The organism is Bifidobacterium sp. CP2 (genome assembly GCF_018555635.1).
Classification (GTDB): Bacteria; Actinomycetota; Actinomycetes; order Actinomycetales; family Bifidobacteriaceae; genus Bifidobacterium; species Bifidobacterium saguinibicoloris.
The window spans coordinates 1-45,257 of the sequence record NZ_JAFEJX010000016.1 but is presented as its reverse complement, the minus strand read 5'-3'; the positions used below and the strand labels follow the sequence as shown (position 1 = coordinate 45,257).

30 protein-coding genes are annotated in these 45,257 nt (G+C 61.0%); 14 read left to right on the top strand and 16 right to left on the bottom strand.

The features are described from left to right. Nucleotides 1–66 precede the first annotated feature (66 nt). The 3 genes from JS531_RS10165 to JS531_RS10155 all read left to right on the top strand — a co-directional run bounded on the left by JS531_RS10165 (nt 67) and on the right by JS531_RS10155 (nt 5,277). Nucleotides 67–1,329, top strand: a complete 1,263-nt coding sequence (locus tag JS531_RS10165; protein WP_214315671.1) for a glycosyltransferase family 8 protein — start codon at nt 67–69, stop codon at nt 1,327–1,329. A 400-nt stretch (nt 1,330–1,729) separates the two neighbouring features. Then, nucleotides 1,730–2,557 (top strand): glycosyltransferase family 2 protein, encoded by an 828-nt coding sequence (locus JS531_RS10160; RefSeq protein WP_214315670.1) that lies wholly within the window; start codon nt 1,730–1,732, stop codon nt 2,555–2,557. 140 nt (nt 2,558–2,697) lie between these two features. Continuing rightward, nucleotides 2,698–5,277, top strand: a complete 2,580-nt coding sequence (locus JS531_RS10155; protein WP_346427782.1) for a sulfatase-like hydrolase/transferase — start codon at nt 2,698–2,700, stop codon at nt 5,275–5,277. A 37-nt stretch (nt 5,278–5,314) separates the two neighbouring features. Here the strand turns inward: JS531_RS10155 and JS531_RS10150 are convergent, their stop codons facing one another. Continuing rightward, a complete protein-coding gene (locus tag JS531_RS10150; protein ID WP_214315669.1) occupies nt 5,315–6,154 on the bottom strand; it encodes an NUDIX domain-containing protein in 840 nt (279 codons plus the stop codon). 47 nt (nt 6,155–6,201) lie between these two features. Next, nucleotides 6,202–8,136, bottom strand: coding sequence for a hypothetical protein (locus tag JS531_RS10145; protein WP_214315667.1), 1,935 nt, complete (start codon nt 8,134–8,136; stop codon nt 6,202–6,204). Nucleotides 8,137–8,172: 36 nt separating this feature from the next. On the opposite strand from JS531_RS10145, the gene rfbB reads away from it, so the two are divergent. Continuing rightward, nucleotides 8,173–9,267, top strand: coding sequence for a dTDP-glucose 4,6-dehydratase (gene rfbB, locus JS531_RS10140; RefSeq protein ID WP_214315666.1), 1,095 nt, complete (start codon nt 8,173–8,175; stop codon nt 9,265–9,267). A gap of 221 nt (nt 9,268–9,488) precedes the next feature. Here the strand turns inward: rfbB and glf are convergent, their stop codons facing one another. Both glf and JS531_RS10130 read right to left on the bottom strand, forming a co-directional pair. Continuing rightward, the gene (gene glf / locus JS531_RS10135) at nt 9,489–10,676 is read right to left on the bottom strand and encodes a UDP-galactopyranose mutase (RefSeq protein WP_214315663.1); all 1,188 of its coding nucleotides are present in this window, start codon (nt 10,674–10,676) and stop codon (nt 9,489–9,491) included. A gap of 231 nt (nt 10,677–10,907) precedes the next feature. After that, a complete protein-coding gene (locus JS531_RS10130) occupies nt 10,908–12,260 on the bottom strand; it encodes an ATP-binding protein (RefSeq protein WP_214315661.1) in 1,353 nt (450 codons plus the stop codon). Nucleotides 12,261–13,165: 905 nt separating this feature from the next. On the opposite strand from JS531_RS10130, the gene JS531_RS10125 reads away from it, so the two are divergent. The 5 genes from JS531_RS10125 (at nt 13,166) to JS531_RS10105 (ending at nt 19,136) form a co-directional block, all read left to right on the top strand. Next, nucleotides 13,166–14,218, top strand: a complete 1,053-nt coding sequence (locus JS531_RS10125; RefSeq protein ID WP_214315659.1) for an ABC transporter substrate-binding protein — start codon at nt 13,166–13,168, stop codon at nt 14,216–14,218. A 37-nt stretch (nt 14,219–14,255) separates the two neighbouring features. Next, the gene (locus JS531_RS10120) at nt 14,256–15,131 is read left to right on the top strand and encodes an ABC transporter permease subunit (protein ID WP_214315657.1); all 876 of its coding nucleotides are present in this window, start codon (nt 14,256–14,258) and stop codon (nt 15,129–15,131) included. Beyond that, nucleotides 15,128–15,928 carry an ABC transporter ATP-binding protein gene (locus tag JS531_RS10115; RefSeq protein ID WP_214315655.1) on the top strand — a complete coding sequence of 267 codons (801 nt, stop codon included), beginning with the start codon at nt 15,128–15,130 and terminating at the stop codon, nt 15,926–15,928. The genes JS531_RS10120 and JS531_RS10115 overlap by 4 nt, the downstream gene beginning before the upstream one ends. A 70-nt stretch (nt 15,929–15,998) precedes the next feature. Then, nucleotides 15,999–17,222, top strand: coding sequence for a Xaa-Pro peptidase family protein (locus tag JS531_RS10110; RefSeq protein WP_214315653.1), 1,224 nt, complete (start codon nt 15,999–16,001; stop codon nt 17,220–17,222). A 567-nt stretch (nt 17,223–17,789) separates the two neighbouring features. Then, entirely contained in the window at nt 17,790–19,136 is a 1,347-nt protein-coding gene (locus tag JS531_RS10105; RefSeq protein WP_214315652.1) for an ATP-binding protein, read from the top strand. A 26-nt stretch (nt 19,137–19,162) separates the two neighbouring features. On the opposite strand, the gene JS531_RS10100 is transcribed toward JS531_RS10105, so the two are convergent. The 6 genes from JS531_RS10100 to JS531_RS10075 all read right to left on the bottom strand — a co-directional run bounded on the left by JS531_RS10100 (nt 19,163) and on the right by JS531_RS10075 (nt 26,140). Beyond that, the gene (locus tag JS531_RS10100) at nt 19,163–20,047 is read right to left on the bottom strand and encodes a ribulose-phosphate 3-epimerase (protein ID WP_214315651.1); all 885 of its coding nucleotides are present in this window, start codon (nt 20,045–20,047) and stop codon (nt 19,163–19,165) included. Between the two features lie 2 nt (nt 20,048–20,049). Next, nucleotides 20,050–21,630, bottom strand: a complete 1,581-nt coding sequence (locus tag JS531_RS10095) for an FGGY family carbohydrate kinase (protein ID WP_214315650.1) — start codon at nt 21,628–21,630, stop codon at nt 20,050–20,052. A 160-nt stretch (nt 21,631–21,790) separates the two neighbouring features. Then, nucleotides 21,791–22,408, bottom strand: a complete 618-nt coding sequence (locus JS531_RS10090; RefSeq protein WP_214315649.1) for an SIS domain-containing protein — start codon at nt 22,406–22,408, stop codon at nt 21,791–21,793. Between the two features lie 28 nt (nt 22,409–22,436). Beyond that, nucleotides 22,437–24,053: a sugar ABC transporter ATP-binding protein gene (locus tag JS531_RS10085; RefSeq protein WP_214315648.1), complete on the bottom strand. Its 1,617-nt coding sequence runs from the start codon at nt 24,051–24,053 to the stop codon at nt 22,437–22,439. Nucleotide 24,054: 1 nt separating this feature from the next. Further along, entirely contained in the window at nt 24,055–25,053 is a 999-nt protein-coding gene (locus tag JS531_RS10080) for a substrate-binding domain-containing protein (protein ID WP_214315647.1), read from the bottom strand. A gap of 109 nt (nt 25,054–25,162) precedes the next feature. Then, nucleotides 25,163–26,140, bottom strand: a complete 978-nt coding sequence (locus JS531_RS10075) for an ABC transporter permease (protein WP_214315645.1) — start codon at nt 26,138–26,140, stop codon at nt 25,163–25,165. Between the two features lie 235 nt (nt 26,141–26,375). Between JS531_RS10075 and JS531_RS10070 the strand changes: the two genes are divergently transcribed. Beyond that, nucleotides 26,376–27,344 (top strand): sugar-binding domain-containing protein, encoded by a 969-nt coding sequence (locus JS531_RS10070; protein WP_214315643.1) that lies wholly within the window; start codon nt 26,376–26,378, stop codon nt 27,342–27,344. 91 nt (nt 27,345–27,435) lie between these two features. Next, nucleotides 27,436–28,695, top strand: a complete 1,260-nt coding sequence (locus tag JS531_RS10065) for a UDP binding domain-containing protein (protein WP_214315641.1) — start codon at nt 27,436–27,438, stop codon at nt 28,693–28,695. A 114-nt stretch (nt 28,696–28,809) separates the two neighbouring features. Here the strand turns inward: JS531_RS10065 and JS531_RS10060 are convergent, their stop codons facing one another. From JS531_RS10060 to JS531_RS10050, 3 genes are read right to left on the bottom strand one after another with little or no spacing between them, the layout of a single operon-like run. Next, nucleotides 28,810–30,855 carry a glycosyltransferase gene (locus tag JS531_RS10060; RefSeq protein WP_214315639.1) on the bottom strand — a complete coding sequence of 682 codons (2,046 nt, stop codon included), beginning with the start codon at nt 30,853–30,855 and terminating at the stop codon, nt 28,810–28,812. A 5-nt stretch (nt 30,856–30,860) separates the two neighbouring features. Then, nucleotides 30,861–32,144 carry an ABC transporter ATP-binding protein gene (locus JS531_RS10055; protein ID WP_214315637.1) on the bottom strand — a complete coding sequence of 428 codons (1,284 nt, stop codon included), beginning with the start codon at nt 32,142–32,144 and terminating at the stop codon, nt 30,861–30,863. Continuing rightward, complete coding sequence (locus JS531_RS10050; protein WP_214315672.1) at nt 32,144–32,980, bottom strand: ABC transporter permease; 837 nt, start codon at nt 32,978–32,980, stop codon at nt 32,144–32,146. The genes JS531_RS10055 and JS531_RS10050 overlap by 1 nt, the downstream gene beginning before the upstream one ends. Before the next feature lie 225 nt (nt 32,981–33,205). Here JS531_RS10050 and JS531_RS10045 point away from each other — a divergent pair, with 225 nt between their 5' ends. From JS531_RS10045 to JS531_RS10035, 3 genes are all read left to right on the top strand, one after another. Further along, nucleotides 33,206–34,504 carry a hypothetical protein gene (locus tag JS531_RS10045; protein ID WP_214315635.1) on the top strand — a complete coding sequence of 433 codons (1,299 nt, stop codon included), beginning with the start codon at nt 33,206–33,208 and terminating at the stop codon, nt 34,502–34,504. A gap of 66 nt (nt 34,505–34,570) precedes the next feature. Continuing rightward, nucleotides 34,571–36,817, top strand: a complete 2,247-nt coding sequence (locus tag JS531_RS10040; protein ID WP_214315633.1) for a glycosyltransferase — start codon at nt 34,571–34,573, stop codon at nt 36,815–36,817. 228 nt (nt 36,818–37,045) lie between these two features. Beyond that, nucleotides 37,046–38,536: a glycosyltransferase family 39 protein gene (locus JS531_RS10035; protein ID WP_214315631.1), complete on the top strand. Its 1,491-nt coding sequence runs from the start codon at nt 37,046–37,048 to the stop codon at nt 38,534–38,536. A 118-nt stretch (nt 38,537–38,654) separates the two neighbouring features. On the opposite strand, the gene JS531_RS10030 is transcribed toward JS531_RS10035, so the two are convergent. From JS531_RS10030 to JS531_RS10020, 3 genes are all read right to left on the bottom strand, one after another. Further along, nucleotides 38,655–39,152, bottom strand: a complete 498-nt coding sequence (locus JS531_RS10030) for a hypothetical protein (RefSeq protein ID WP_214315630.1) — start codon at nt 39,150–39,152, stop codon at nt 38,655–38,657. 145 nt (nt 39,153–39,297) lie between these two features. Continuing rightward, complete coding sequence (locus tag JS531_RS10025) at nt 39,298–43,191, bottom strand: RICIN domain-containing protein (RefSeq protein ID WP_214315628.1); 3,894 nt, start codon at nt 43,189–43,191, stop codon at nt 39,298–39,300. Between the two features lie 148 nt (nt 43,192–43,339). Further along, complete coding sequence (locus tag JS531_RS10020; protein WP_214315626.1) at nt 43,340–45,106, bottom strand: hypothetical protein; 1,767 nt, start codon at nt 45,104–45,106, stop codon at nt 43,340–43,342. Between the last annotated feature and the right edge of the window lie 151 nt (nt 45,107–45,257).

Below are 45,257 nucleotides of genomic sequence, written 5' to 3'. Positions count from 1 at the left end.
CCCACCGAGATCTACACCGTCTAATTCGTCGGCAGCGTCAGATGTGTATAAGAGCTAGTCCAGTGCGTGCGTTTCGCCCATCCGGAACCGTTCCTGCCGTTGGAGCCGTTGGACGCGAATCCCCGCTTCACGGTGCCGGTGATCTTCGCCGCGGACGACGACTACGTGCCGGTGCTGGCCACAGCGGTCACGTCGATGCTGCGCAACGCCAACCCGGACCGCCACTACGACGTGATCGTGCTGGAACGCGACATCACGGAGGAGAACCGGCGGACGCTGGCCGCGGACCTCGAACGGTTCCCGAACGCCACGATCCGCTTCTACGACGTCGGCCGTGCCATCGCCAGCTACCACCTGTCCGACGAGGACGACTACGCCGGCCCAACCGGCCCAACCACCCAAACCGGCCGGACCAACCCTAGCGGACCCGACGGCCGCAACGGCACCGCCGCACCCGCTGTCGGCCCGCTCGCCGCACGGCACGCCGTCGCGGCGACGGCGTCGCCCTTCACGTCCGAATCGCTGGCCGCGGACCATCGTCTCGCCGCGGAGACCTGCTACCGCTTCGTCATCCAGGACGCGCTGCCCTTCTACACGAAGGTGCTGTACCTGGACTGCGACGTCGTGGTCAACGGCGACGTGGCCGAACTGTACGACACGGACCTCGAAGGGCACGCGGTGGGCGCGGTGCCGGACCTAGACTTCCTCGGAAACCTGAACCGGAAGGACGGCCGCGCGGCCGCATACGCGTCGGGGCCGCAGTCGCGCCTGCACATGCGGGACCCGTTCGGCTACTTCCAAACCGGCGTGCTGGTGATGGACCTGGAGCGCATGCGCGAACTGCACACGGTGCCGGAGTGGCTGCGCCTGGCGCGCAGCCCGCGGTTCATCCACCACGACCAGGACGTGCTCAACATGGAGTGCGAGGGCGACGTGACGTATCTGCCGTTCGCGTGGAACGTGCTGCATGATTGCGGCGGTCGCATGCACGGCATCTTCCGGTTCGCGCCAGCGGAGGCGTACCGCGGGTATGTGCAGGCGCGTCAAGCGCCGAAGATCGTGCATTACGCGGGCCACGACAAGCCGTGGACGAATCCGTGGTGCGATTTCGGCCCGCTGTATTGGAGCTACGCCCGTCTGACGCCGTTCTCGCTGCAGGTGATGGCGATGCTGGCGGACGTGGCGAAGCCGAAGCGCGCCGTGTTCCACGAGCGTGCGATCGCGGAGGACAGTCCGGTCCGCAGGTACGTGGACAAGGTGGCGCCGCTCGGCTCCCGTCAGCGCGAGGCGATCAAGGTGATCGCCCGTCGTATCCAGGGCAAGCAGTAGGGCGGTAGGGGCGCGGCCGGGTAGCGTGCGGGACGAGGCGCGGCCGGGGTACGCCGCGTCCCGCACATTCCGGTGGACTCCGGTCGCCCGGCCGGCCCACCCGATGTCCGCTTTGTCCGGCAGGCCCACGCCCACGCCCCCACACACGACCCCACGTCGTACGCACGCACCCCACGCGCCGCCCGCACCCCACGCGCCCCACGCCGCCCGCACGATGGAGATTCGACGAACATTCCGCGTGCGCTCGGTGAAAACGCGGAAGCCTCCATCGTTGGTGTGCCATACTGGTCCCCGTCCGTAACGGCGCGGCCTGTCCGCTCCGTGGACCCGGCGACGCAACCGCCGACGACGTCCGAAGCGAAGCGCGACGGCCGCGTCGAGTCTTCGACCGGGGAGTTGCATGCTGCTGACCACGCCGCCTGACGCGCCGAACACCCTGCCTGTGGTGTCGGTGGTCGTTTCGGCCTCCAATGCGCAGGATGAGGTGCGCTACGCCGTGGATTCGGTGTTGCGGCAGAGTCACGCCCGGCTTGAGGTGCTGCTGGTCGACGTCGGTTCCTCCGATGCCACGCCCACGATCCTTGACGAGTACGTACGTCGCGACGACCGCGTGTCCGTGCTGCACGTGCCCGCCGCCGCCCCGTCCTCCAACGTCTCCCCGACCGCACCAACCAACCCTGCCGTCGCGGTCGTCCCGTCCGACCCGAAGGATGCCGTCATTCCGTCCCTGCCGTCGTCGTTCTCCGGTTCGCCGCGGTTCGCCGCGTGGAACGCCGGCCTGGACGCGGCGACCGGCGAGTTCGTGATGCTCGTGGACAGCGCGGACATTCTGGACCGTCGCGCCGTGGAGCTGTTGTTGCACGCACTGACGCGCACGGACGCGGACATGGCGAAGGGCCGTCGCGACCGGTTCGACGCCGCCGACCTGTACGAGGTGGCGGAGGTCGCGGCCGCGGGCGCCCGCGAGCCGGACCATGTCACCGTCACGCCGAATCCGCTGCACGCGTATGAGAACGTGTTCCGCAAGTGCGTGCGGTACGCCGGCGGCATGTTGGGCCGCGACTGGGACTCCCTCTGGTTCGATGAGTCCGTGTCCTGCCGTCTGTACCGTCGTGTGATGTGGGATGGTCTGCGATTCCCCGCGTCCGACGCCATGCGCGCCGCGTTGTACGGGCGCATGCGCGCAATGGCTGACGTCGATGCGACGCTCGACTACCGGCGTGCCTGATTCCCGTCATGGGTGCCCGACGGCGTAGCCTACTTCCGGTATGCCGAGCGCTTTTCAGATGAAATTCAGGTGAATTCGTCCCGAACCTGTTATTACAATGCACGCGTACGTTGTTAATGCAGTTGGATGGGTGAACGGTCGTGGAAAACCTCGAGAGCAATGATGCCGAAACGCGCGAGGCGATGAAGGAGAACACGGACGCCGGCGAGAGCACGGACGCATCCGAGACCGACCAAACGTCCGAACCTATAGAATCGGACGAAACCAGCGAACCAGCCCCCGCTCTCACGCCAGATTCTATAGAAACGGGCGCAAACAGCGCCTCAGAAACCACCCTCACGTCCGATTCTATAGAATCGGACGAATCCGACGCGACAGGAACCCCGTCCGTATCCGCTCCTATAGAAACGGACGAAACGGACGCATCCGAGACCGACCAAACGTCAGATTCTATAGAATCGGACGAACCAAGCGAGCCAGAACCCACCTCTACGTCCGATTCTGAAGAATCGGACGGGGAACCGGACACGGCGGACGCCTCAGGGGGGGGTCTGCGCGCACGCGTCGCAGCGCTGGCGGCACCGGTCACGCAGTCGAAGGCGTGGCGGGGCGGAGCTCGCGCCGTGGCCGTGACGGCACCCATCGTCAAGGCGATCGTCGCGACGTGGCGCAAGCGCCCGAAATGCCCGTACACGCTGTACGCGCTGGTGCTCGCGCTCGTCGACGCCGCTTCGGTGATGTTCATCCAGTGGGGCATGTACTCCGAACCCACGTATGACGACCCGAACTCGGTGGATGAGACCACGAAGCTGCTGAACAGCGTGCGTGGCCAGCTCACGCGGTTCGTGGCGCAGATGTGGATGGAGCAACGGTATGTGTGGCTGCTCAACTTCGCGGCGCTGGCCATGATCTATCTGGTGCTGGTGTTCCTGTTCAACCGGTTCTGGGTGGCCACGGCGGTGTTCGCGATCATCACGTCGTCGTTCGCGGTGGCGAACAGCATCAAGCTCCAGCTGCGCAACGAGCCGATCATCCCTTCGGATCTGAGCTTCCTGTCCAGCGGCAACGGCGGCGAGATCTCCTCGTTCATCCCGAAGGACTCCGAAGCCCTCGTGCAGGGCACGATCACCATGCTCGTCTGGCTCACCGTGGCTTGCCTGGTCATCCAGTTCCTCGACGGGCGTCGCTGCGTGATCCCGTTCCACTGGTGGCGTCCGTTCCGGAACGTGAAGACCATCATCGGCAATCTCACACGCTTCGTGGCGCTGGGCGCGAGCGTGGCGCTGCTGCTCTCGTTCGCCGGCAACCTGGGCTCGCCGGGCGCGTGGTCGTACGAGTGGGCGCAGAGTATGGGCGATTCGCCGCGCCTGTACAACGCGGCGGAGGACGCGAACGTCAACGGTCCCACCGTGAACTTCCTGCGCCTGTCCCGTCCGAAGATCATGGACAAGCCGGACGGCTACAGCAAGGACGCCATGGAGGCGATCGCCGCCAAGTACGCGAAACAGGCCAAGGCCGTGAACAAGACGCGTGCGAACGAGATGACCGACAGCACCGTCATCATGATCCTTTCGGAGACGTTCTCCGACCCCACGCGCGTGCCCGGCATCACCATGCTGGAGGATCCGATGCCGAACATCCGCGGCATCAAGAACGCCACCACGTCCGGGCTCATGCTGTCGCCCGGCTACGGCGGCGGCACCGCGAACATCGAATACCAGACGCTCACCGGCCTGGATCTGGCGTTGTTCGACGATTCGATGCAGTCCATGTATCAGGAGCTGGTGCCGCATCAGAAGAGCCCGTACTCGTTCAACCAGATCTGGAACCAGCGCTACGGCAAGACCGGTTCCACGGCGTTCCACCCGTACTACAAGAACATGTACCTGCGCGACGCGAACTACAAGCGCTTCGGCTTCAACAAGTTCTACACGTTGGACAGCACGCCGGCCATCACGCATCAGGACCTCGTGGACAACTCCCCATTCGTGAGCGACGCCGCCTCCTACCAGAACGTCATCGACCAGATCAACGCCGAGACGCATCCGCAGTTCGTGCAGCTGGTCACCATGCAGAACCACATGCCGTACAGCGGCTGGTACAACGACAACCAGTTCGACTGGGCGAACGTCTCCGAGAATCTCAGCGACGACGAACGCTACCAGATCAACACGTATGCGAAGGGTGTGAGCATCACCGACCAGTCCACGGCCGACTTCCTCAACCAGTTGAACGCCATGGACAAGCCGGTCACCGTCATCTTCTACGGCGACCATCTGCCGGGCATCTACCAGACCGCCTCGCAGAGTCCGGACAACGATCTGGCGCTGCACCAGTCGGACTGGTTCATCTGGTCGAACCAGGCGAGCGTCTCCGCGAACGTGAAGCTCGATCCGGCCGCCACATCCTCGAACGTCACGTCGCCGAACTACTTCATGGAGCTGGCCAGCGAGCATATGAACGCGAAGGTGTCGCCGTATCTGGCGTTCCTCGCCGCCGCGCGCATGCAGGAGCCGGCGTTCGAGCGTCTGGTGCTCGGCGCGGGCGGCTTCTCGACGGACACGTCCACCACGTACCTGGATGCGAACGGCGGTGTGGTGAAGCCGCGCAAGTTCGACGCCAAGACGAAGCGCCTGATGCGCGAGTACCGTCTCATCCAGTACGACATGACCGCCGGCAAGAACTATCTGGCCGACACGTCGTTCTTCGACGTGAAGTAGGCGGTCGCAGTCGGCGTGTCCGGCGCGCCGGACACGTTCATGCGCCGCGGCCGTCCGATGCGACGCGACCGTCCGATGCGACGGCCGTGACCGCGTATGCGGCCAGCGTGATGCCGTCGACGATGTCGCCCCGCGCGATGAGCGTCCGCATCCCGCGGTCCGTCACCCACCGCAGGTTGTCGAGCTCCCAGTCCGTCGCGACGCGGTTCGCGCCGGTCCCGTTCGCACCGGTCCCATTCGCACCGTCTTGTTCCCCGACGGTTTGCCCCGTCGCGTTGTGTTCCCCGACAGGTTGTCCTGCGACGGCGCGCTCCGGCAGGTCCGTCTCCCGCACGTCGATGCGGGCCACGGCGATGACGTCGCGCAGCATGCCCGTGTCCGCGTGCATGGTCTGCAGGACGGTCACCCTGCGTTCGTCCACCACGATGCCGGTCTCCTCCGCGAATTCGCGCGCGGCGGTCGCCTCCATCGTCTCGCCGGGCTCGCCCATGCCGCGCGGGAACTCCCATTCCCACTCGCCGGTGGTGGCGCGCCAGTGCCGTGCCAGCAGGTAACGCGGCTCCCCCACGTCACCTGCGTCGCCGAGCACGGCGACGCAGACCGCGCCGGGCCGTCCGCCTTTGACGGACGCCATGTGCAGCGTGAGCAGCTGCCCGGTGGCGCGCACGCGCGCCGCCGCGGCCGTGACGCGGAAATCGGCGCCGCCCGGCGCCTCGCGGAACGCCTCACGCTCGCCGAGCATCTCCAACGGCGGCTGCGGATCGCGCACGTCCAAATCGTCCCGTGCATCCCGCGGATTCCGCACGTCCGCCGCACCGTCCGCACCCGTCATTCCGTCCGCGGCCGCGTCGCCGCATGCGCACACTTCGTCAGTCATGCCTTCCATTATCCGACGCCGCACCACACGACGCCGCACCACGCAGCTCACCCCATGTACACGACGGTCGTCGCGCTGGAGTACACGCCGCGCAGCCACTGCACGGCGTCGATGATGTTCGGCACGATGCCCACCACCCATGCCACACCCACCAGAATCCAGATGGGCGTGTGGTTGTCGAACCACACGTTGTCCGCCATGGCGGAGACGAACGCGAGCGCGGCGGCCACACCGCCGCCGAACAGCAGGCTTTTCGCATCGCCGACGAGGCTTTTCTCCTCGCCCGCCTGTTCCACCGCGTACGCCACGTTGTGCGTGGCGCGCTGGTTGCGGTCCATTCTGAGCACGTCGTGGAGGAGCCATCGTCCGCATCGTTCCAGCCGGCGCCGCGCCCGCGGACGGTCCGTCCCGTCGCGTTCCGACGCCGCGTCGTCGTCCGGCGTGCAGTCGCGCCATCGCGCGATGGTGCCGCGCGACTCGTAGCAGAACGTGGCGAACCGGATGTACGGCATGCCGCCGAGGATGCGCGTGATGTCGCCGGCGAGCATGAGCGAGGCGCCGCGTGAGGAGCGGCCCACGATCTGCTCCACGGAGTTGGATGCGATGTCCACGGCGATGAGCTGCGCGCCGAGGTGCGTGGCCATGGTCTGCTGGTAGACGAGCTGGTACCAGTCGTGCAGGAGCCGTTTGCAGCATTGCCCGTAGCGGAAGCCGTCCCGCGGCGCGTCCGGCAGGTCGCTCCGCGCGATGAGCGCGAACGCGTCCGAGCGTTTCGGCGTGTCCAGCACGTCGGCGAGGACGGTGAGGAACGGCTTGCCGCGCGTGTCCATCGTGTCCGTCTTCGGCAGATCCGCAAGCAGCCGTTCACGGAAACGTCTGCGTTCCAGCGTTTCCCGGGCTTCCCGCGTTTCCCGGGATTTCTGCGATTCCGCCGTCTCCCGCGTCTCCCGCGTTTCCGCCGCCTCGCCGCTCTCCGCCATCGTCTCCCCGAGCCGTTTCATGCGTTCCGCCTCGCTGCGGCACGTCTCGACCGCCGACGCCGGCAGGCCGCAATGCTCCAGGATGCCGGCCGCGTAGGCGCTGCCGTACTGCCTGAGGTAGTGGTCGAAGCCGGCGCTGCGGACGCGCGCCTGCACGGCCGGGTCCCTCTGGTTCTCGTAGAGGACGAGGCCTTCGCGTTCGGCGTCGATCCACTCCCGCCATCGTTCGCCGAGGAAGCGACACCGGTCGGCGACGTCGTCGCCTGCGGTGCCGCGCGTACCCGCCGTCGCGTCGGTCCGACCGTCCGACGTCGCGACGGCGCCGTCGGCCTTCGCACGCAGCACGCGCGCCATCATGCGGGCGATGGCGCCCGCCTTCCCGTCGCCGTCGTGCGCATGCGGGGCCGACGACGCGTCGTCGGCCTGCCGCAGTTCCTCGGTGAACGTGCGGTACGCGTCGGCGTCGAGTCCCAACGCGTCCTCCGCGGTGACGGTGACGCCGCCCAACGCGCTGTATTCCAATGGCCGTATCGTGTACTGGTCGTCGTCGCCGGCGCACGCGAGGTCGGGACGCGACCTGCGCACGTCGCCGACGGTCCTGACGGTGAATTCGAGCAGGCAGCCTTCGAGCGTGGGGGAACGGCCGGAGACGATGATGGCGGGACCGTCCTTGTACGAGGTGCCGACGATGCCGTTGACCGTGCGCGGGCCCAAGGCGAGGAAGAAGACGCCGTCGAAGAGCTGGGCGTCGGTGAGCATGATCATCGGACAGTACAGGTAGGCGGTGCGGATGATGCCGGCGAACCTCGTGGCGAATTCGGGGTAGTCGTTGAGCAGACGCTCGCCGACGCGTATGGTCCGGTTCTTGAACCAGAGCCGGTCCCAGCCGGGGACGGACCGTCCGGCGCGGAGGTCGTCCGCGATGCGCTCCCACAGGCCGCGCTGCTCGGTGGAGTCGAAGTTCGTGATCATGGTGGCGTATGCACGTCCGCTTGCGCTCATGTCCTCCAGTGTATGCGCTCCGTTACGATGGGCCGTATGAACGATTGCAGGAAGGGCCAAACCGGGGCGGATGCCGCGGGTCGTGCGCCGTTCGTCCCGCGGCATGTGCTGGTGACGGGCGGGGCCGGGTTCATCGGCGCGAATTTCGTGCGTTGGGTGATGCGCGAACAGCCGGACGTGCATGTGACGGTGTTGGACAAGCTCACGTATGCGGGCAAGCGGGAGAGTCTCGAGGGATTGCCCGAAGACCGGTTCACGTTCGTGCATGGCGACATATGCGACGCCGCATTGGTGGAGCGCGTGGTCTCCGGCGAATGGTTCCGCGGGGCGGCTCCCCTGCCGCCAATCGACGCGATCGTGCATTTCGCGGCCGAATCCCACAACGACAATTCGATTCTGGACGCCTCCCCGTTCCTTCGCACGAACGTGGACGGCACGTACGTGCTGTTGGAGGCGGCGCGCAGGCATGACTTGAGGTTCCACCACATCAGCACGGACGAGGTGTATGGTGACCTCGCACTGGACGAGCCGCGCCGATTCACGGAGGAGAGCCCGTACCGGCCTTCGAGCCCGTATTCGGCCTCGAAGGCGGCGAGCGACCATCTGGTGCGCGCATGGCATCGCACGTACGGACTCAGGGCCACGATCAGCAACTGCAGCAACAACTACGGTCCGTACCAGCATGTGGAGAAGTTCATTCCGCGGCAGATCACGAACATCCTGGCCGGCATCCGTCCGAAGCTGTACGGGCAGGGGCTGGCGGTGCGCGACTGGATCAGCGTGGAGGACCATTGCTCGGCCGTGTGGGCGATCCTCACGCGCGGGCGTATCGGCGAAACGTATCTGGTGGGCGCGGACGGCGAGATGAGCAACATCGACGTGCTGCGCATGATCCTCCAGCGCATGGGGCGTCCGGCGGATGATTTCGACCATGTGGCCGACCGCCCGGGCGGCGACAAACGCTACGCGATCGACGCTTCGAAGCTCATGCGCGAGCTCGGTTGGCGGCCGCGGTTCACGGATTTCGCCGAAGGCCTCGACGAGACGATCCGCTGGTACGAGACGCACGAAGCCTGGTGGATGCCGGACAAGCAGGCCACCGAGGAGAAATACCGGCTGCAGGGCCACTGATCCGACGGCCTATCCGCCTGTCCGGTTGCACGAAGAGCCACGCATGAGTGCCGGTGGGGAGACGCACGGAATCACCGCACGTCTCCCCACCGGCATTCTCGTGAGACGGGCGGCGGGTTCAGCCATTCGGCCCCGGCCGGCCGCTGCTCGGTCCCGGCCGGTCACCACCCAGCCGATCGCCACTCAGCCGGCCATCACCCAGCCGAACCCAACCGAACTACTCAGCCGAGTAGCGGGGCGACCTGTTCCTCGTACGCGGTCAAAGCGGTATCGATGACGTTGTGCATGTCGTAGTACTTGTACGTGCCGAGGCGGCCGCCGAACACGGTCTTGGGTTCGGCAGCGGCCTTCTCGGCGTAACGCGCGTACAGGGCCTTGTCCTCGTCGGTGTTGATCGGATAGTACGGTTCGTCGCCACGCTCGGCGAAGCGGGAGTACTCCTCCCACACGACGGTCTTGTCCGGGTTCTGCTGCTCGCGGCGCTCCGGGTTGAAGTTCTTGAATTCGATGGCGCGCGTGTAGGGCACGTCGGCGTCGGAGAAGTTCATGACGGGGCAGCCGAAGTGGTCGCCTTCGTCGTAGCGGACCTCCTTGAAGTCGACGGTGCGCCACTTGAGGTCGCCGAGCTCGTAGTCGAAGTAGCGGTCGATGGGGCCGGTGTACACGACGGGCACGCCGGCGGCCTGCAGGGCCTTCTTGTTGTACGGCTGCGATTCGTCGAAGAAGTCGACGCCGAGTTCCACGGTGATGCGCGGGTCGTCGATCATGCGCTCCATCCACTTGGTGTAGCCGTCCTTGGGCAGGCCTTCCCACGTGTCCTTGAAGTAGCGGTTGTCGTAGTTGAAGCGCACGGGCAGGCGCTTGATGATGTCGGCGGGCAGTTCGGAGGGATCGGTCTGCCACTGCTTGCCGGTGTAGTTCTTGATGAACGCCTCGTAGAGCGGGCGGCCGATGAGCTGGATGCCCTTGTCGTTGAGGTTCTGCGGGTCGGTGCCGGCGAGTTCGCCGGCCTGCTCCTCGATGAGCGCCTTGGCCTGGGCGGGCGTGTACGCCTTACCGAAGAACTGGTTGATGGTGCCGAGGTTGATGGGCAGCGGGTAGACGACGCCGTCGTGCGTGGCGTACACGCGGTGCACGTAGCCGGTGAATTCGGTGAAGCGGTTGACGTAGTCCCACACGCGCTTGTTGGACGTGTGGAACAGGTGGGCGCCGTACTGGTGGATTTCGGCGCCGGTCTCCTTGTCGAAGTAGGAGTAGGCGTTGCCGCCGATGTGGTTGCGCACGTCGATGATGTGCACGCGTGCGCCCGCGTGCTCCACCGCCTGCTGTGCGATGGTGAGGCCGAACAGGCCCGCGCCCACGATCACGAGGTCCGGGTACTGCGGGTTCTGCTGCGTGTTGTCCGCCATGGTTTGTCCTTACTGCCTTTGTCTGTTCTGTGCGGTCTTCCGATGGGTGCCCCGCGGCGGCCGGCCGATGTCGGCCGTCGCCGTCGTGTCGCGCGTCGGTCCGACGCGCGGGGGCACGGTTGCGTTCCATGGTACCGCCGCACCCCGATACCGTCCGACGGAACCGCACACGCCGCCTGTGCGGTTCGTGCGACTCATACGACTCATACGACCATGGAACGGCGGAACGTCCTACTCGTCCAGCAGCCAGCTCCACGCCGGCACGACGTCGATGCACCCTTCCGGCACGTCGATGACCTCTCGCTGATCCGCGGTGACGATGGTGCCGGAGTCGAGCCCGAAACGACGCATCGCAGCCTGAAGGGCCCGGACTTCACGAAGACGCGTTGCTCCGTCATCCAACGCCCAGCAGACCTGAATGAGTTTCGAAGCCTGCATGGTCAGCGCATCGCCGATGATGAAGTCGATTTCATGCCGGCTGCCGTTCTCCTGGAACAGGAGACGCGAAACCGAACCATCGCGATGCCATCGGATGTCACGCCTGAGTTTAAGGAACACTGCCGTCTCCAAACGTTGGCCCCGTTCTTGAGCAGCGGATTTGGAGAACGCCACGAACATGCCGGGGTCCACGGCATAGACCTTCGCTGCGGATCTGGAGTTCGCCGACAACGCCCGCGAAAATTCCCGTACCGGAAACAGCAGGTACGCCTCTTCGTAGTAGCCGAGCAACGAGGCGAGCGACTCACGGGACACGCGAAGCCCGCGACCGGCAAGTTGATTGGCCGTCTTGTTGATGGACAGCTCGCGTCCTGAAGAGGCGAGTGCCTGCGCAAGGAACGCCGATGCCGCGACGGGGTTCCGGACACCGTACCGGTCGATGACGTCGCTGGACAATGTCCTTGTCGCATACTCCTGCAACAGGGATATCGCATCCGGCATGCCGAGCGACTGCACGGCGATGAATCCTCCACGCTCGAGATATCCGTGAAAATGGTGCCGCAGACGGGCGGTTTCGTTGAACGTGAACGGTTGCGATGACGTCACCGCCATGTCCTTGTCATGGAATCGCACGTATTCGGAGAAGCTCATAGGGAAGAGTTCACGCGGCAGTGCACGGCCGCGGAACTCCGTGGCGACTTCACGTGACAGCATCTTCGACGATGATCCCGTCACGTAGATCGTCGCGTTGAGCGTGTCCACGAGGCGCCGCAGGAACATGCCCCAATCGGGGACTTCCTGAATCTCGTCGAAGAACAGGTATATGCCGTCCTCACGCGCGTGGGGGTGCAGTTCACCGTATGAGTCCAGCACGTCCTGCAGCAGCTCCGGGGTGAACGGCTTCAACCGTTCGTCCTCGAAGTTGAAGTACAGCATCCGGGAAACCGGCACTCCGGCATGCTGAATGCGCCTCATCTCCTGGAACAGACGATAGGTTTTGCCGCATCGGCGCACTCCCACGACGGTACGCACAAGATTTCCCCGCTTCGGTTCGGGAACGTCGCCGAGATCGAGATCACGCCGGAACACTTCGGGGATGCCGACCTCCTCCCATTCCCGGATGATTCCTTTGACCAATTCACTCACGGTCATCCTCCCGTCACGACATCGCCCACGACAACCACGGCGCGTACGAAATACACACCTGCAAACCCATTCTTGTCTTACTAGATAGCAAGTTTTATATAAATCTTGTCGTCTAATACGACAAGATTATGATACATCCTGCTCCGTTACGCGACAAGACGTAATCCGCGCCCCGTAGGAGCTTCGCCCGTTCCAATGGCATCGCCGGCACGATAGAGAACTTCATACAGAATTTATGAAGTTATGACATGAATTTCATAAGTAATCTATGAAGTTGGCATCACAGGAAAGCGATCATCGTGGCAGGAGCCCCATCGCCCGGCATCGCCCCGCCGGACAGCGGTGACGGTCGACGCGGCTCGAAGCAGCCACGCTTGCGCCACCATATGCCGATTGGCGCGCTTTCCGGCCGATGATGGCACGAATCCGTGTCGCCATTCCGCGAATATGGCCGCCCGGCGTAAACGCCGACAGACATCCTGTCGGCATTTACGCCAAATGGCCGCAATAGGGAAATGCCGACACGACGCCCATGCGGCGGAAACGTTGAAATTCCAACGAATCGCCCGGCATCGCCAACACACAGCCCGCGGAAGGGCCGAGGACGCCATGTCGCCATTTACCGGAAAACATCGAAACGCCGAAACCCTGGCACCGAATTTACGAGGAAGACGTCCACGGTCATGGCGGAGGATCACGGCAAAGCGTTCCGCAAACGGACACCCCACAGACGGACATCCGCGACGGACCCGCATCCGATAAGAAAAACGTATAGCCGCGCCCCCGTGGGAGCTCTTTCGACCTGTTAACGTTGCCGGTACGCGAGGCGAACACGCCCCGCGCCAATCAGAGGCCACCGCCGTTGGGGAACGGCATGCGTCTCCATAGCAGTTCGGGGGAATCACATGATCCGTATCGACAACCATATCCACAGCCGCACCCGCTCCCGCATCCGCAAGGTCGTGGCCGCCGCATGCGGCATCGTCCTGGGCTTCGGCGCGCTGGCCGCATGCGGCAACGCCAACGCCTCGCAGCAGGCCACGGCGAACGACAAGACCATCGCCATCGGCTACCAGACGGGCATGAGCTCGTTGACCATCGTGAAGGAGCAGGGCAAGCTTGCCCAGGAGCTGAAAAAGCAGGGCTACACGCTCACCTGGCATAAGTTCACATCCACTTCGGACATGGTGGAGGCGGCTTCGGCCAGCACGAACAACATCGAGTTCGGCGGCGGCGGCGCCACGGGCACGATCTTCGCCCAGGCGGCGAAGAAGCCGATCGTCAAGGTGGCGGCCGTGGGCGGCATCCAGCATGGGTCCGCGATCTTCACCCGTTCGGATTCCGGCATCACGAGCATCAAGCAGCTGAAGGGCAAGAAGGTGGCGGTCACGAAGGGCACGCTGCAGGAGTACGTGATCGCGTCCGCCCTGAAGCAGGTGGGTCTCAAGTACAGCGACATCCAGCCCGTGTACATCGCCCCTTCGGACGCGTTGGCTGCATACAAGCGCGGCGGCCAGTTCGATGCGTGGGCCACGTGGAATCCGCTGGTGGCACAGGCCCAGGCGGCCACACCAACCACCATTCTGGCGGACAATTCCACCATCTGGGGCGCGAAGTCGACGCAGCAGGGCGCCTCCTACTACTTCGCGGCAGGTTCGTGGCTGCCTTCGCACAAGAAGGAGACCGAGACCATCCTGAAGGCGATCCGCGGCGCGGACGAGTGGGTGAAGGAGAATCCGGAGGATGCGGCGAAGCTGCTTTCCAAGATCTGGAACGCGGATTACGAGCCGATGCTCGCCACCGTGAAGGACAACGCCTCCTCGGAGGGCACGCTGCCCATCGACGATTCGTTCCTGAAGGCGTATCAGGAGCAGGCGAACCTGTTCACTGATCTGAAGGTCATTCCCACGAAGATCGACGCGTTCGACACGAACTACTACTGGAAGTCCTCCGAGTGAGCCGCTCCGGAATACGCGACCGTTGGATAGGTGACCGATGACTACGACAGTAACGACAGCAACGACACTGACGACGAAGCAGGCGTCGGCGACGCCACAGGCATCACAGGCATCACAGACGCCGCAGGCATCACCGTCGACGACGCTGAAGCGTATCACATACGCGCTCTCCCCTTGGCTGGTGCCGTTCGTCATCCTCGCCGCGTGGCAGGCGGTGACGGCGGGCGGCATCGTCTCCCCCACCATCTTCCCCACGCCGGCGAGCGTGGTGCAGGCGGCCATCGACCTGAGCGCCACCGGCGAATTGTGGACGGACATCCTCGTCAGCACGGAGCGCGCCCTCGCCGGGTTCGTCATCGGCGGAAGCATCGGCTTCCTGCTGGGTCTGCTCAACGGCCTGTCCCGCTGGTCGTTCCGCTTGCTCGACGCCACGGTGCAGATGGTCCGCACGATTCCGCAGCTGTCATTGCTGCCGTTGGTGATCGTCTGGTTCGGCGTCTCGGAGGCGGGCAAGGTGTTCCTGGTGGCGTTGGGTTGCCTGTTCCCCATGTATATCAACACGCTGGGCGGCATCCGCGGCGTGGACCATGATCTCATCGAGATGGGTCGCGTCTACGGCCTGAACAAACGCCAGATCATCGGGTCCATCGTGTTCCCGGCGGCGTTGCCGTCGATTCTCATCGGCGTGCGGTACACGCTGGGCATCATGTGGCTCATGCTGATCTTCGCGGAGACGGTGGCGGCGGATTCCGGCATCGGGTTCCTGGCGGCCAACGCGCGCGAGTTCATGCAGTTGAACATCATCGTGCTCAGCATCATCATCTACGCCCTGTTGGGCAAGCTTTCGGATTCGATAGCGAAGTTCTTCGAGCATCATTTCCTGGGTTGGTATTTCAGCAAGGAGGCGGCATGACGGCGCATGCCACGAATACGGCGGACAATGCGAACGCCGCGGACACTACGAAAACAGGGGACGCGGCCGGTGTTTCGGTCACGCTCGACGGCGTGGGACGGTCGTTCGGCGACGTGTCCGTGCTGGACGCCGTAGATCTGACGATTCCGGCGGGACAGTTCGTGTCCGTCGTAGGCAAGAGCGGGTGCGGCAAGACGACGTTGCTGCGGCTCATCGCCGGTCTGGACCGGCCGTCCGCGGGCACGATCCGTTTGGACGGCGTGGAGCAGCATGGGTTGAATCCGGCGACTCGCGTGATGTTCCAGCAGCCGCGTCTGCTGCCGTGGAAGACGGTGGAGGAGAACGTGCTGCTTGGTCTGGGCAAGGAGCATGCCGATGAGGCGCGCGACGCGCTGGATCAGGTGGGTTTGCTCGCGTTGAAGGACGCGTTGCCCAGGCATCTGTCCGGCGGGCAGGCGCAAAGGGTCGCGTTGGCGCGTGCGTTGGCGAGCAAGCCGCGTCTGCTGCTGCTTGACGAACCGTTGGGTGCGTTGGATGCGTTGACCCGGTACAGCATGCAGGATCTGATTCATACGATTTGGGAGCGGGAACGGTTCACGGCGGTGCTCGTCACCCATGACGTGTCCGAGGCGGTGTATCTGTCCGACAGGGTGCTCATGGTGCGTGACCATCGCATCGGTTTGGACGAGGCCATCGACCTTCCGTATCCGCGGAACCGGGCGATTACGGGGTTCACTGCGAAGACGACCGACATCCTCGACGCCATTCTCGACGAACGGCCCGCGCAAGCGGCATAGACGCGACCACGCACACCACACACAGCACGCACACCACAACCACACCACAGCACGCAGCAAAGGAATCATCATGAGCGACCAGGCTTTCAGCCGGAACACCAACCATCCCACCGACCACGCCATCAAGATCGGCAACATCGTCAACCAGCTTCGTCTGCACCATCAGGACGCGTGGATCCTGAGCTCGCCGGCGGGCATCTTCTACACCACCGGATTCCAGTCCGGGCTCTCGCGCGGTACGGGCCGGACGGGCGCGCTGTCCGTGGTGACGGCGGACGGTGAGGTGCATCTGGTCCTCGCCGAGTTCGAGGCGGAGGCCGCGAGGCTCATCGCGGACCCGTCGGTGCATATCGAGACGTATCCGGTGTGGATCTACATCGAGGAGTATTCCACGCCGGGCGTGGCCAAGGAGGTGCAGCCGGCGGACGACGCGGCCATCAACATCGCCGTCGACATCCTGAAGAGGACGCTGAAGCCCGGCGGCGACGGAACGCCCCGCGTCGGCATCCAGACGACGTGGCTGAACTACACCACCGGCAGGGACCTGCTGGGCCAACTGGCAGCGTACGAGGTGGAGGACATCGAATCCGCATTCTATGAAGCGCGCGTCATCAAGACGCCGGACGAGGTGGCCAAGCTGCGATTCAACGCGCAGGCCGCCGAGGCGGCGATGAACCTGACGGCGCGGGCCGTCGTGCCCGGCATGAGCACGCGCGATGTGTACGCCATCTACAAGAAGCATTGTCTGGAGCGCACGCCGAACGCGACGGAGCTCACCGGCTTCCACACCATCGGGCATCATTTCTCGCCGTATTTCGACCCGGCGGACTACACGATTCGCCGCGGCGACATCATCCGGTTGGACGGCGGACCGTACACGTATGGGTACAAGTCGGATATCGCGCGCACGTTCGTGGTGGGTGACGAGGTGGATTCGGAGAACCAGCGCATCTACGACCGTTTGTGGGAGGGATTCCATTACGGCGTGGAGCATGCGGGACCGGGCGTGCGGTTCAGCGACCTGTACAAGGGCATCGCGGAGCGTATCCACCTGGACGAGTACGCGTATGTGCGCGGGCATTTCGGGCATTCGATCAGCTGCGGCGAAGTGGGTGAGGAGGCTCCGTTCATCGCGCCGAACGAGGACCGTCCGTTGGAGCCCGGCATGGTGCTGTGCTTGGAGACCCCGTTCTACAGCTCGAAGCATCAGACGTACAACATCGAGGACACGTTCGTGGTGACGGAGGATGGCGTCGAGTTCTTCACGCACGCCAGCCCGTCGCTGCACGTGTGATGCGCACCTGTACCCGCCGTATTTCAAGTATGAAAAAATTTCGGACACAATACCTCGCTGATTTATAGTGTGGTATAAATCGACGTCGCTGCAAGGCGCTGTTTATACCACACTGCACATGGCGGCTCTTCGCGACGCGACCGCCATATCCACTCCTCCGACCCCGTATCGGAATTGGCAGTTCCCCGGCACGGCACAACACGCAATGGGCGCGCCGCAACCATTCGGCAACCCGCAAAAGCGGAATCAGGAGGCCCATTCGGCAGGGGAACCGCGAGGGAGGTGCGCGAGCACGGCATCGTTTCAAGGCGCAACGGCATCCCTATGTCAATGTTATGGTTTTTGCTACGTCAATGTTATGGTCCTCGCTACATCAATGCTATGGCAATAATCCGGCCGCGAGGGCAAGGCCGGGAGCCGCATTCGTCAGGGAAATTGCACGAATCGGCAAATGTTCGTCAGGAAAATTGCACGAATCACCGAATACTCGTCAGGAAAATTACATTCCAATGGCTTGTTCAGGTATCATGATCATGGTGCATTGGGCGGAACGGAAGGTGGCAACGCATGCGCAGAGACATCATGACGCGGCTTGAAGCATGGAGCCATTCCGCGCGGCGCAAGCCGTTGGTATTGTGCGGAGCCAGGCAGGTCGGCAAGACCTATGCGCTTCGCGAGCTGGGGAAGACGGCGTATGATTCCTGCGCATACGTCAACCTCATGAGCGAGACCGCCAAGGCGGTGTTCGCTCCCGGATACGATGCGCATCAGGTGCTTGAGAACATCGGCATTCTGACCGGGGTGAACATTGTTCCCGGCCGCACACTGATCGTCATCGACGAAATCCAAGAGGATCCCCGGGCATTGACGCTCATGAAGGCGTTCGCCGAGGAGCTTCCCGAGCAGCATGTGGCCGCAGCCGGATCGTATCTGGGACTCGCCTATCATGCGGGTACGTCGTTTCCCGTGGGCAAGGTCGACATGTTGGACATGTATCCGTTGACCTTCACCGAATTCCTTGACGCCTGCGGTCTCGAGACATTGTCCGGGATGGTCAGAGCGTTGGATTTCACCAGAGCGGCGGCGTTCGCCTCCCAATTGGAGCGCGCGTTGCGCCGCTATTACTATGTGGGCGGCATGCCGGAGGCGGTGGCCACCTTCCTGGAGGGGAACAACGACTACCGGGCGGCACGGCGTGTGCAGCAGTCCCTGTTGTCGGATTACGAGTATGACTTCTCCAAGCATGCCAGCAAGGCGTCGGATCTTGACTCCGAACGTGTCAGACTGGCGTTCCGGTCCATTCCTGCACATCTGGGAAGGGAGAACCACAAATTCATCTTCGGTCATATCGCGCCCGGAGCCCGAAGGGCGCAATATGAGACCGCCATCCAATTCATCGTGGATTCCGGACTGGCGTATCGCGTCTATCGGGTCGACAAGCCGCAACTGCCGTTGCGCGACTACGAGGATCTATCAGCGTTCAAACTGTACATGCACGATGTCGGCCTGTTGGGCGCCGCCATGGACGTCGATGCACGCGACGTATTGATGTCCAACAAGGCGTTCGAGGAGTACAAGGGGGCGTTGACGGAACAGTACGTCTGCCAGCAGCTTGTGGCCGCAGGCCGCACCCCATACTATTGGACCTCCGGCAAAGGCAGCGCCGAAGTGGACTTCATCACCCGCCGCGACGGCAGCCCGGCACCGCTCGAAGTCAAGGCCGAGGAGAACGTGCATGCCAAAAGCCTGCGGCTGCTCTGCGCTCAGACGGGGCTTCACGGATACCGGTCCTCCATGCGGGGGTTCCGGGAACAGGATTGGCTGACCAACGTTCCCCTATGGGCTGTAGGCCCCTATTTCTCCCCCGACAACGATCCGGCGAACACCATACCCGACGACGACATTGCGATATAGGTTCAAGGCCAGCGCCGCCCCGTCCGTCACTCGCAGCGCCTGCAACCGCCCGCTTCCGTGCGAAGTGCGGCGATGCGTCCGGCATGGTCGTCGTGCCGGAAGATGTCCGTGCCGACCACGAATCGTGTGGCGCCAGCCCGCGTGAGGGACGCGACGTTGGCGAGCTTCACTCCCCCGTCCACGGCGACCACGGCTCGCCCGTCAACGCCAAGTCCGGATTGCCCATCAGCGCCGGAACCGCAACCACGACCACAGCCTCCGAGCAATTCCCGCATCCGCGTCACCCGCGCCGCGGTGTCCGGCAGCAGCCCGGTGCCGCCTTCGCCGGAGACGACGCCCATGATCATCACCCCGTCGAGCAGGTCCGCCACGGCGGGAGGAATCTCAAGCGGAGTGGCGGGGGAGAATGCAAGCACGGCCTCGCATCCACCCGCGTGCACCAGCTCCAGCGCGGAACGCAGCTCGTCCGGCGCCAATGATTCCACGTGCAGCACCATGCGCTTCGCCCCGGTATGCAGATACGGCTCGATCCATTGCATTGGTTCGTCCATCATGAGATGGATTTCCACCGGAATCCGCGAGCGCCTCACGAACGCCGTCACCATGGACGGACTCCAGCTCAGGTCTTTGGCGAAGTGCGCGTCCATCACGTCCACGTGCAGATAGTCCGCGGTGCGTACGGAATCGATGGCGTCACCGTACGCCAGCGGATCGGCGGCAAGCAAAGACGGTCCGATTTCGATGCGTTCGGTTTCGTCACGCCCGGTCTCGGTCTCGTTTTCGTCAAACATCGTTCGTTCCGCCCGATCTGTCCGGCGGATCCGTGTCGATGCACTCCCTTCCGTTCCGACGTCCATTGCGTCGTTGAACTGCAAACCGACACGTTCCATAACCGTCTCGCCGATGCACATGATCACGCCCCCTTCTTCCCGTATCCTGCGTATCCGGCGGCGAATCCCGCCACGCGCAGGTACCGTTCCTTGACGTCCGCCCATCGCGGCGCATCCGCACGTGGTGCGGTCTCTCCGGTCACGGCGGGCCGTAGTTTCCGTGCGGTGCCGCGCAGGCTTCCGCGTCCAGACTCGGTCCCGTGCAGCAGATGCCATGCCTGTACGCAGGCGCCTCGCGCGGTGGCTTCCTCGGCATCCACGATCAATGCGGGTTTGCCGGTGTAGTCGGCGAAGAGCTGACGGTAGGTCAGCGAGTGGGCTCCGCCTCCGCACATGATGAGTGTGCCGTCGAGTTCCACGCCGCAGTGTTCGAGTGCGTCGAGGCCTCGCATCATGCCGCAGGCCACGCCGGCGAAGGCGGCTCGCGCCATGTCCTCGCGTCTCACTTCGTTGCCGATGCCGGCGAGCGCCGCCTGCGCGTTCGGCAGGGATGGGGAGCGTTCACCGTCGAGGTATGCGGCCATGACAGGCATGCGCGCGTCGTCCCCTGAGAGCGCCATGCGGTCGAGTTCCTGCACGCTGACGCCCAGCAGAGTCGCCATCCAGTTGGTGACTTTGGTGCAGTTGAGCACGCAGACGAGCGGGAGCCATCCGCCGGCGGCGTCGGCCACGCCGTTGACCCATCCGGACAGGTCGTGGATGGGCTGCTGCCATGTAGTGAACACCACGCCCGATGTGCCCATGGAGAGCACGACGTCGCCGGGCACGATGCCCAGGCCCACGGCGGACATGTGTTGGTCGCCACCGCCCACACCCACGGGGATGCCGGCGGACAGTCCGAGTGCTTCCGCGGCTTCGGCGGTCAGCAGACCGGCCACGTGTTCCGGCGCTTCCACGCGCGGCAGCATGTCCTGCAACGCGTCGTGCGGTTCCGGTCCGTCCAGACCGTCCAACCCATCCGTCCCGTCCAATCCACTCAATCCGCTCAGCTGCCGCAGGTCCTCCAGTTCCTCGCCGAAGCAGTCGCGCAGCAGCTGCCAATCGTACGTGTTGGTTTCGGAGTTGAAGTATCCGGTACCGGAGGCTTCGGAGCGGTCGGTGACGTATTCGCCGGTGAGCCTCCAGGTGATGTAGTCGTGCGGGAGGAGGATGTGGCGGATGCGTCTGATGGTGTCCGGTTCATGTTCGATGAGCCATGCGAGTTTGCCGATGGTGAATGCGGCGGTGGGGTATGAGCCGGTGCGCGTGATCCAGTATTCGGTGCCGAACCGTTCCAGCAGCCGTTCGATTTGCGGCGTGCCGGTGGTGTCGTTCCAGAGTTTCACCGGGCGGATCACTCGGCCGGCCCCGTCGAGCGCCACGAGTCCGTGGCATTGCCCGGAGACGCTGACTGCCCGTATGTCCCGCAGGTCCGCGCCGTCGCCGGCGAGGATGCGCATGCACTGCGTCAGTGCGCTCCACCAATCCTCAGCCCGTTGTTCGGAGACCGGCGGATGCGTGGCGGGCAGCGGGCTGCGCGCCGTGCCGATGACGCGGAAGTCGTCTTCGGCCCGCACTTCCACGGTGCAGGATTGTGTGGATAGGTCGATGCCCATGACGCTCATCGTCGAACCTCCATAGTCGGGCGGCGCATGCGTCATGCGCCGCCGCCGTTCACACCGGCGTCCGCCGGTCTCGCCCAGTATTGCGGATCGTGCTGGATGCCGTCTCAATCAGCCGCCCGAGACATTCACCCGAAACGGCCATCAGCCGCCCGAAACCCCGTCAGAACACGTGATGTTCCTTGGCGTATTTGCCGACGGCTCCGGCCGGATGCAGTTTGAGGGAGGATTCCTCGTCCCATCCGTGCACCACCATGAGCGCTCGTGCCAGGGCGTCGCCCCAAGCTTCGGCCACGAGGGTGGAGCCCATGGCGAGCTTGTTGTATGGGTCGGCGCCGTCGATGGTGTGCAGGAGCACGAAGATGTCGACGATGCCGGCGAACGTGGATTCCGCGTGTTCGCCGATGCCGATGACGCCTACGCCTTTTTCTTTGAGCAGGCGGCAGAGTTGGTTGACTTCGTCGGATTCGCCGCCTTTGGAGATGGTGATGATCACGTCGTTCGGTTCGATTGCGCCCATGCTGCCGTGCAGCGCGTCCATGGCGTGCAGGTAGATGGCGGGCGTGCCGGATACGCTGAGCAGGTGGGCGAAGCGGTGGGCTATGGTGCCGGAGGTTCCGGCTCCGGTGACGAATACTTTGCCGGTGCTCCGTTCGATCATGTCGATGGTGGCGAGCATGGATTCGTCGATCTGTCCGACGACTTCCAGTACCGCTTTGCCTTCGATTTCGGCGGCGTTGCGGGCGATGTCGAGCAGTTGGGGTCCGCTGATGGTGTCCATGGGGTTGTTCCTTCCGAATGTGTGGTGTTCAGGCTGCGGTCTGTGCGGATGAGGTTTGTGGAGATGAAGTCTGCGCGGGTGCGGCGTTCCGGTCGTCGGATTCGCCCCAGGCGAGCCGTCTGAGCTGGGAGGCGGTCATGTCGGCCACGTCGTATGGGCCGGCGAGTACGCGTCCTTCGCCGAAGACGAGGATCTTGTCGGAGACTTCGAGCACTTCCTCCTCTTCGGAGGAGACCATGACGACGGTCATGCCTTGCTCGTGGGCGAGTTTGCGCAGGATCTCGTGGATCTCCTCTTTGGCGCCGATGTCCACGCCTTTGCTGGGTTCGTCCAGCAGCAGGATGTGCGGATGCTGGGCGAGCGCGCGGGCGAGCAGGACTTTCTGCTGGTTGCCGCCGGAGAGCGAGACGATGGGTTTGCCGGGGTCGCCTTTGAGGTCGAGTTGGTTGAGGATGGCGGCGGTGTCGGCGGTCATCTTGGCTTTATTGAGCATGCCGGCGCGCGTGTAGCGTTCGAGCACCGGCAGGCCGGCGTTCTGGTAGCTGTTCATCAGGGGGACGATGCCGTCTTTCTTGCGTTCCTCGGTGAGGAACGCGATGCCGCGTTTCATGGCGTCGGATGGCGTTTTGGCGTGGTATGGCTCGCCGTCCACGAGGATGTCGCCTTCCGCCGCCGGGTTGATGCCGGCGATGGCGCGCAGCGTTTCGGTGCGTCCGGCGCCGGCGAGTCCGTAGATGCCGAGGATCTGTCCGGCGCGGGCTTCGAGGTCGACGCCTTTGAGGAGTCCGCCGGCCAGCCCGTGTACCTGCAGGGTGATTTTGCCATCGTCGGGGACGGAGCGGCGTTGGAGTCCTTCCGCGCCGATGGCCTTGTCGGCGTATTCGGCGCCGGCGATGGCGGCGACGACCGCGTGACGGTCCACTTCGGCGGTGGGTGCGTCGATGACGACCTTGCCGTTCATGAGGGCCACGATGCGGTCCGATACCCGGTAGAGTTCGTCGAGTTTGTGGTTGACGATGAGGATGCCGATGTTGCGTTCCTTGGCGAGATGGCCAAGGTAGTCGAGCAGCACGTTGACCTGGTCGCCTTCCAGCGCGGTGGTGGGTTCGTCGAGGAGGAGGTATTTGGTGTCCCTGCTGCAGGCGATGGCGATTTCGAGCAGCTGGCGGATGGCCACGGGATAGGTGCCGACAAGGGCGTCGGGTTGGACGTCGAGCCCGAATTCGGCCACGAGTTTGGCGGTGGCGTCCTTCATGGCCTTCTTGTCCAATGTGCGTCCCGGGGTGCGCAGTTCACGTCCGAGCCACGCGTTCTGGGCCACGGTGAGGTTGGGTAGGAGCGAGAGCTCCTGGTAGACGGTGGAGACGCCTTTGGCGATGGCGTCGGATGGGCTGGAGAACGAGACCGGCTCGCCGTCGATTCTGAGTTCGCCGCCGCTCTGTTTGTGCGCGCCGGAGAGGACTTTGAGGAAGGTGGATTTGCCGGCGCCGTTGTGGCCGACGAGGCCTACCACTTCTCCGGGGTGGAGGCGGAGGGACACATCCAAGAGCACGGGGACTCCGGAGTAGTCCTTTTCGATGTTGATCGCCTCGTAGCAGTTCCGGGCGGCCTGGTTCGCCGTGCCCTTGGATGCGTCCTGGGTCATGTCAGCCTACCTCTCCGGCGGCGGGGGTCTCACCGGTCTTGAAGGCCTTGAGTGGCCTCAGGATCTCGTTCTCGACCTTGTCGCCGTTCTTGAACTTCACGATCTGTTCGACGACGCGCTGCGCGTAGTCGTACGGCTCCTGGGCCACGCAGCCCGAGTAGGCGTCGGTGAGGGAGAGTTCGGCGGCGCAGAACCCGTACACCTTGACGTCCTTACCGGAGGCCTTCACCGCTTCGAGCGCACCTTGCACGCCGGGGCCGGTGGAGGAGAAGATGACGTTGATGTCGGGGTTGCCTTGGAGCATGTCGGCGGTGGCGTTGAGGGAGTCGGTGATCTTCACGTTGCCGTCCACTTCGGCCACGACCTTGGCGTTCTTGTTGGCGGAGATCTCGTCCTTGAAACCGTTGTCTCGGGTGACGGCGGAGACTTCGTCGGGTTCGGCCACGAGGCCAATGGTGAGTTTGGCGTCGGAGCCCATGTCGTCGAGCACCATCTTGGCGACCTGGCGTCCGCCTTCCTCGTTGTTGGCGCCGAGGTATTGGACGATGCTGGCGCCTTGCGCCTTCATGGCGTCCTCGTCGACGGGCATGTTCACGTCGAAGACGGGGACTCCGGCTTCGTTGGCCTTGCGTACCGTGGCGGCCGCGGGTTCGGATTTCACGGGGTTGAGGGCCACGGCGCACGGCTTCTTCTGGAGTACGGCCTCGGCTTGGGAGAGCTGCTTGGCGTCATCGTCTTCGGCGATCTGCACTTCGGCCTTCATGCCGGCTTTCTTGGCGGCGTCTTCGAAGCCTTGCGTCATGGAGACGTAGTAGGGGTTGGTGCGGTTGGGCAGGAGCACGGCGATGAGGGCTCCGTCTTCCTTGCAGGAGTCCGGCACGCTGATCTCGGTGGTTTTGTTGTCCGAGGTGCCGGTGTTCACGGCCTGGCACGCGGCCATCTGGGTGAGCATCAGCACGGCTGCGCATGCGCCGAGGACTTTCTTGGCTGTGGTGTTCATGATTCTCCTTTGCATCATGTCGTTTCACGGGTGGGTTGTCTTGTCGTCCGGTTCGGTCCGTCGGTTCGTTGTGGACCGTGGGGGCACTTATAGATGGTGTTGGCCGCGTCTATGCGGGTTGTGGCGTTCCTCCCTTCCTGCTCTCCGTTCCTTCCGTTACGGTTTTGCCATCTCCCTTGGTTTTGCGTCCGAGGGAGAAGCGGGACTTGTTGGTGTCGAACAGCACGCCGACGAGGATGATGACGCCGATGACGAGCGGCTGCCAGTAGCTGTCGACGCCGATGACGTTCATGCCGTTGGAGACTTCGGCGATGAGGAGGGAACCGATGAAGGCGCCGAGGATGGTGCCGACGCCGCCGAAGAGGCTGACGCCACCGACCACGGATGCGGCGATGGAGTAGAACTGTTCGGTTCCGGAGCCTGCGGTGGGGTAGCCGACCATCAGGCGGGAGGTGGTGATGATGCCGCCGAATGCCGCGGTGATGCCGGAGACGACGTACACGAAGACGGTGGTCCTGGCCACGGAGATGCCGGACAGGCGTGCCGTGTCCGCGTTGCCGCCCACCGCGTAGACGTGGACACCTACCGCGGTGTTCTTGAGGACCACGCCGATGATGACGGCGGCGATGAGCACCATGAGGATGGGCAGCGGTACACCGAAGATCTTGCCGCGTCCGAAGAAGGCGAACATGGGGTCGACCACGGTGATGGATTTCGATTGGGTGAGGATCTTGGGGATGGAGGCGGAGATGCCGAAGGTGGCGAAGGTCACGATGAACGGCGGCATGTGCCCGTAGTGGATGACCAGTCCGTTGAAGAGGCCGACGCCCACGCCGGTGAGGATGGCGAGCAGCGCGGCGCCCCACCATGGGATTCCCGCCTGCATGGCAAGGGCGGCCATCATGCCGGTGAATGCGATGTTGGATCCGACGGACAGGTCGATGCCGCCGGTCAGCAGCACGCAGGTCTGGCCGAGGGCGAGGAAGGTGACCACCGATCCGTTCAGCAGCAGCACTTCCATGTTGCCTGCGGTGCGGAATTCCGGGGAGAGCGCTCCCATGATCACCGCCACCAGAAGAACCACCACGAGAACACCGAGTTCCTGTGGTGCTCGACGCCGAGTCTTCATAGAAAGCTCCTTTGCATTTGCTCATACGAGCAATCTCTTTCGCTCGTATGAAAATCATATTGCCGCTCATATGACAAGTCAATGGTTTGCGTGTCGCTCATATGAGCGCTATGCTGGTCGTGTCGACATACAACGAGGTATTGGCGGACCCTCCTGCGAATATGAGGGGACCGGAACATCAAGGAGAGACATCATGAGCAGCCCGGCTCACCTACAGTTGCTGGCCGATGTGGCCAACCGCTTCTACATGCTTGACGAGACCAAGTCGGAGATCGCCCAGGCGCTGGGGATGTCGAGGTTCAAGGTGGCGAGGTTGCTCACCGAGGCCAAGGAGACGGGAGTGGTCACCATCGAGATCCACGCCGACTCCCCCATCAGCCCTGCGCTGGCGGAGCAACTGCGGCAGCATCTGCTGCTGGATGAGGTGATCATCGTGCCGTCCAGCAGGGATATGGAGGCCGAGCGGGACTCGATGGGCCGCGCGGGGGCCCGGTACTTGGAGACGCATCTGCGGGAGGGGCAGGTGGTTGGCTTCTCTTGGGGACGTACGCTCATGCCCATCGCCACACACGTGCATGATCTGCCGCGCGCCACGTTCGTGCAGCTGACGGGCGTGGTGGGCAACAATCCTTCCCAATCGCCCATCGCGATTCTCACGCATATGTGTCAGAACACGGATTCGCAGGCGAAGGCCCTGTTCGCGCCGCTGTTCTCCAGTTCCCCGCAGGCCGCGGCCGCGGCGAAGACCGAGCCGGCGGCGGCCGAGACCCTCTCCTACTATTCGAAGCTCGACCTGGCGTTCCTGTCCGTGGGTGCGTGGAACACCCGCGTCACCCAGCTCATCCAGCACATGTCCGCCGCGGATATCAAGCTATTGGATTCCGTCGGCGCTACGGCGGACTTTTCGGGCATGTTCTTCGATGCGGAAGGACATTATCTGGATCTGCCGATCAACGATTGCCGCATCTCCGTGGGCATCGACGATCTGCTCGCCACCCCGACCACGGTGGTGGTGGCCGGCGGCAAGGACAAGACCGACGCCATCCTGGCCATCTGCCGCACCGGCATCCCCACCTGCCTCATCACCACCGAGGACGTGGCCCATGCGCTGCTCGGCGGCCCCCGGATTACCACGCACATCCACCAGCGGAAGACCGCATAGCCGCTTCCCCGTGACAGGACCAGACCTGCAACCGCGCCCGTTCGACTATGCTGGTTCCCAGAACGAAACGCGGACAGAGAAGGTCAGTGATATGAAGATTGCGGTTGCCGGTACGGGCTATGTGGGGTTGTCGGTGGCGTTGTTGCTGGCGCAGCATAACGAGGTGCATGCGCTGGATATCATGCCGGAGAAGGTGGAGCTGCTGAACGCCGGCAGGAGCCCGATCGTGGACAGGGAGATCACCGCGTTTCTGGATGCGGACAAGTCCGGCGAGCGTCCGCTGGATTTCCAGGCCACGCTGGATGCCGAGCAGGCGTATTCGGGTGCCGATTTCGCGGTGGTGGCGACCCCCACGAACTATGATCCGCGGAAGAACTATTTCGACACGTCCAGCGTGGAAGCGGCGATCGCCGCGATCCGCAAGTATGACGAGACCGCGTGGATCGTCATCAAGTCCACGATTCCGGTGGGCTACACCGCGCAGATCCGCGAGAAGCTCGGCGATCGGCGCATCCTGTTCTCCCCGGAGTTCCTGCGTGAGGGCCATGCCCTGTACGACAATCTGCATCCGAGCCGCATCGTGGCGGGCGCCCCGCAGGATGATGCGGAGGCGGTGAAGGCCGCGCACACGTTCGTCGGTCTGCTGGCACAGGGCGCGGCGCCCGAAGAGGCCGAGCGCACGAATCCGGATGGTTCCACGGGTATTCCGGAATTGGTGGTGGGCACCACGGAGGCGGAGGCCATCAAACTGTTCGCGAACACGTATCTGGCGTTGCGCGTGGCTTATTTCAACGAATTGGACACGTATGCGGAGAGCCGCGGATTGGATACGCGCGAGATCATCAAGGGCGTGTGTCTGGATCCGCGCATCCGCGACGACTACAACAACCCGAGCTTCGGCTACGGCGGCTACTGCCTGCCGAAGGACACGAAGCAGCTGCTCGCCAACTACGACACGGTCCCGCAGAACCTCATCGAGGCGATTGTGGATTCGAACACCACGCGCAAGGATTTCATCGCCGATGAGGTCCTGCAGCTGGTGGACACTGCCCGCGCCGCCGGCAAGGAGCGTCCGGTGGTGGGCGTGTACCGGCTCACGATGAAGTCCGGTTCGGATAATTTCCGCCAGTCCGCCGTCCAAGGTGTGATGAAGCGCATCAAGGCGAAGGGCGTGGATGTGCTCGTCTACGAGCCGACGCTCGACAAGCCCGATTTCTTCGGCAGCCCCGTCACCCACGATCTGGACACGTTCAAGCGCGACGCCGACGTGATCATCTCCAACCGCTGGAACGCCGACCTCGCCGACGTCAGCGACAAGGTCTACACGAGGGATCTGTTCCGAAGGGACTGATTGGACCTGCGGTGGGAAACCACCCCCAAGAGAATCTGATTGCCGTTTCCGGCCTCCAGCGCAGGAGACACATACAGTCCGGAAACGGCAATCAGTCAGACATGCCCACAGGCGTCATTCGCCCTTCGCCGGGCTGTCGCCGAAGATCTTCGCCCACGTATTCATGGAGGTCAGATCGGCGGCCTTGTACTGGGCGGCAAGACGCTTCCAATTGCGCAGGATGCGCTTGACGAGGCGGTACCCCTCCCACATGTTCCTGTGGAAAAGCTTGTCGTCGCGCTTAAGCCATGCCACGGAGTTGCCGTCCGGTGAGGTGACGAGCACGGAGCGCGGATGTCCCGCGGACACCCACGTCCACCAGTAGGAGTCCTGGGCGGGGATGGCCATGTCCGGGCGTTCGGCGTTGCCGTCGTTCTCGTTGGAGAGCATGCTGCCGGTCACGTATTTCAGCGCCTTCTTGAGACGGTACTTGGTGCCCGTGGGGTGGCGGCGGGCGGACACGTATTCGCGGTCCGGTTCGGGGAAGTCCTCGAAGCTTGGTTTGGTCTGGGTGTCCGCGTACTTGCCGCGCAGCTCGCGAACTTCGGCAAGTTTGGTGGGGAACGAGTCCACGATGTATTGCGGCCCGCGCAGGATGTCCTTCAGCGCCTGATGGTGCAATGCCATGCCGGAGTAGATGAACCGCATGCCGAGGACGGCGTCCGCGTACATGAATTCGAGCATCATCCGGTTGAAGGGGCGTTCGGGTTGCAGGAGCAGCGCTGCAATCCACCGGTTGCGCACGAAGAAGTACTCCTCCCAGGTGCGGGCGGGATCCTTGCTATGCCATGCCTGATGCCATACGGCCACGCCGGGCAGGCAGACGGTGGGGAAACCAGCCCGCTTGGCGCGTACGCCGTATTCGATGTCGTCGAATTTGATGAACACGGGCAGGGAGAGCCCGACGGCCTTGATGGCGGCGACGGGAATGAGGCACATCCACCAGCCGTTGAAGTCGCCATCGATACGCTGATGCCGTTCGGGCGTGTCACGCAGGGGTTCGGCGGCGAAGTCGTGGTTGTAGCCAAGTTCGAGGGATGGCTTCATCCACATGCGCTGCCAATCGAACCGTTCGCCTTGCGTGTAGAGCATGGTGCGGTTGTCGAGGTGGAGCATGCCGCCGCCGACGAGCACGGGTTTGATGGCGTAGTCGGCGAATTGGACGGCGCGCAGGATGGCTTCCGGTTCGCTGATGGCGTCATCGTCGAGCAGGAGGCAGTAGGCGCTGGTGCCGTGTTTCACGGTTTCGTACATGCCGCGGGAGAAGCCGCCGGAGCCGCCGAGATTGCGTTGGCGGATGTAAGTGAGTTGGCTGCTGAGTTCGTCAGCGACGGCCAGGTAGTCGGTCTGGTCGCTCACGTGATCGGTACCTTGGTCGGTGCAGTAGATGGTGTCGAGGCGTTCGCGCAACGCCGTCGCCTTGCTGATGGTCTTGAGCTGGTTGAGACAGTAGGGCGCGCGGTTGAACGTGGTTATGGCGATGGAGAGCTTGGTATTGCCATCCGTCGTACGTTTGGCGACAGGCGCCTGCCATGCGGCGTCCGCGATGTGCAGGTCGATGCCGGATTCCGCTTCGGCGTCAAACCAGAAGAAGCCGCCGTCCATGAGGTCGGTCATGGGGATTTCGATGGCGATGTCCTGCCAGCCGTCAACGCTGTCCACGCTGATCCTGCCGGCGGGGAACAGGAGTCCGCGGCCATCCGACCGGTTGAGGCTGATGCTGCCTTGTCCCTTGGCACGAGCGACGAACCGCATGACGTCCACGCGCGTCCAACGACGCCAGTGGCCTGCGGGGAACGCGTTGAAGAACGTGCATGTGGAGGTCTTCATGCCCGCACGCACGAGCAGCTCGTCACGATTGACGAACCGGAACGTGGCCTTTGTGGCCCCGGTGCTTTTGCTGCCGGTGAGCCCACGCCGGATGAGCCGCTGGAATTGGGACTGGTTCATGCCGTCCAGGTTGAGCTGGCGCATGTCGATGCCGAATTCAAGAGTGGCGTCCGAGAGCATGGGCTGCGTCCAGTCGAGCGCATACAGCGGCCATACCTGATCCACATCCTGCGTAGGGTAGACGACACGGACCACGGATTCCCACGTGGTGGTTTCAACAGTGTTCGTCATGACGATCACTCCTTGGTGGCGATTTCAGGTTCGTCGATTTGCTTGATGGTCAACGCCCGATCACTGAGCAGCGCATAATCGCGATTGCGATTGTCTCGGATGACGAACGTGCATGCGTTGTCATCCACAGCGACCGCGACCATGTCTGTGTTGTATGGGTCCACCGGGCTCGGCGTCCTCAACGAGGTGAACAAGCGGAACTCGCCATTGTTGAACAGTGTGAGAGGCAGCTCGAAATACACGGTCCGGTGACCATGCTCCGTCATTTTGATTGTCTTGGCACCAGTGTCATACGTGATGCCGCCTCGACGGATGTCATGCATGGCGATTGCCAGATAGAAATCACCAGGTTCATCATACTGGTATTCGACGCCGAACCGGAAGGTGTCCGTGCTCTTGTACACCTTGTCTTCCACGGCGAACGTGCGGAGGAGCGGGCAGCGTTCATTCAGTCCCGAGGGGTACTGGTGCTTGGCGAGCTGCTCTTTGCGGTTCCGCTCCTGCTCTTTCTTCTCCGCGTTCAGGTTCTCAAGGGTGTACTTGCTGGTCACGGTCTCCTTGTCGCCGATGGCGGCGACCTCGCCGTCTTTGATCATCATGGCGCGGGTGCAATACTTCTTAACCGAATTCATATCGTGGGTCACGAGAATAACCGTCTTCGTGGGATCCTTGCGGATTTCGGTAAAGAAATCGTCGCACTTACGTTGGAACGCCTCGTCGCCCACGGCGAGCACCTCATCGAGCACGAGGATATCGCCTTGTGCCTTGATGGCCACGGAGAATGCGAGACGCACCTGCATGCCGGAAGAGTAGTTCTTGAGCTTCTGGTCCATGAATTCTTCGAGCTCGGCGAATTCCACGATGTCGTCGTACATGGCGTCGACTTCCTCATGGGTGAAGCCGAGCAACGCACCGTTCAGGTACACGTTCTCACGGCCGGTGAGCTCCGGGTTGAAGCCCACACCGAGTTCGATGAACGGCACGAGCTTGCCATTGACCGTCACGCTGCCGGTTTCTGGGCAATAAATCTGGGAAATGATTTTCAACAGAGTGGACTTACCACCACCGTTGCGGCCAACGATGCCGAAGAATTCGCCCTGATGCACCTCGAAGGAGATATCCTTCAGCACCTGCTGCTTTTTATATCCCTTGATGCCCTTGGTCCAGTTGATGAAGGCCTGCTTCAGACCAGTGGCCTGTTCCGTAGGCAGCTTGAACACCTTGGACACGTGTTCCACTGAGAGAACGACCGGATTCTCCATGACGTTATTGGAAAGTTGGTTCGACATCACATGACCTCTGCAAATTTACGGCTGTTGCGGCGGAACAGATAAACACCCAACCACAGCAACGCGATGGTCAGGACCACAGGAATAGCTTGCAATGCTGGATTATCCAACGTGTTCCACACAGTCGGTTGGGTATCCGGAGCAACAAGATTATGTCGGATATCCTGAATGGTCTGGGCAAAGGGATTGATGAGCTCCAAACGAGCCAGCTCCGCATAGATGCCGCCACGGTTGATGACGTAACTGAGCGGGTAGATAATCGGCATGCCATAGAAGACCAGCTGCTGCAGCACTTCCCAGATGTGCGCGATGTCTCGGAAGTATACGTACATGGTGGCCATGATGAGGGTCAAGCCAAGCGTCACCGCATACAGCTGGATGATGTTGATGGGGACCAGTACCACCCGCCATGTGAAGTCGACGCGCGAAACCAACGCGAACAGCAACACCACGCAAAGGTTGATGGCATAGCTAATCATGGCACCCACAGTGGCGGAAACCACCACAATGTAGTTCGGGAAATGAATCTTACGCAGCAGATCGCCACGGTCAACCACCGACCGAAGACCAGTGTTCGTGGACTCGGTGACGAACTGCCACGAGCTGATGCCCAGCAGCAGCACAACCGGGTATGTGGGGGTACCATCAGACATGCGCAGGAATTTGCCAAACACCACGTACATGACGCAGAACATCATGAGCGGCTTGAGCACGGACCATGCGATGCCGAGGAAGGACCCCTGATAGCGGAGCCGGAAATCAGTCTTCACCAGTCCTTGGAGGACGACCCACGCATAGTCATAGCGGGCCTTCAGCTTGCTTACGAGTTCTTGCACGGTCACCTATTCTAACAACGGGGTTTCTATCGGCACGAGCCGGTGAGACGACTGTACACGCTACTCCCAACGAACCTCCACAATATGAAAGCCTTCTCCATCAGTGTTTCGAGTTAATCGGAGAAGGCTTCCTTGATTCAGTCTAATCGTCAATGTCGAAATCACCCGGATGCAGACGCCCATACCTCTTAGAATGAAGGCACCCATTTAGGAAAGGACGCTCTCATGGACAACATCATCAAGGGCAAACGCATATTAATAACGCACGTATTCATTCAACGTCTTATGGGATCCACCGTCCTGACCCTAGAACTCGCCGACTATCTTCAACAGCAAGGCGCGGACGTCACTGTTTTCTGCAGTGAGTATGCAGAACCTGTACGCAGTCTGTTCGAGGAACGTCATCTGAAGGTAATTGACGACGAGAATCATGATTTTCATTTGGCAGACTATGACATCATCTGGTTGAACAGCCAGGTGCTTCCCCTCTCCCTAGTAGAAGAACTTAAGCATCCCGTTCAGGAAACCCTCCCCGCTTTTATCTTCAACCACATGTCTGCCTTAGACAAAATTGCGGACGAGTTCCCGTACATCTATGGGCTTGAAGAACGTCTGGCCTCACTGGTACTCACCATCGCGCCCGAAGTCGAGCGCAAAATCCTTCCCTACTTCGATGTAATTCCTCCGCATGCCTTGTTCCCGAATCCCGCACCAACGGCATTCTCCGAACTGCATCACGATATGCCCGAACAAACCCTTAAGCGCGTTCTCATCGTCTCCAATCACGCACCACAGGAGATACACGATGCCGCCGCGCTTCTGGAGTCCAGAGGAATCGAAGTGGCTCATTTTGGTGAGGGGGGGGGACGCCCCACATTAGTCACGCCAGAGAGACTAAGCGGCTACGACGCGGTGATTACCATCGGGAAAACCGTACAGTATTGTCTGACCGCCGGGATTCCGGTGTACGTTTATGATCATTTCGGAGGATTTGGCTACCTTGATGATGGTAATTTCGCGTTAGCCGCAGAGAATAATTTCTCCGGTCGAGGGGGTAGCCAGCACTCAGCCGAGTATATTGCCGACGACATCATCACTCATTATCCGCAAGCTCTCGCCTATCACACGCATAATCGCGAATCCTTCATTAATCGCTATTCCATCGATTGTGTGCTGCCTGTATTACTGCAGTCCGTTCATAAACGACAGATTGAGCCCTTCTCCTCGGCTTATACGCTCTCCGTACTCAGCGCGGAAAGGGGCGCTTACCGCTTCTACAGGACCTGGTCCTGGGCAAATTATCTTGAGGATGAACGAGCCAGATTGACCACCAGGCTGGACCAGACTTCGGAAGAGTTGGGGAATGTACGAGCAGCGCTCCAAACCCTGCAGGATTCTGAAGCCCGCCTTCAGCATCGATTGCAGGAAATCGAGTCCTCGCACGCATTCCGCATTGGCAAGGTGCTGATGTTGCCACCTCATCTCATCAAGGTGCTTACACGTCGCCTGCTGCGCCGTAGCTGAATCAGGTACCGCCCCGACTGGAACATCACATATGTGCAGTTCCAGTCGGGGCGGTACCATCACAGTATGCCTAAACTATCGATTATCGTACCTATCTACAACGTCGAGAGCTTCCTTGACCAATGCTTGGAGTCCATCCGCAAGCAGACGTTCGAGGATTGGGAATGCCTGCTGTTCTCCGATGGAAGCAAAGATGGTTCCATCGACATCATGAAGCGTTTCGCCGCCGAGGACGCCCGCTTCAAGGTGATCGACAAGCAGAATGAAGGCTATGGCACCACATGCAACCGTGGTCTTGACATGGCCCAAGGCGACTGGGTCTGTGTCGTGGAACCCGATGATTTCATCGACCCGAACATGTATGAGAACCTTTTGAGCGCAGACCGTTCCGAAAAAGGCAAGGTCGATGTTATCAAGGGCTCATACTGGCTGTACTACGATGCACGGGAACCGTATACAGAGGCTCTGGAAGCTCCGAACCTCGCCCGCTTCATGCCGAAGCGTCGTATCGATTTCACTCTCGACGAATTCACCGAGCCGTTCTATCATCATCCGTCCATCTGGTCGGCGGTATATCGTCGCGATTTTCTGAACGGAGACAACAAGGCCGGTCGCAAGATCCGGTTCAAGCAGATTCCCGGTGCAGGTTGGACCGACAACCCGTTCTTCGCCGAGACGATGGTACTGGCGGACCGTATCGTGTGGATGCCTGGTCAGTATTACTATTATCGTCAAACGAATCCGGGGGCATCCACGTTCCTGAAGGATTTCCGTCTCCCCTTCGACCGTCTTCGCGACATGCGTGAGTTCCTTGATGAACAGCGTATCTCACGGCCAGTCCTGCACGCGTTCTATTCCCGCGAGTTCGATTACGTGACATCCGTCATTGGCGAGTTCGGCTATGACGACAAGAACCCCGAGGTCCGCAAGCTCATCCGTGAGGTGTTCGAATCCATGGACCGCAACGAGGTGTTCCTCATGGACAATCTGCGTCCGGAATTCCTTGACTACTACATGGATTTCATGGGCGAATCGTATGAGGCCAAGCATCACGAGGTCAACGCACATCCGGATTTGTCCATCGTGCTACTTACCAAGGATGCCCGCTCGTGGATTGTGGAGACGCTGGAATCATACGCAAAGTTCAATCGTCTGTCCTGTGAGTTCATCCTAATCGATGAGGGCTCCCAGGACAGCACGATGAACATCGCCGACAATTTCGCACAGAAGGATAGACGATTCGTTGTCAAGTTGAACGCCAGCCGTGCGGCGGGCACAGGCAATGGTGAGCATCTCAAGCTTGCCGAGCAGATTCGGCTAGCCATCGAGAACGCTCATGGCGAGTACACGATATTCGTCCCATCGAACTACGTCATCGGCGAGAAGATGTTGTATGCAAGCGTCGCCGGCGCAAAGAAGGCACAAGCGGACGTCGCACTGCCGGATGATGGCAACGCACACGCCGACTATTTGCTGAATCGCATGCGCTCGCTGAATCTGGCTCTGCCTTCCTCCGCCGTTGAGTCCCCTGACTCCACTCGAGGCCCGATTTATGGCCCGTTCCAGGCTTCGGATATTCCGGATGCGATGTTCACGCTGAACAGGACATTCAGCTGGCTGCGCTTGTACAGGACGGCCTTCCTCAAGGAAAACCATATCACTGCGAGTAGCTCCGACGTCACCAATGCGCTTTACGGGTTTGCCGGCCAAACACTCCTGCATGCCGATAAGATCGCCTTCCTGGATCTGAAAAAGGATTGGAAGATTCGTAATGTGCAACGTCAGCAGGTCGGATCGGCATTCTGGCTGGCCTTGGTGAAGAACATCCCGTATTCCAGCGAAACGGATCCCATCATGCCATCCGTTCTTGAGTTCGGTGAGGTACTTCACACTCAGGGCCTGTACGACAAGTTTGAGCGCGGATACCTTAACGCGATATTGACCGCATTCATGCAGGACATCTATGGTCGATACACGCCTGAGCATATCGAAAAGTATCTGTCCACATACCAAGAGAAGGTTGTGAACCTTCTGGATGTAAAAGACCATGGCGCGTTGTATTTCTATGACGCGGATGCTTTCAACGACTTCCAGAAAATCGTGTTTAGTCCGAACCTGAATCTCTGGCTCGAAGAACGCGTTCTGCGAGATGAGAATATTTTGTTTGAGCTCGATAAGGAGATCAACGATATTCGAAACTCCACGCGTTTCAAGACAGGCGAAACGATTGTCGAGACGGTGAAGAAACTCTCGCCGTCTAATCTGATTGCGCAAGCGCAGGCTAAGGCACGACTGGGCAAGAGAACACACTGAACAAGGCGTATTGGGGGCGCGCACTGCGATATGTGTGCGCCCCAACGTATGTAAAACATGTTTTATACACGACATTAATAGGTGAATGACCGAATGAATATACCGCAACCGACAAAGGCTACCCGCGTACTTGCGACAATAGGAGAAGTCCTCACTCAGATTTCAGTCTGGATAGCAATAGCTTTTTTTGCCATTACGGGACTTCTGTCGTTCATAGTGACAACCACTATGCCGAATTACACCTATAATGTCGAGTTTACGACTAAGGGCTGGTGGAAGGTAACGATTGTTTCGGTCTTGGCAATACTCGTTGTAGCTTATCTCGACAAGAAAGGCCTTCTAGCAAGAATTAACACGAAGAAACTCTCGCTTGCACTTATTTTTTATAGCGCATTAGTGGGCGTATTTTGGATTGCAATGGCCAACGTATGGCCTGAGTGGGATCCCTTGTATGTTCTGAAAGCAGCGGAAGCGACAAGTGACCCCAACTTGCAGCTGCAATGCCCAGGAGATGAGGTTTCGTGGATTCTTTGCCCCGGCGGATATTTGGAACGGTTCCCTTATCAGATTCCCCTGGTCATTGTCGACAGAGTCCTGCTATTTGTTTTTGGACAAGGCGCATATCTCGCTTTCGAAGTCATTAACGTCATCTGTGTCGCCGCAACACTGGTGCTGATCGGCAGAATAACGGACGCTTTGTTCGGTAACGCCGCCTACACGAACACTACTCTGTTACTCGGCTTTACATTCCTCCCCTTGATTTTCTACGTGACCTTTGCCTATGGCAACACGATAAGCTTGCCTTTCATCGCCGGAGCGGTTTTATTCCAAGTCAAGTATTTCAACACAGGCAAGTTACTCCAGGCAATCATCGCCCTTGGCCTTGTTGCTCTTGGCCTCACATTCAAGTCAAGCATGATTTACGTTCTGGCGGCAATGGTAGCGGCATGGATAATCCATGCGCTCAAGGAGCATAGTTTGAAGGATGTTCTGTGTCTCCTACTGGCATGCATCTGCTATTTGCTGCCTGGACTCGCCGTGGGGGCCAGTGCCTACTATCTCAATCTGAATCCGAACATTGGAGAGCCCAAAACCGTCTGGTTCGCCATGGGTACGCAACGCCCCTCGGATGAATCTTCCAATAATTACGGGTGGTATAATGGATATCCTCTGAAATGGAATCCCGAAGATTACGACCAGCATGTCATCAAAGAAGAATCGATTTCGTCAATAAAGCAGTCGATATCAGAATTTGCAAATGATCCCGCATACGCTTGGACTTTCTTTTCCCGTAAATTTACTTCCGAATGGACTGATCCTCTATACGAATCTCTCTTGGCGAGCAACTGGTCCAGCCATGGCGCCGATCGCCCGATAATGTCCGAACGCTCAATCAGTCCTGTGTTGCGTTCTATATATTACGGGAAGCTCCATAAGCTGATTCTCGCAGCCATGGATGGACTACAATTCTTGATTCTTGCAGGTTGTTTCGCATATCTTGTTAGGAACTGGAAAACAATAAAGGCCCAGCTGATTCCTATCATTATCACGCCTGTAGGAGTGGCTATCCTGTACCTATTCTGGGAAGCGCAATCTCAATACATCATGCCAGCATATATATTGATGCTTCCGCTAGCCGGCGCAGGTATCCAAATCATCTCCTCAGCAGCAACAAAGGTCATAGAGAAAGCGATACCGCGAGTGAACGTCGAAAGGTAACGAGATGAGGCGGATATTCCCCATATAGTCCGCCTCACACATTTAATCCGATATCCACCTCAGCGCGGCGGTATGGAATATCCGCTTTTCTTCCCCTTCACTACCACAATCGTTCGAATCACTCAGCCGCGGTGATGGTGAGGCTGAGTCCGCTGTTGGCGTTGTAGATCCAGCTGGCGGTGAGTCCGTCCCAAGTGAAGGTCTGCTGGTCCGGCTGGTCCTGTTTGGAGGTCATGGCGGTGATGTCGTCCGCGGGCATGTCGAGCTGTTTCGCCACGCAGTCGAAGGTGGTGAAGTCCGATTGCGATCCGGACAGCAGGGTGAGGGATTTGCCGGCGCCGTCGGCGATGAGGGATTCCTTCGTGTTGTCGGAGGAGTTGAAGTCGGTGTGCGGGTCGCATGCCTTCACCGTTTGCTGCAGTTTGCTGGGCAGCGGGGATACGTCCGCCGGCTGGTTGTTCGGCTGCGGCGTCGCATGCCGTTGTGCGGCCGAATGGTTCTTGAATGCGATGATGCCGATTGCGATGGCCGCGACGACGATGACGGCGACGACCGTTGCGATGATGCGGTTGCGGACGGTGTGCGATGCGGTGGTATTGGACGATTCGGAAGACATGAATGTGGGGCTTTCCTGATTGGTGATGGTTGGAAGACTTGGTTGATTGGACGGACGATTACGAAGGAATGGAACGGTAGGTAGTGTTGAGGCCGGGCGACATCGGGGATGTCGCCCGGCCTCAACACTACGCGCGGTCCGAGGATCAGACGAACGGGCGCTTCACCACGGTGGGCGTGCCGTGCACCCACATGTTGGCGGTGCGCACCTGTCCGGGCCATGCCTCGATGATCTGATCGTTGCCGAGGTAGATGGCCACGTGACCGGGCCAGAACAGCAGGTCGCCGCGCCTGCGGTCATTCAGTCCCACGGACTTGAACCTGCGGTCGCCGGCCATGTTGTTGGCGTCATGGCTGTGGTACGGATCGTACCAGTGGGCGGAGGGGTTATAGTCGCCGAGGTTCATGCCGGTGGCGTACAGCGACTGCATGACCAGTCCGGCGCAGTCCACGCCTTCGCCGGGGCGAAGCGCATAATCCCACACGTACCGGGTGCCGAGGTAGTCGTAGGCGCGGCTGATCATCGCCTCCACGGCCTGTTCGCGCGTGGCACTCATGCCGATGCGGGAGGGTGAGGCGTAGCCGAACTTGCCGTTCTGCGGCACGGAGACGTCGCAGGAGCTCACCTGGAAGAATCCGGCGGGGTTCTGCCATCCACGCTTGCCGCAGCCGTTCCACACCAGCCTGCCGTACTGGAAGTTCTGAGCGCGGCCCTTGCCATAGTCGTACTCCTCGGAGGTGGGGTACCCCAGCGAGCTGTTCTCGAAACCACGGGATGCATAGTCCGCCAGAATGGATGCAGTCACACCGTGCGCACTAGTCTGAGGAGCCTTGAACACGGTACCGCCTTGGAAGCGCTGGGAAGCACCACCGTCACGCAGGCCGGTCGTCTCATCCGTGGTCGGATATCCCAACCAGCCTGCCTGCCAACCGTTAACCGCCCAGTAATCCTGAATCGCACCACGCGTGAAGTGCGCCCCAGTGGCAGACGACCAATGAATCTCACCATGCTGGAAAACCTGCGACACGCCACTACCGAGGTTGTTTTCCTCGGACGTCGGATACCCAAGGGTGCTGTTTTCATAACCGATATCGGCATACTTTTTGAGGATGGATTTTTTCACGGCATGCGCACTAGTCTGAGGAGCCTTGAACACGGTACCGCCTTGGAAACGCTGGGAAGCACCACCGTCACGCAGGCCGGTCGTCTCATCCGTGGTCGGATATCCCAACCAGCCTGTTTGTCCGCCATTGGTCTTCCAGTAATCCTGAATCGCACCACGCGTGAAGTGCGTCCCAGTGGCAGACGACCAATGAATCTCACCATGCTGGAAAGACTGGGATACCCCACCCTTCAGCAAACGCTGTTCGGAGGTCGGATACCCAAGCGTTCCCCGCTCGGACTGAAGTGAAACATACTTCTCCAGAATGGGACTACGCACTGCGTGCGTGCCGTACTTTGCGGAGACGTACACGGTGCCTCCAGTGAACGACTGCCAAGAGCCGGACCTGACGTCGGTCAGCTCGCTGGTGGGGTCGCCGAGGGTCTGATGCTTCAGCCAGTACGTATAGACTTCGCCGCTGACCACGTGTGTGGCGTCGACGTCCGTGTTGGACGTGGCCGCGATGATGCCGTTGGCGAACTGCTTGACGTAACTACCATCGGTACGCTGCACCACGATATTGTCCGCGGCTTTACCAAGAGCGCCATCCGCTCCATTTTCGTTGGTCCAGCGGGTCCAGATGCTGGGAACGGCGGTGTGGTTCACGTCGCTGATGAGCGTGCCCTGTTCGAAAGTCTGAGTGGCGGAGCCGTCCTCTTGCGTGGTGGCATCGGACTTGGGGTAGCCCGCCCAGTAAGGGCCGGACTGGTGTTCGGTCCAGAATGCCGCGATGTCGCCCTGCAGAGTGAAGGCACCGTTGTTCCGGGACCATGCAATCTGCCCGCGCTCGAACTGCTGGGTCTGCGCGTGCTTGGTGCTGTCGGTCTTCATTTCGCCGGTGGGGAAGCCGAGGACTCCCTGTTCGGCGTTGAGGCTGTTGTATTTGTTCAGGATCTCACCGCGCACGGAGAACACGGACTGCGAGGAGGAACGGTAGTACACCACGACGTTCTGGAACGTCTGCTTGTATCCGCCTTCGGTGGTGACGGCGGTAGCCGTGGGGCGGCCCAACCACAGGTTCTTGTTCCAGTAAGTGCGGATTGGCGCCTTGACCTCGGGCAACGCGACGAACTTCCACTGCTGCGCGACGGTGCCGTTCGCTGTGAAAATCTGCACGTTGGCACCAGACTTGGCGGTACCACCGGCCACGTCCAAAGCCCTTGCTGTATTACCGCTGACGAGTGCGGACCGCAGGATGACGTTGTCTCCAGTACGGATGGCGACCCACTTCTGCGCACGGGTACCGTTGGACACAAACTGCTGCACATTGGTGCCCGGTTTATTATTGCCGTTATCCACATCCAGGACTTTGCCCGATCCCTCATTGGTAATGGTCAGGTAGCCGGTGGCGTCTTGGGTGACTTTCCAACGCTGCGCCGGAGTGATGTTGTCCGTGTAGATCTGCACGTTGGCACTGTTGCCAGTGCTGCCACCGGCCACATCCAGAGAGAGATTGGCGCTCAACGCGGACGTGATGCTGTAGGTGCCCGGGGCAATCGTGCCCTTGTTGTCAGTTGCCAGCTGGTCAAGTCGCTTGTCGAAACCGGGACGGGGCGCCTCGAAGGTCCATTGCTGGGCGTTGGAATCATTGCGCGTATACACCTGCACGTTGGCACCGGACTTGGCGCTGCCGCCGGCCACATCCAACACCGGTGGATGCAGCACCGCGATGGCGGACTGCAGCACGACCTTGTTACCTACGGGAATGGCGATCCATTTCTGCGCACGACTGCCGTTGGAAGCGAATTGCTGCACGTTGGTACCGCTGGCAGCACTGCCGCCGGCCACGTCCAACGCCTTGCCGGACGCCTTGTTGATGAGCATCAGGTAACCCTTGGAGTCCTTGACGACCTTCCAACGCTGTGCCGCAGTGGCGTTATCCTCGTAGTTCTGCACGTTGGCACCATTGGACTTGCTGCCGCCGGAGACGTCCAGCACCAAGGTGGAGCGCAGTCCCGAGGAGACGGTGTATTCACCGGCGCTCACCACGTCCTTGTTCGCAGCGGCGAGACTATCAAGCCTGTCCGCCATGCTCGGCCGCGGCGTCTCGAACTTCCACTGCTGAGCCTTGGTGCCGTTGCCGGTGAACGTCTGCACGTTGGCTGCGGAGCGGGCGTTGCCACCGGTCACATCCAAGACGAGCTGCTTGGAAGGGTCAACCGCGGAACGCAACGTGACGTAATCACCATTGGGGACGGCGATCCACCGCTGCGCCTGCGAGTTGTTGGACGTGTACTGCTGCACGTTGGCTCCAGGTTGGTTGCTGCCCCAAGCCACATCCAACGCTTTGCCGGATTTCTCGTTGACGATGGTCAGATACCCGTTGTCGTTGGTGACCTTCCAGCGCTGAGCGGCGGTGGCGTTGTCCGTGTAGATCTGCACGTTGGAACCGGAACGGGTGTCGCCGCCGGCCACGTCCAGCACCAGATCGGTGTTCAGCGCGCTGGAGATGGTGTATTCACCAGAGGGGACAAGATCCTTGTTCGCAGCCGCCAAGGCATTCAGCTTGCTGGTCGCGGTATCAGCGCTTTGCGCCTGAGGCTGTTCCGTCTGCTGCCGGGGCGCGGATTGCTGCATGCCGTTGAGTGAGCCATCGGCGGCGGAATTCGTCTGGGATGACGTGTTTCCCTCGGTCGTCGATGTGGAGGCTGAGTCTCCCGTATCAGAAGGAGCTGCGCCTTCTGTCCCCTCCTGAGTGGGACTTGCGGAAGTCGAAGGATCTGTGGAAGAAGACTCCATCTGCGTCGTCTGCGGCTGGGTTGCCGTGCCTTCCACAGCCAACGCGGGAACGCACACGGTGACAGCCAGCATCGAGATGACCGACAGCCCCGCGGCAAGCCCCTTCATCGCATGGGACAGACCGTGTTTATACATCATGGTTATGGTTCTCCATCTCTCGGTTCCGCTATATCATGCGACGGCAAGTCGACAACCGCCCATATGGCGAGGAGGCGGCTCTCACTACGTGAGAGCCGCCTCCTTTGTTCATCATTCAGCCACCCCGCAAGAAACGTGTATCGCAAATCTAGCGGGTAACAACCTCTGAACGGGGCTTATGCCTATGCCATTCGCAGAATTCTCGCCGCACCCATACGCCATACATAAGCAAGCCGCCGACCGCACAGGCTGAAACAACTTCAGATAATCTCCATACGAGAGGCTCCGTATAGGCGATATGCACCGTACCTTTGTATCCATTGGGCACGTGGAGTTGCATCATTCCATTACGTGACGCCGTAAGCATCAACTCATCACCAGACTTTGTAACGGCATGATAATACGGATACATCAGTAACGGCAACGTTACCGTGCCGCGCGAAGATGCGGAAACCGTCAAATCGACGGTTCCATCACGCTGTATGTACTGTCCGATACTCACTTTCGTGCTCGTAGGAACAGCCGAATGTCTATCCAAATAAGCAACGTCAAAACCGGCAGGAAGATACTCGCCGCTCATCACCCCATATGAAGCAGCATGATTATCTACCGTATCGGAGAAAGGACTGGATGAAATGGAATTCTGCATCCAGCTGGTTGTAGCGAAGCCGGCTTCGCATGCGGCGATAATTACCATCAGCGCCCCGGCCCTTCGTCCCCATATCGCAAAATCCTTATTAAGGAGTAAGCAATAGATGGCAGCGCAGGATACCACAACCAGCAAAGCAGACGCTACACCGAGGAACCGCCACGGAAATTGAATGGACGACAACACCGCAATCAGCTTATTCCACAAGGCGAAGCGGTTCATACGCCAATAAAACACGGTCATCGAGCAATACAATGCGACCATGCTCGCCGCAACCATAATGCCACCTACATCAAGCATTCGCTTCTGCTGATTTCCACACACGGCTTTCCTCAGTGCTATCAGTGCGGCGAACACAACAAGGCCGCACAACAACGACCAGCCAAGTGCAAAGGGCATATCTTGAGAAATTCGATTGACATCACCGTCACTGCCGCCACGCATCGGCACCAAGAACATTAATAGCTGCGCCGGCTGTACTGCGTTGGCTGCTGCGCTGCCGACCTTCTCAGCAGCATCAATCTGCGTGACTTTCATATCGACACTACGGTAATAATCCCAAAATGGCACTACATACCAAAGACAAAGCCCCGCCGAGCACACTGCTGATAAAGCCAACTGTTTCCACATGGTTTTCGTGCAATTGACCCGGATACCAACTACAACAAGCACCACCATGGGAACAGCTACAAGCACCACGCTGATTACATGAGACAGGACGATGCCGGAGGCGCCAATGGAAGTCCAAATCCATGGATGCTTGCTGAGTCCCGGATACACGATTGCATACCAGCCATACAGAAGTATCGGGAAAAAGAACAACGCCGTGTATTCACCCACAGCAGCGCGGAGATACACATCCTCCAAACGGTAAGGAGCCAGTGTCCATAAGGCAGCGCCCACGAATGCGACGAAATCGGACTTGAAGACACGCTTTACAAGAACGAATGTGGTCACCACCGTCAGCAAATTCAGCACTAACACAAATAGCTTGTAAGCAGTGTTGACGGACAGCCCCAGTATGTGCAGGATCGCAGAGGGGTAAAGAAATATATCCCCATACATAATGGACACAGGATACCCGTAACCATCAAGTTGCACATACTGCATACGAACCGGAAATTGTCCGTTCCTTAGTCCATCCGCGATGCCTTGGATACGGTACAGATGGAATAAAATGTCATGACCGTCCGTAATGGGCAAGTAAGTCATGAACATTGGGATACTCGCGATAGCCCACACTACCAACAAGAGCAGCACGAGCACACGCTTTTTCTGCGCAGCCTCAAGCCCATTACCATGTTTGGTAGGTCCCGGTGGTCGGGGCCGGGTCGCCGGTTCCGGTATGACTGTCTCGCCCTGTCGTTGATGATCCGGGGGGTGTTGTCGCCGGGAGCGGGGGCATCCGATGACCGCT

Bases quoted from the DNA above. Each gene is read 5' to 3' on its own strand.
- JS531_RS10085 (WP_214315648.1), bottom strand. From the start codon at position 24,053: ATGACCCAGGACGCATCCAAGGGCACGGCGAACCAGGCCGCCCGGAAC.
- JS531_RS10115 (WP_214315655.1), top strand. From the start codon at position 15,128: ATGACGGCGCATGCCACGAATACGGCGGACAATGCGAACGCCGCGGAC.
- JS531_RS10160 (WP_214315670.1), top strand. From the start codon at position 1,730: ATGCTGCTGACCACGCCGCCTGACGCGCCGAACACCCTGCCTGTGGTG.
- JS531_RS10110 (WP_214315653.1), top strand. From the start codon at position 15,999: ATGAGCGACCAGGCTTTCAGCCGGAACACCAACCATCCCACCGACCAC.
- JS531_RS10100 (WP_214315651.1), bottom strand. From the start codon at position 20,047: ATGTGCATCGGCGAGACGGTTATGGAACGTGTCGGTTTGCAGTTCAAC.
- JS531_RS10120 (WP_214315657.1), top strand. From the start codon at position 14,256: ATGACTACGACAGTAACGACAGCAACGACACTGACGACGAAGCAGGCG.
- JS531_RS10035 (WP_214315631.1), top strand. From the start codon at position 37,046: ATGCCGAATTACACCTATAATGTCGAGTTTACGACTAAGGGCTGGTGG.
- JS531_RS10045 (WP_214315635.1), top strand. From the start codon at position 33,206: ATGGACAACATCATCAAGGGCAAACGCATATTAATAACGCACGTATTC.
- JS531_RS10150 (WP_214315669.1), bottom strand. From the start codon at position 6,154: ATGACTGACGAAGTGTGCGCATGCGGCGACGCGGCCGCGGACGGAATG.
- JS531_RS10060 (WP_214315639.1), bottom strand. From the start codon at position 30,855: ATGACGAACACTGTTGAAACCACCACGTGGGAATCCGTGGTCCGTGTC.
- JS531_RS10090 (WP_214315649.1), bottom strand. From the start codon at position 22,408: ATGGACACCATCAGCGGACCCCAACTGCTCGACATCGCCCGCAACGCC.
- JS531_RS10030 (WP_214315630.1), bottom strand. From the start codon at position 39,152: ATGTCTTCCGAATCGTCCAATACCACCGCATCGCACACCGTCCGCAAC.
- glf (WP_214315663.1), bottom strand. From the start codon at position 10,676: ATGGCGGACAACACGCAGCAGAACCCGCAGTACCCGGACCTCGTGATC.
- JS531_RS10025 (WP_214315628.1), bottom strand. From the start codon at position 43,191: ATGATGTATAAACACGGTCTGTCCCATGCGATGAAGGGGCTTGCCGCG.
- JS531_RS10080 (WP_214315647.1), bottom strand. From the start codon at position 25,053: ATGAACACCACAGCCAAGAAAGTCCTCGGCGCATGCGCAGCCGTGCTG.
- JS531_RS10145 (WP_214315667.1), bottom strand. From the start codon at position 8,136: ATGAGCGCAAGCGGACGTGCATACGCCACCATGATCACGAACTTCGAC.
- JS531_RS10055 (WP_214315637.1), bottom strand. From the start codon at position 32,144: ATGTCGAACCAACTTTCCAATAACGTCATGGAGAATCCGGTCGTTCTC.
- JS531_RS10070 (WP_214315643.1), top strand. From the start codon at position 26,376: ATGAGCAGCCCGGCTCACCTACAGTTGCTGGCCGATGTGGCCAACCGC.
- JS531_RS10125 (WP_214315659.1), top strand. From the start codon at position 13,166: ATGATCCGTATCGACAACCATATCCACAGCCGCACCCGCTCCCGCATC.
- JS531_RS10095 (WP_214315650.1), bottom strand. From the start codon at position 21,630: ATGAGCGTCATGGGCATCGACCTATCCACACAATCCTGCACCGTGGAA.
- JS531_RS10065 (WP_214315641.1), top strand. From the start codon at position 27,436: ATGAAGATTGCGGTTGCCGGTACGGGCTATGTGGGGTTGTCGGTGGCG.
- rfbB (WP_214315666.1), top strand. From the start codon at position 8,173: ATGAACGATTGCAGGAAGGGCCAAACCGGGGCGGATGCCGCGGGTCGT.
- JS531_RS10105 (WP_214315652.1), top strand. From the start codon at position 17,790: ATGCGCAGAGACATCATGACGCGGCTTGAAGCATGGAGCCATTCCGCG.
- JS531_RS10040 (WP_214315633.1), top strand. From the start codon at position 34,571: ATGCCTAAACTATCGATTATCGTACCTATCTACAACGTCGAGAGCTTC.